Origin of the sequence: Actinokineospora sp. UTMC 2448, from assembly GCF_024760565.1 — a bacterium.
Lineage (GTDB): Bacteria > Actinomycetota > Actinomycetes > Mycobacteriales > Pseudonocardiaceae > Actinokineospora > Actinokineospora fastidiosa.
Window position 1 is genome coordinate 111780 of record NZ_CP031087.1, and the last position, 56249, is coordinate 168028.

56 protein-coding genes (2 of these 56 cut by a window edge) are annotated in these 56249 nt (G+C 72.8%); 30 read left to right on the top strand and 26 right to left on the bottom strand.

Annotated features, from left to right (window positions below; translation table 11 throughout):
* The 3 genes in view from Actkin_RS00580 to Actkin_RS00590 are tightly spaced (at most 1 nt apart) and all read left to right on the top strand, a layout consistent with a single transcriptional unit that may run on beyond the window.
* Window positions 1-752, top strand: the 3' portion of a protein-coding gene (locus tag Actkin_RS00580; RefSeq protein ID WP_373292314.1) for a hypothetical protein. Its footprint begins 115 nt before the window's first position; the window shows 752 of its 867 coding nt (coding positions 116-867); its start codon lies beyond the left edge, outside the window; its stop codon occupies window positions 750-752.
* Complete coding sequence (locus tag Actkin_RS00585; protein WP_258905445.1) at window positions 749-1921, top strand: fumarylacetoacetate hydrolase family protein; 1173 nt, start codon at window positions 749-751, stop codon at window positions 1919-1921. The genes Actkin_RS00580 and Actkin_RS00585 overlap by 4 nt, the downstream gene beginning before the upstream one ends.
* 1 nt (window position 1922) lies before the next feature.
* Complete coding sequence (locus tag Actkin_RS00590) at window positions 1923-2594, top strand: helix-turn-helix domain-containing protein (protein WP_189208922.1); 672 nt, start codon at window positions 1923-1925, stop codon at window positions 2592-2594.
* Here the strand turns inward: Actkin_RS00590 and Actkin_RS00595 are convergent.
* Window positions 2578-3168: a TMEM165/GDT1 family protein gene (locus Actkin_RS00595; RefSeq protein WP_258908085.1), complete on the bottom strand. Its 591-nt coding sequence runs from the start codon at window positions 3166-3168 to the stop codon at window positions 2578-2580. The two genes, Actkin_RS00590 and Actkin_RS00595, sit on opposite strands and share 17 nt — an antisense overlap.
* Window positions 3169-3491: 323 nt before the next feature.
* On the opposite strand from Actkin_RS00595, the gene Actkin_RS00600 reads away from it, so the two are divergent.
* From Actkin_RS00600 to Actkin_RS00615, 4 genes are all read left to right on the top strand, one after another.
* Window positions 3492-4967 carry a cytochrome ubiquinol oxidase subunit I gene (locus Actkin_RS00600; RefSeq protein ID WP_258905446.1) on the top strand — a complete coding sequence of 492 codons (1476 nt, stop codon included), beginning with the start codon at window positions 3492-3494 and terminating at the stop codon, window positions 4965-4967.
* A 10-nt stretch (window positions 4968-4977) separates the two neighbouring features.
* Window positions 4978-5985, top strand: coding sequence for a cytochrome d ubiquinol oxidase subunit II (gene cydB, locus Actkin_RS00605; protein ID WP_189208920.1), 1008 nt, complete (start codon window positions 4978-4980; stop codon window positions 5983-5985).
* 23 nt (window positions 5986-6008) lie between these two features.
* Window positions 6009-9167 (top strand): thiol reductant ABC exporter subunit CydD, encoded by a 3159-nt coding sequence (gene cydD / locus Actkin_RS00610; RefSeq protein ID WP_258905447.1) that lies wholly within the window; start codon window positions 6009-6011, stop codon window positions 9165-9167.
* 115 nt (window positions 9168-9282) lie between these two features.
* Window positions 9283-10407, top strand: coding sequence for a GAF domain-containing sensor histidine kinase (locus Actkin_RS00615; RefSeq protein ID WP_258905448.1), 1125 nt, complete (start codon window positions 9283-9285; stop codon window positions 10405-10407).
* Here Actkin_RS00615 and Actkin_RS00620 read toward each other — a convergent pair whose 3' ends face one another.
* The 3 genes from Actkin_RS00620 to Actkin_RS00630 form a co-directional block, all read right to left on the bottom strand.
* Window positions 10408-11028, bottom strand: coding sequence for a response regulator (locus tag Actkin_RS00620; RefSeq protein ID WP_308425867.1), 621 nt, complete (start codon window positions 11026-11028; stop codon window positions 10408-10410).
* A gap of 6 nt (window positions 11029-11034) precedes the next feature.
* Window positions 11035-11961, bottom strand: coding sequence for a type I pantothenate kinase (gene coaA / locus Actkin_RS00625; protein WP_189208917.1), 927 nt, complete (start codon window positions 11959-11961; stop codon window positions 11035-11037).
* Window positions 11962-12090: 129 nt separating this feature from the next.
* Window positions 12091-12675, bottom strand: a complete 585-nt coding sequence (locus Actkin_RS00630; protein ID WP_229786558.1) for a macro domain-containing protein — start codon at window positions 12673-12675, stop codon at window positions 12091-12093.
* Between the two features lie 101 nt (window positions 12676-12776).
* Here Actkin_RS00630 and pheA point away from each other — a divergent pair, with 101 nt between their 5' ends.
* From pheA to Actkin_RS00650, 4 genes are read left to right on the top strand one after another with little or no spacing between them, the layout of a single operon-like run.
* The gene (pheA, locus tag Actkin_RS00635; protein ID WP_189208916.1) at window positions 12777-13685 is read left to right on the top strand and encodes a prephenate dehydratase; all 909 of its coding nucleotides are present in this window, start codon (window positions 12777-12779) and stop codon (window positions 13683-13685) included.
* A complete protein-coding gene (locus tag Actkin_RS00640) occupies window positions 13682-14287 on the top strand; it encodes a histidine phosphatase family protein (RefSeq protein ID WP_189208915.1) in 606 nt (201 codons plus the stop codon). The genes pheA and Actkin_RS00640 overlap by 4 nt, the downstream gene beginning before the upstream one ends.
* 57 nt (window positions 14288-14344) lie before the next feature.
* Window positions 14345-15337, top strand: a complete 993-nt coding sequence (locus Actkin_RS00645; protein ID WP_309569098.1) for an efflux ABC transporter ATPase subunit, DrrA-related — start codon at window positions 14345-14347, stop codon at window positions 15335-15337.
* Window positions 15337-16143: an ABC transporter permease gene (locus Actkin_RS00650; protein ID WP_189208914.1), complete on the top strand. Its 807-nt coding sequence runs from the start codon at window positions 15337-15339 to the stop codon at window positions 16141-16143. Before Actkin_RS00645 ends, Actkin_RS00650 begins: the two co-directional genes overlap by 1 nt.
* 3 nt (window positions 16144-16146) lie before the next feature.
* Here Actkin_RS00650 and Actkin_RS00655 read toward each other — a convergent pair whose 3' ends face one another.
* Window positions 16147-17367, bottom strand: coding sequence for an MFS transporter (locus Actkin_RS00655; RefSeq protein WP_258905449.1), 1221 nt, complete (start codon window positions 17365-17367; stop codon window positions 16147-16149).
* 237 nt (window positions 17368-17604) lie between these two features.
* On the opposite strand from Actkin_RS00655, the gene Actkin_RS00660 reads away from it, so the two are divergent.
* The gene (locus Actkin_RS00660; RefSeq protein WP_258905450.1) at window positions 17605-18198 is read left to right on the top strand and encodes a DUF4232 domain-containing protein; all 594 of its coding nucleotides are present in this window, start codon (window positions 17605-17607) and stop codon (window positions 18196-18198) included.
* On the opposite strand, the gene Actkin_RS00665 is transcribed toward Actkin_RS00660, so the two are convergent.
* Both Actkin_RS00665 and Actkin_RS00670 read right to left on the bottom strand, forming a co-directional pair.
* Window positions 18185-18829, bottom strand: a complete 645-nt coding sequence (locus Actkin_RS00665) for a response regulator (protein WP_189208911.1) — start codon at window positions 18827-18829, stop codon at window positions 18185-18187. The two genes, Actkin_RS00660 and Actkin_RS00665, sit on opposite strands and share 14 nt — an antisense overlap.
* On the bottom strand, window positions 18826-20487 hold the full coding sequence (locus Actkin_RS00670) for a sensor histidine kinase (protein WP_258905451.1): 1662 nt from the start codon (window positions 20485-20487) through the stop codon (window positions 18826-18828). The genes Actkin_RS00665 and Actkin_RS00670 overlap by 4 nt, the downstream gene beginning before the upstream one ends.
* A 192-nt stretch (window positions 20488-20679) precedes the next feature.
* Between Actkin_RS00670 and Actkin_RS00675 the strand changes: the two genes are divergently transcribed.
* Genes Actkin_RS00675 through Actkin_RS00685 form a run of 3 tightly spaced genes read left to right on the top strand, consistent with a single transcriptional unit; the run spans window position 20680 to window position 21506 of the window.
* Complete coding sequence (locus Actkin_RS00675) at window positions 20680-20829, top strand: hypothetical protein (protein WP_189208909.1); 150 nt, start codon at window positions 20680-20682, stop codon at window positions 20827-20829.
* 18 nt (window positions 20830-20847) lie between these two features.
* Window positions 20848-21180, top strand: coding sequence for a PASTA domain-containing protein (locus tag Actkin_RS00680; protein ID WP_258905452.1), 333 nt, complete (start codon window positions 20848-20850; stop codon window positions 21178-21180).
* A complete protein-coding gene (locus Actkin_RS00685; RefSeq protein WP_258905453.1) occupies window positions 21177-21506 on the top strand; it encodes a nucleotide pyrophosphohydrolase in 330 nt (109 codons plus the stop codon). The genes Actkin_RS00680 and Actkin_RS00685 overlap by 4 nt, the downstream gene beginning before the upstream one ends.
* 1290 nt (window positions 21507-22796) lie before the next feature.
* Here the strand turns inward: Actkin_RS00685 and shbA are convergent.
* From shbA to Actkin_RS00705, 4 genes are all read right to left on the bottom strand, one after another.
* On the bottom strand, window positions 22797-23414 hold the full coding sequence (shbA, locus tag Actkin_RS00690) for an RNA polymerase sigma factor ShbA (protein WP_189208906.1): 618 nt from the start codon (window positions 23412-23414) through the stop codon (window positions 22797-22799).
* 134 nt (window positions 23415-23548) lie between these two features.
* A complete protein-coding gene (locus Actkin_RS00695; protein WP_258905454.1) occupies window positions 23549-24136 on the bottom strand; it encodes a glucosaminidase domain-containing protein in 588 nt (195 codons plus the stop codon).
* A gap of 73 nt (window positions 24137-24209) precedes the next feature.
* On the bottom strand, window positions 24210-25379 hold the full coding sequence (locus tag Actkin_RS00700; RefSeq protein WP_396122920.1) for an endonuclease/exonuclease/phosphatase family protein: 1170 nt from the start codon (window positions 25377-25379) through the stop codon (window positions 24210-24212).
* Between the two features lie 70 nt (window positions 25380-25449).
* Window positions 25450-26412 (bottom strand): SDR family NAD(P)-dependent oxidoreductase, encoded by a 963-nt coding sequence (locus Actkin_RS00705; RefSeq protein ID WP_258905455.1) that lies wholly within the window; start codon window positions 26410-26412, stop codon window positions 25450-25452.
* A gap of 108 nt (window positions 26413-26520) precedes the next feature.
* Here Actkin_RS00705 and Actkin_RS00710 point away from each other — a divergent pair, with 108 nt between their 5' ends.
* Window positions 26521-27417 carry an AurF N-oxygenase family protein gene (locus Actkin_RS00710; protein ID WP_258905456.1) on the top strand — a complete coding sequence of 299 codons (897 nt, stop codon included), beginning with the start codon at window positions 26521-26523 and terminating at the stop codon, window positions 27415-27417.
* Window positions 27418-27458: 41 nt separating this feature from the next.
* A complete protein-coding gene (locus Actkin_RS00715) occupies window positions 27459-28637 on the top strand; it encodes an RtcB family protein (protein ID WP_258905457.1) in 1179 nt (392 codons plus the stop codon).
* Window positions 28638-28642: 5 nt separating this feature from the next.
* Here the strand turns inward: Actkin_RS00715 and Actkin_RS00720 are convergent, their stop codons facing one another.
* Together Actkin_RS00720 and Actkin_RS00725 are read right to left on the bottom strand one after the other, a co-directional pair.
* Window positions 28643-28993 carry a metallopeptidase family protein gene (locus Actkin_RS00720; RefSeq protein WP_189208900.1) on the bottom strand — a complete coding sequence of 117 codons (351 nt, stop codon included), beginning with the start codon at window positions 28991-28993 and terminating at the stop codon, window positions 28643-28645.
* 1 nt (window position 28994) lies between these two features.
* The gene (locus tag Actkin_RS00725; protein ID WP_189208899.1) at window positions 28995-29939 is read right to left on the bottom strand and encodes a septum formation family protein; all 945 of its coding nucleotides are present in this window, start codon (window positions 29937-29939) and stop codon (window positions 28995-28997) included.
* A gap of 134 nt (window positions 29940-30073) precedes the next feature.
* Between Actkin_RS00725 and Actkin_RS00730 the strand changes: the two genes are divergently transcribed.
* Genes Actkin_RS00730 through serS form a run of 4 tightly spaced genes read left to right on the top strand, consistent with a single transcriptional unit; the run spans window position 30074 to window position 33644 of the window.
* The gene (locus tag Actkin_RS00730) at window positions 30074-30661 is read left to right on the top strand and encodes a hypothetical protein (RefSeq protein ID WP_258905459.1); all 588 of its coding nucleotides are present in this window, start codon (window positions 30074-30076) and stop codon (window positions 30659-30661) included.
* Window positions 30662-31828, top strand: coding sequence for a glutathionylspermidine synthase family protein (locus Actkin_RS00735; protein WP_258905460.1), 1167 nt, complete (start codon window positions 30662-30664; stop codon window positions 31826-31828).
* A 16-nt stretch (window positions 31829-31844) separates the two neighbouring features.
* Window positions 31845-32327, top strand: coding sequence for a DUF350 domain-containing protein (locus Actkin_RS00740; RefSeq protein WP_189208896.1), 483 nt, complete (start codon window positions 31845-31847; stop codon window positions 32325-32327).
* A gap of 60 nt (window positions 32328-32387) precedes the next feature.
* A complete protein-coding gene (gene serS / locus Actkin_RS00745) occupies window positions 32388-33644 on the top strand; it encodes a serine--tRNA ligase (RefSeq protein ID WP_189208895.1) in 1257 nt (418 codons plus the stop codon).
* A 59-nt stretch (window positions 33645-33703) separates the two neighbouring features.
* On the opposite strand, the gene lhgO is transcribed toward serS, so the two are convergent.
* Window positions 33704-34879 carry an L-2-hydroxyglutarate dehydrogenase gene (gene lhgO, locus Actkin_RS00750; protein WP_189208894.1) on the bottom strand — a complete coding sequence of 392 codons (1176 nt, stop codon included), beginning with the start codon at window positions 34877-34879 and terminating at the stop codon, window positions 33704-33706.
* Window positions 34880-35035: 156 nt separating this feature from the next.
* On the opposite strand from lhgO, the gene Actkin_RS00755 reads away from it, so the two are divergent.
* Together Actkin_RS00755 and Actkin_RS00760 are read left to right on the top strand one after the other, a co-directional pair.
* A complete protein-coding gene (locus Actkin_RS00755) occupies window positions 35036-36211 on the top strand; it encodes a hypothetical protein (protein WP_258905461.1) in 1176 nt (391 codons plus the stop codon).
* Window positions 36212-36233: 22 nt separating this feature from the next.
* Window positions 36234-37169, top strand: coding sequence for an NAD-dependent epimerase/dehydratase family protein (locus tag Actkin_RS00760; RefSeq protein WP_189208892.1), 936 nt, complete (start codon window positions 36234-36236; stop codon window positions 37167-37169).
* Here Actkin_RS00760 and Actkin_RS00765 read toward each other — a convergent pair.
* Both Actkin_RS00765 and Actkin_RS00770 read right to left on the bottom strand, forming a co-directional pair.
* Window positions 37156-37506, bottom strand: coding sequence for a DUF2304 domain-containing protein (locus Actkin_RS00765; RefSeq protein ID WP_189208891.1), 351 nt, complete (start codon window positions 37504-37506; stop codon window positions 37156-37158). The genes Actkin_RS00760 and Actkin_RS00765 overlap by 14 nt on opposite strands.
* Before the next feature lies 1 nt (window position 37507).
* On the bottom strand, window positions 37508-38203 hold the full coding sequence (locus Actkin_RS00770) for a polyprenyl-phospho-N-acetylgalactosaminyl synthase PpgS (RefSeq protein WP_229786551.1): 696 nt from the start codon (window positions 38201-38203) through the stop codon (window positions 37508-37510).
* Window positions 38204-38492: 289 nt separating this feature from the next.
* On the opposite strand from Actkin_RS00770, the gene Actkin_RS00775 reads away from it, so the two are divergent.
* Together Actkin_RS00775 and Actkin_RS00780 are read left to right on the top strand one after the other, a co-directional pair.
* Complete coding sequence (locus Actkin_RS00775) at window positions 38493-40358, top strand: glycosyltransferase (RefSeq protein ID WP_258905464.1); 1866 nt, start codon at window positions 38493-38495, stop codon at window positions 40356-40358.
* 28 nt (window positions 40359-40386) lie between these two features.
* Complete coding sequence (locus Actkin_RS00780; RefSeq protein ID WP_258905465.1) at window positions 40387-42255, top strand: glycosyltransferase; 1869 nt, start codon at window positions 40387-40389, stop codon at window positions 42253-42255.
* Window positions 42256-42315: 60 nt separating this feature from the next.
* On the opposite strand, the gene Actkin_RS00785 is transcribed toward Actkin_RS00780, so the two are convergent.
* Together Actkin_RS00785 and Actkin_RS00790 are read right to left on the bottom strand one after the other, a co-directional pair.
* A complete protein-coding gene (locus Actkin_RS00785; RefSeq protein ID WP_189208889.1) occupies window positions 42316-42519 on the bottom strand; it encodes a cold-shock protein in 204 nt (67 codons plus the stop codon).
* Between the two features lie 228 nt (window positions 42520-42747).
* Complete coding sequence (locus Actkin_RS00790; RefSeq protein WP_189208888.1) at window positions 42748-43557, bottom strand: HAD family hydrolase; 810 nt, start codon at window positions 43555-43557, stop codon at window positions 42748-42750.
* A gap of 44 nt (window positions 43558-43601) precedes the next feature.
* Between Actkin_RS00790 and Actkin_RS00795 the strand changes: the two genes are divergently transcribed.
* From Actkin_RS00795 to Actkin_RS00810, 4 genes are all read left to right on the top strand, one after another.
* Complete coding sequence (locus Actkin_RS00795; RefSeq protein WP_189208887.1) at window positions 43602-44513, top strand: LLM class flavin-dependent oxidoreductase; 912 nt, start codon at window positions 43602-43604, stop codon at window positions 44511-44513.
* Between the two features lie 160 nt (window positions 44514-44673).
* Window positions 44674-45888 carry a UDP-galactopyranose mutase gene (gene glf, locus Actkin_RS00800; RefSeq protein WP_189208886.1) on the top strand — a complete coding sequence of 405 codons (1215 nt, stop codon included), beginning with the start codon at window positions 44674-44676 and terminating at the stop codon, window positions 45886-45888.
* 7 nt (window positions 45889-45895) lie between these two features.
* Window positions 45896-46432 carry a phosphatase PAP2 family protein gene (locus Actkin_RS00805; RefSeq protein WP_189208885.1) on the top strand — a complete coding sequence of 179 codons (537 nt, stop codon included), beginning with the start codon at window positions 45896-45898 and terminating at the stop codon, window positions 46430-46432.
* Window positions 46429-47349: a decaprenyl-phosphate phosphoribosyltransferase gene (locus tag Actkin_RS00810; RefSeq protein ID WP_258905468.1), complete on the top strand. Its 921-nt coding sequence runs from the start codon at window positions 46429-46431 to the stop codon at window positions 47347-47349. Before Actkin_RS00805 ends, Actkin_RS00810 begins: the two co-directional genes overlap by 4 nt.
* On the opposite strand, the gene Actkin_RS00815 is transcribed toward Actkin_RS00810, so the two are convergent.
* From Actkin_RS00815 to Actkin_RS00830, 4 genes are all read right to left on the bottom strand, one after another.
* Entirely contained in the window at window positions 47332-47847 is a 516-nt protein-coding gene (locus Actkin_RS00815; RefSeq protein ID WP_258905469.1) for an NlpC/P60 family protein, read from the bottom strand. The genes Actkin_RS00810 and Actkin_RS00815 overlap by 18 nt on opposite strands.
* A 102-nt stretch (window positions 47848-47949) precedes the next feature.
* Window positions 47950-50967, bottom strand: coding sequence for an AfsR/SARP family transcriptional regulator (locus Actkin_RS00820; protein WP_258905472.1), 3018 nt, complete (start codon window positions 50965-50967; stop codon window positions 47950-47952).
* An 89-nt stretch (window positions 50968-51056) separates the two neighbouring features.
* A complete protein-coding gene (locus Actkin_RS00825) occupies window positions 51057-51812 on the bottom strand; it encodes a decaprenylphospho-beta-D-erythro-pentofuranosid-2-ulose 2-reductase (protein ID WP_189208881.1) in 756 nt (251 codons plus the stop codon).
* On the bottom strand, window positions 51809-53167 hold the full coding sequence (locus Actkin_RS00830; protein WP_309569099.1) for a decaprenylphosphoryl-beta-D-ribose oxidase: 1359 nt from the start codon (window positions 53165-53167) through the stop codon (window positions 51809-51811). Before Actkin_RS00830 ends, Actkin_RS00825 begins: the two co-directional genes overlap by 4 nt.
* Before the next feature lie 54 nt (window positions 53168-53221).
* Here Actkin_RS00830 and Actkin_RS00835 point away from each other — a divergent pair, with 54 nt between their 5' ends.
* A complete protein-coding gene (locus Actkin_RS00835) occupies window positions 53222-53638 on the top strand; it encodes a GtrA family protein (RefSeq protein WP_308425833.1) in 417 nt (138 codons plus the stop codon).
* 6 nt (window positions 53639-53644) lie between these two features.
* On the opposite strand, the gene Actkin_RS00840 is transcribed toward Actkin_RS00835, so the two are convergent.
* The 4 genes from Actkin_RS00840 to Actkin_RS00855 form a co-directional block, all read right to left on the bottom strand.
* Window positions 53645-53905 (bottom strand): hypothetical protein, encoded by a 261-nt coding sequence (locus Actkin_RS00840; RefSeq protein ID WP_189208879.1) that lies wholly within the window; start codon window positions 53903-53905, stop codon window positions 53645-53647.
* 77 nt (window positions 53906-53982) lie between these two features.
* Window positions 53983-54888: a galactofuranosyltransferase GlfT1 gene (locus tag Actkin_RS00845; protein WP_258905478.1), complete on the bottom strand. Its 906-nt coding sequence runs from the start codon at window positions 54886-54888 to the stop codon at window positions 53983-53985.
* Window positions 54885-55676, bottom strand: coding sequence for a galactan export ABC transporter ATP-binding subunit Wzt/RfbE (locus Actkin_RS00850; RefSeq protein WP_189210043.1), 792 nt, complete (start codon window positions 55674-55676; stop codon window positions 54885-54887). Before Actkin_RS00850 ends, Actkin_RS00845 begins: the two co-directional genes overlap by 4 nt.
* Window positions 55677-55691: 15 nt before the next feature.
* A protein-coding gene (locus Actkin_RS00855) for a galactan export ABC transporter permease subunit Wzm/RfbD (protein WP_396122921.1) crosses the window boundary here: on the bottom strand, window positions 55692-56249 show its 3' portion. It continues 357 nt past the right edge of the window; only the last 558 of its 915 coding nucleotides appear in the window; its start codon lies off the right edge, out of view; it ends in the stop codon at window positions 55692-55694.

Here is a 56249-nt window from a genome sequence, read left to right on the forward strand (position 1 = left end):
CGGTGCGCCTGCACCTGGGAGGACGGGAGGGCGAGCACGCCGCGCTGATGGGCGTGTTCCTCTGCCCGGCCTCGCGACTGCCCGAGCTGATCACCGAGCTGATCAAGGCGAAGCCGGTCAAGCCCGTGGCGCTGTCGCTGGTCATCGACACCGGTCTGGGCGGGGTGCCCAAGGCCCTGTCGATCGTGGAGTCGCGCGCCGAGCTGCTGGCGCTGCGCATGGTCGAGATGCCCGCCCCCGCCGACGTCGACGACGTGTGGCTGGAGCGGGTGAACGAGTTCGTGCCCGAGGACGTCATCCGGGTGGTCGAGCCGCGCCGCGGCGGCCCGGAGTGGCTCGACGGCATCCGCAGGGTGGTGGAGCACGGCAGCTGGCCGAAGATCCGCTGCGGCGGGCTGAGCCGCGAGGCGTTCCCCAGCGTGGACGAGGTCGCCGACTTCCTGGCGGTGATCGGCGCTGGCGAGGCCTCGTTCAAGGCGACGGCGGGCCTGCACAACGCCGTGCGGCACACCGAGGACGCCACGGGCTTCACCCATCACGGCTTCCTCAACCTGCTGATCGCCACCGCCCGGCTGCTCTCCGGCGGCGACGTGCGGGAGGCGCTGAGCGAGACCGACGGCGCGAAGCTGGCCGAGGAGGCCGCCGCGCTGTCCGACCAGGCGGCGCACGCGGTGCGGGCGGTGTTCGGCTCGTACGGCTCGTGTTCGCTGTCTGAGCCGATCGAGGACCTGGAAGGGCTGGGCCTGCTGTGACGAGCTGGATCGACGACCCCGCGTTCGCCGCCGACAAGCCGTTCGGCCCGCAGACGCTGCCCTACGGCGTGGTCGCCGAGGGCGTCGCCGTGCGGGTGGGCGACCGCGCCCTGCCGCTCGGCCCGCTGGCCGCGGCCTTCGACGACGACCTGCGCCCGCTGCTGACCGCGCCGAACCTCGACGCCATCCTGGCGGCGGGCCCGGCCGAGTGGAAGCGCGTGCGCGCCCGGGTCCGTGAGCTGGTGACGGCCGGGACCGCGCCGGAGGGCGCCGCCCTGGTGCCGGTCGACACCGCGCGGATGCCCTTCACCGTCGCCGACTACGTGGACTTCTACTCCTCGCGCGACCACGCCGAGAACGTCGGCCGGATGTTCCGGCCGAACGCCGAGCCGCTGCTGCCGAACTGGACGCACCTGCCGGTCGGCTACCACGGCCGCGCGGGCACGGTCTACGTCTCCGGCACCGACATCGTGCGCCCGCACGGCCAGCGCGCCGGGGAGGACGGGCCGGTGTTCGGCCCCAGCGTGCGGCTGGACATCGAGGCCGAGATCGGCTTCGTCTGCGGCGGCCCGGTCGCGGGCCGGGTGTCCACGGGCGCCGCGCCCGACCACGTCTTCGGCCTGGTCACGGTCAACGACTGGTCCGCGCGCGACATCCAGGCCTGGGAGTACGTGCCGCTCGGCCCGTTCCTCGGCAAGTCGTTCGCCACGTCCGTCGGCGCGTGGATCACCCCGCTCGAGGCCTTCGCCGCGGCGCGGGTGCCGGTGAACGCGTCCGGGAAGCTGCTGGACTACCTGGTCGAGGACCAGCCGTGGGGCCTGGACATCGCCATCGAGGTGGTCTGGAACGGCACGGTCGTGTCCCGGCCGCCGTTCCGCACGATGGCGTACTCCTTCGCCCAGCAGCTGGCCCACATGACCGTCAACGGCGCGACCGTGCGCCCGGGCGACCTGTTCGCCTCGGGCACCGTCTCCGGCCCGGAGAAGGACCAGCGGGGCTCGTTCCTGGAGCTGAGCTGGAACGGCACCGAGCCGGTCGCGGTCGGCGGGGACAAGCGCACGTTCCTCGAGGACGGCGACACGGTGACGATCAGGGCGACCGCCCCCGGGCCCGACGGCTCCGTCGTCGGCCTGTCCGAGGTCACCGGCACCGTCGTGGCGGCTGGTTAACGTGCCCGGCATCCGGTCGTCGGCGCCGCGCCCGTCGAACCCGGCGGGCAAGGAGAGCTCGCTGACGCTCGACCGCGGCCTTGCGCTGCTGCAGGCCGTGGCCGACGCCGACACCGAGGCGCCGACGATCAGCGACCTCGCCATGGCCATCGGCGCCAGCCGGGCCGCGGTCTACCGGCTGCTGGTGCCGCTGCAGACCCGCGGCCTGGTGCGCCGGGAGGGCTCCAGGGTCCGCCTCGGCCTCGGCCTGCTCCAGCTCGCCGCGAAGGTCGCCCCGCAGCTGCGGGTGGCAGCGCTGCCCGCGCTGCGGGAGCTGGCCGAGGGCGTCGGCGCGACCGCGCACCTGACCGTGGCCGACGGCGACGAGGCGCAGGCCGTGGCGGTGGTGGAGCCGTCGTGGACGGCCTACCACGTCGCCTACCGCGTCGGGACCCGCCACGCCCTGCACAAGGGCGCGGCGGGCAAGGCGATCGGCCTGCGCAACGAGGGCCCGCAGTGGGTGACCACCGTGGGCGAGCTGCAGCCCAGCGCGCACGGCGTGGCCGCGCCCGTGCGCGGGGTGCCCGGGCTGCGGGCCAGCGTCGGCGTGGTGACCTTCGAGCCGCTGGACCCCGACCTCGTCGGCCCGCGCGTGGTGGCCGCGGCGGCCGCGATCGCTATGGCGCTGCGGTGATCGCCTGGTAGAGCGCGAACAGCGCGAACCCGGCGAACACCACGCCCGCGACCCGCTGGATCAGCTTCGGTCGCAGCCGGTCGGCGATCTTGCTGCCGACCAGCACGGCGATGCCCGCGACGGTCACCAGCGCCAGGAACGAGCCGATGGCGACCCACACGGGCGCGGCGTACTTCGCGCTCAGGCCCGCGGTGGCGATCTGCGACGCGTCGCCCCACTCGGCGGCGAAGAGGACGCCGAACGAGGTCAGCGCGATCCGGGTGAAGGTCGCGGGCCCGTTCGTCGCGGCCGTGTCCTCGTCCTCGTCGTCCTTGCTGAACCCCTCCTTGAGCAGGAGGAACGCGCCGACGCCGAACAGCAGGGCGACGACGCCCGCGACCACGCGGTCGGGCAGCAGGGTCAGCACGCCGCCGAACGCGGCGGCGATCACCACCTGCACGGCGAACGCGGCGGTCACGCCGACGAAGACCGGCCACGCGCGATAGCGGGTGGTGAGGATGAGCGTGGCGACCATGGTCTTGTCCGGCAGTTCGACCACGAACACCAGGGCGAACGCGCTCAGCAGCGCGATCAGGGCGGTTCCCACCGTGTGCACCTCTCGTCCGACATGCGAACCCGGACGGAGGGATGGCGACTCCGACCGGGCGTTCCTACCCGGCCGGAGGTCTCGTTCGCCCGCGCTGGACGCGGGTGGGGCGCCGGACTCGAAGCCGAGTCAGTATGTCGACGGCCCCGCCGGACCGCTGGCCGCGGTCGCGGGAACTACTCCCCTCAGGCGTGGCCAGTCTAGTGCTCGGGGCCCGTCCGGCCACGTGAACCGCCTCACGGGACCTACGTCCCGCTGGCACAGGACCGCGGCACCTGCCGGTGGGCCCCCGCCGGGAGCAGGCTGAACGCGTGGACGTTCTCGACCTGGCGCGGTGGCAGTTCGGCATCACCACCGTCTACCACTTCCTGATGGTGCCGCTCACCATCGGACTGTCCATCCTGGTCGCCGGGATGCAGACGGCGTGGGTGCGCACGGGTGACGAGAAGTACCTGCGGATGACCAAGTTCTGGGGGAAGCTGCTGCTGGTCAACTTCGCCATGGGCGTGGTGACCGGCATCGTCCAGGAGTTCCAGTTCGGGATGGCCTGGAGCGAGTACTCGCGGTTCGTCGGCGACGTGTTCGGCGCGCCGCTGGCCATGGAGGGCCTGGTCGCGTTCTTCGTCGAGTCGACCTTCCTGGGTCTGTGGATCTTCGGCTGGGACCGGCTGCCCAAGCGGGTGCACCTGGCGTGCGTGTGGGCGTTCAGCCTGGCCACGGTCGCGTCGGCGTACTTCATCCTGGCGGCGAACTCGTGGATGCAGCACCCGGTGGGCGTGGCCATGGTCGACGGCAAGCCGGTGCTGACCTCGATCTGGGCCGTGCTGACCAACAACACCGCGCTGGCCGCGATCCCGCACACCATCGCCGGGACGTTCGCCGTGGCCGGGTCGTTCCTGGTGGGCATCGCGGCCTGGCACCTCTGGCGCAAGCGGCGTGAGGACGACGCCGACCGGCCCGTCTGGCGGGCGTCGGTGAAGTTCGGCGGCTGGGTGTCCGCGGCCGCCTTCGCCGCGCTGGCGGTGACCGGCGACCTGCAGGGCAAGCTGATGTTCGAGCAGCAGCCGATGAAGATGGCCGCCGCCGAGGCGCTGTGCCACACCGAGTCGCCCGCGGCGTTCTCGGTCTTCGCCGTCGGCGACGTGACCCGGCCGGACTGCGAGAACGTCAAGTCCATCACGGTGCCCGCGCTGCTGTCCTTCCTGGCGCACAACGACTTCACCACCGAGGTGCGCGGGATCGAGGACCTGGTCGTGGAGTACCGGGAGCGCTACGGCGAGTTCTACCCGGTCGACGAGCGGCTGGGCGAGCTGTCCGGGCAGCCGATCGACTACGTGCCCAACCTGCCGGTGACCTACTGGGGCTTCCGCCTGATGATCGGCTTCGGCGCGCTCGGCACCGGGGTCTCGGTGCTGGTGCTCTGGCTGACCCGGCGCGGCCGCATCCCGGAGAGCAGGTGGTTCCCCCGGCTGGCGCTGGCGGGCATCGCCACGCCGTTCCTGGGCAACAGCTTCGGGTGGATCTTCACCGAGATGGGCAGGCAGCCGTTCGTCGTGGTCCCCAATCCGTCCGGTGTGGACGGCGTGTGGATGTTCACCGCGCGGGCGGTGTCGGGGCTGACGACGGGGGAGGTGTGGACGTCGCTGATCGGGCTCACCCTGGTCTACGCCGTGCTGGCCGCGGTCGAGGTGTTCCTCATCGCCCGCTACGTGCGCGGCGGCGTCGCCGGGGTGATGCCGCAGAAGAAGTCCGACAAGCCCGACGACACGCTCGCCTTCGCGTACTAAGGGGACAGCCGTGGACCTCGCGCTGATCTGGTTCGTCGTCATCGCCCTGCTGTGGCTGGGCTACCTGTTCCTGGAGGGCTTCGACTTCGGCGTCGGCATGCTGCTGCCGGTGCTCGGCCGCGACGACACCGACCGCCGCGTCATGATCAACACGATCGGGCCGGTGTGGGACGGCAACGAGGTGTGGGTGATCGTGGCCGTCGGCGCGACGTTCGCGGCGTTCCCCGACTGGTACGCCTCGCTGCTCAGCGCCGCCTACCTGCCGCTGCTGCTGGTGCTGCTGGGCCTGATCGGGCGCGGCGTCGCGTTCGAGTACCGCGGCAAGGTGGACTCCGACCGCTGGCGGCGCACCTGGGACCGGGTGATCGTGGTCGGGTCGTGGGTGCCCGCGCTGGGGGTCGGGCTGCTGCTGACCACCACGTTCCTCGGGCTGCCGCTGGACGAGGGCGGGCAGCGGGTCGGGTCGGCGTTCGCGGCGTTCACCCCCGAGTCGGCGCTGGGCGCGCTGGCGATCGCCGGGTTCGCCCTGACGCACGGCGCGGTGTTCACCGCGCTGAAGACCGACGGCCCGATCCGGCACCGGGCCCGCGCCCTGGCGCTGCGGCTGGGCCCGCTCGCGCTGCTGCCGCTGGGCGGGCTGCTGGTGGTCGTGCAGTGGGAGTCCGGCGAGCTGTGGACGTGGGCGGCGGCTGGGCTGGTGTTCGCGGCGGCGTCGGTGGCCTTCTCCCGGCTGCGGGCGGGCCGGGAGGGGCAGGCGTTCGCGGCGCTGGGCGCGGTGATCGCGCTGTCGGTGGCCGCCCTGTTCGGGGCGCTGTACCCGGACGTGCTGCCGTCCACCCTGAACCCGGCGTGGTCGCTGACGGTCGAGGGCGCCGCGTCGAGCCCGTACACGCTGGAAGTGATGAGCTGGGTGGCCCTGTTCGGCACGCCCGCGGTGCTGGCCTACCAGGGCTGGACCTACTGGGTGTTCCGCCGCCGGGTCAGCGCCGCCCACATCCCGCCGGTGCACGTGCCGTGAGCGGGAGCCGAGACTTGCCCCGGGTGCCAACCAATCCCGCCGATCAGCCCCGGGGCAGGGGTCCGCTCGGCGCGCTGCCGGGGTTGTCCCCGTCGGCGCGCCGGGCGCTGATCCTCGGCGGCGTGCTGGCCGTGCTGACGGCGGGCGCGCTGGTGGTGCAGGCGTGGGCGCTGGCAACGGTGCTGGCCGAGGTCGTCGCGGGCGCGGGGGCGTCCGTGGGATGGCTGATCGCGGTGGGGAGCGCGGTCGCCGTCCGGTCGCTGCTCGGGTGGGCGACGCGGGTCGTCGCCGCCCGGGCGGCGGCGGGGGCCAAGGCCGAGCTGCGCGCGGTGCTGCTGGACCGGGCGCTGGCCGGTGGTCCGGAGTGGATCGGCAGGCGCGGGGCCGCCGAGCTGACCGCGCTGGCCACCCGCGGCCTGGACGCGCTGGACGCCTACTTCGGCACGTTCCTGCCCGCGCTGGTGACCGCGATGGCCACGCCGCTCGGCGTGGGCGCGGTGATCCTGTTCGTCGACTGGCCGTCCGCGGTCGTGGTCGCGCTGACGGTGCCGTTGATCCCGCTGTTCGCCATCCTGATCGGCAAGCACACCGCGGACCGGGTGGGTGAGTCCGCCGAGGTGTCGGAGCGGCTGTCGGGGCGACTGCTGGAGCTGGTCAGGGCGCTGCCGGTGCTGGCGGCGTTCGGCCGGGACCGGGCGCAGGAGCGCACGGTCCGGGAGGTGTCGGAGGGGCACCGCCGCACGACCGTCGGCGTGCTGCGGGTGGCGTTCTCGTCCGCGTTGGCGCTGGAACTGGTGGCGACGCTGTCGGTGGCGCTGGTCGCGGTGGTCATCGGGCTGCGGATGCTGTCGGGGGACCTGACGCTGCTGGTCGGGCTGTTCGTGCTGATCGTGGTGCCCGAGTGCTACCTGCCGCTGCGCGCGGCGGGGGCGGCGTACCACGCGTCGGAGGACGGGTTGGAGGCCGTGCGCCGGGTGGCCGCGCTGCCGCCCGTGCCGCCGTCGGGGACGGTGCCGGTCGAGGGGTTCGACACCGTCCGCGTCGAGGGCGTCGGCGTGCGCAGGCGGGACGGCTGTGCGCCGGACGGGATCTCCCTGGTGCTGCGGCCGGGCTCGGTCGTGCGGCTGGACTCGCCGAGCGGCAGCGGCAAGTCGACGCTGTTCGGGGTGCTGCTCGGCTTCGTCGCGCCCGACCGGGGGCGCGTGCTGGTCGACGGCGTGCCGCTGAGCGATATCGACATGTCGACCTGGCGGCGGCTGGTGGCCTGGGTGCCGCAGCGGCCGGTGTTCGCCGCGGAGGTGGTGGCCGACGAGGTGGGGCCGCTGCCGCGCGGCGAGCTGGCCGCGGTGGCGCGGACCGTGGCCGCCGAGCACCTGCTCGACCGGCGGGTGGACAGCCTTTCCGCGGGGGAAAGGCAGCGCGTGGCGGTGCTGCGGGCGCTGGTGCGCCGCGATGTCCGGCTGCTGTTGCTGGACGAGCCGACCGCGCACCTGGACTCCGCGACCGCCGCGCTGGTGATGCGCGCGGTGTCCCGGCTGGCCGCGCGCGGCGTCGCGGTCTGCATCGCCTCGCACGTGTCGGTGGTCGGCTCGGGCGACGTGCCCGCCGCGTCCACTGTGGAGGAAGCGGTCGCCGAGGCGGAGGCTTCGGGGCGGCTGCGCGAGCTGATCAGCCGCCGGACGCTCGGGGGCGCGCTGCTGGGGGCGGTGGCGCTGGCGTGCGGGGTGGCGCTGACGGCGTTGTCGGCGTGGCTGATCGCGCGGGCGTCGCAGCAACCGGCGCTGCTGGTGCTGTCGGTGGCGATCGTGGGCGTGCGGACGTTCGGTCTCGCGCGAGCGGGCCTGCGCTACCTGGAACGGCTGGTCAGCCACGACGCGGCCTTCCGCGACGCGACCCGGCTGCGCGGCGAGCTGTGGTCGGCGCTGGTCCGCCGCGGCCCCGCCCGCGCGCTGCGGGCCGGGGAGGGTCTGCGGCGGCTCGTGGACGACGTGGACACCGTGCGCGACCTGACGCCGCGCGTGCTGGCCCCGCCGGTCGTCGCCTTGGGCGTGGCGCTGGCCGCGGTCGCGGTGCAGACGGCGATGGCGCCCTCGGCGGGCCTGGTGCTGGCTGCGGCGCTCGTCGTGGCCTGCGTCCTCGCGCCGCTGGTCACCCTGGCCGCCGAGCGCCGGGCGAGCGCCGCGCTGGCCGAGGGGTCCCGCACGGTCGCCGACCGCGTGTTCGCCCTGCTGGCGGGCGCGGCCGACCTGGTCGCCTTCGGCCGCGACACCGGCCGCCGCGCCGAGCTGGCCCGGCTGGACGCGTCGCTGACGGCCCGCGCCCGCCGCCAGGCGTTCGGCGCGGGGCTCGGCGAGGCGCTGATCACGCTCGTGCTGGGACTGGCGGCCGTGCTGTCGGTGCCGCTGGCGGCGGGCGTGCTCGACCCGGTCCTGGTGCCGATCGTGGCGCTCGTCCCGCTGGCGGTCGCCGAGGCGGTCATCCCGCTGACCGGGGCGATGACGCACCTGGGCCCGCTGCGCGCCGCGTACGGCCGGATCAGCGCGCTGCGCGCGGACCGGGGCACGGTCGTGGCGCCGCCGCAGCTGTGCACGGGCGTCCGGCTGGTCGCCCCGGAGCTGCGCTGGCCGGGGGCGTCCGCGCCCGCGCTGCGCGATGTCGACCTGCGGATCACCCCGGGCTCGTTCGTGGCCGTGGTGGGGCCGTCGGGGTCGGGGAAGTCGACGCTGCTCGCCGCCGTCCTCGGCTTCCTGCCCGTCCCGGTGCTCGCCCGCCCGTCGGCGGTGGCCTGGGCGCCGCAGGACCCGATGCTGGTGTCCACCACGGTCCGGGAGAACCTGCGCCTGGCCGACCCGCACGCCGACGACGGCAGGCTCGCCGCGGCGCTGGCCAGGGCGGGCCTGCCCGGCTTCGACCTCGACGCGCAGGCCACCGCGGTGTCCGGCGGCGAGGCCCAGCGCATCGCCATCGCCCGCGCCCTGCTCGCCGACGCGGACGTGGTCCTGCTCGACGAACCGACCGCCCACCTCGACGAGCCCACCGCCGACGCCGTCCTGGCGGACCTGCGCGCGGCGCTGGCCGACCGCATCGTCGTCCACGTGACCCACCGCCCGGCCGAGGCGGCCGCGGCGGACGTCGTCATCGAGGTCGTCGACGGGCGCGCACGGATGCTGAGCAGGGTCTGATGAAGCCGAAGCCGTGCGAGTGCCGCCAGCCGCTGGTGTGGATGCTGTGGTCCCGCCCGGCCCCGCGTCCGGAGCGAGCCCGGCCGAGGGAGAAGGCATAGCCTTGGTCCTCACCATGGACCCCACGCTGGCTGCCCGAACCCTGACCGCGTCCACCGAGATCGCCACCGCGGCGCTCGCAGGCGACGACCCCGACGCCGTCCTCGGCCTGGTCGTGCGCAGCGCGGCCGCCCTCGCCGAGGCCGACCTCGGCCTGGTCATGGCCCTCAGCGACGACGGCGGCGTCACCGTCGAGGCCGCCCACGGTGCGCAGAGCCCGGTCGGCCTGGTGCTCTCGCCGAGGTCATCGGCCGCCCGCGTGGCCCGGGGCGGCGTCCCGATCGTCGCCGACGACGTCACCACCGACCCGCGCACCGCGCCCTACGTCCCGCGCGAGCTGCAGGTCTACGGCCCGTTCGCCGCCGCGCCCTTCGGCACCCGCGAACGCAGGCTGGGCGCGCTGACCGTGTACCGCAAGCGCGGCGCCCGCCCGTTCACGCCCGCGGGCGTCGAGGTCCTCACCGCGTTCGCCGCGCAGGCGGGCCTGGTCCTGGTCCTGTCCGAAGGCGCGATCGCCCGCCGCCGGATCGGGGTGTACGAGGAACGCGAACGCATCGCCCGCGACCTGCACGACGTCATCGTCCAGCGGCTCTACGCGGCGGGCATGCAGCTGGACCTGCTGACGCGCCGCCCGGCGCGCAAGCTCGCCAAGGCCGACGCCGCCCGCATCGCCGAGGTCATCGATCAGCTGGACACGGCCATCGCCGACGTCCGCGCGGTGGTGCGCACGCTCCGCAACCCCGACCCCGAGGAACCGGCGGCCGACCTCGCCGAATCCGCCACCGCCGAGGTCGCGACCGCCCGCGAGCTCCTGGGCTTCGCCCCGTCGCTGGAGATCGTCGGCGACGTCCGGGACCTCCCCACCGAGGTGGCGGACAACACCAGGGCCGCCCTCCGCGAAGCCCTGTCGAACGTGGTCCGCCACGCGGGCGCCCTGCGCGTGACGGTCCATCTGCGGCGTGACGACAAGCTCCTGCGCCTGACCGTCGCCGACGACGGCTGCGGCATCCCAGAGGGCGTGACGAGGCGCGGGCTGCGCAACCTCCACGACCGCGCCGAGCGGCTGGGCGGCACCTGCACGGTCCGCTCGTCACCGAGGAGCGGCACGGCCGTCACCTGGGAAGTGCCCCTGCCGGGCTGACTACCGCTCCCGGCGGGCGAACCAGGCCACCGCCTGCGTCCGCCGCTGCATGCCCAGCTTCGCCAGCACCGACGTCACGTAGTTCTTCACGGTCTTCTCCGCCAGGAACAGCCGCTCGGCGATCTGGCGGTTGGACAGCCCCTCGCCCATCAGCTCCAGGACCTCCCGCTCCCGCTCGGTCATCGCCGAGAGCTCGTCGGAGGCCGAGCGCCGCATCCGCTCCAGCACGCGGGCCGTCGTCACCGGGTCCAGCAGCGACCGCCCGGCCGCCACCTCGCGCACGGCGGTGATCAGGTCCTGCCCCCTGACCTGCTTCAGCAGATAGCCCGCAGCGCCCGCCATGATCGCCTCGACCAGGGCGTTCTCATCGTCGAACGCCGTCAGCACCAAGCAGTGCGGCGCGGGCGTCAGCGAGCGGAGGGACCGGCACAGCGAGACGCCGTCCCCGTCCGGCAGCCGCACGTCCACGACGGCCACGTCCGGCGCGGACGAGGTCGCCCGCACCAGCGCCTCGGCCACCGACCCGGCCTGGGCGACCACCTCGATGTCCGGCTCGCCGTCCAGCAGGTCGCGCAGGCCGCGCCGCACGACCTCGTGGTCATCGACCAGCAGCACCCGGATCACACGTCACAGCTTACGGAGCCGCACCCGGGAGATCCGGTGGTCCGAGCCCTTGCGCAGCACGAGCGTCGCCCTCGGGCGGGTCGGCAGGATGTTCGACAGCAGGTTCGGCTCGTTGATCCGCTTCCACAGCACCCCCGCCTCCGCCCGCGCCTCGTCGTCGGAGAGGGCCGCGTAGTGGTGGAAGTGCGACGACGGGTCGGCGAACGCCGTCGAGCGCAGCGCCAGGAACCGCTCGATGTACCAGCGCTCGATGTCCTCGGGGTGGGCGTCGACGTACACCGAGAAGTCGAAGAGGTCCGACACCGCCAGCCTCGGCCCCGGCTGCAGGACGTTCAACCCCTCGACGATCAGGATGTCCGGCTTGCGGACCACCTGCTCCTCGCCGGGCACGATGTCGTACGCCAGGTGCGAGTACACCGGCGCGCGCACCTCGTCCGAGCCCGACTTGACCTCCGAGACGAACCGCAGCAGGGCGCGGCGGTCGTAGCTCTCCGGGAAGCCCTTGCGGCTCATCAGCCCGCGCCGGATCAGCTCGGCCCGGGGGTACAGGAAGCCGTCGGTGGTGACCAGGTCGACGTGCGGGTGGTCGGGCCAGCGGGCGAGCAGGGTGCGCAGCAGCCGCGCCGTGGTCGACTTGCCGACCGCCACGCTGCCCGCGATGCCGATGATGAACGGCACCTTCGCGCCGTCCTCGCCCAGGAACGCGGTGGTGGTCTCGTAGAGGTGCTGGCGGGCCGCCACCTGCAGCGAGATCAGCCGCGACAGCGGCAGGTAGACGTCGACCACCTCGGCGAGGTCCACCGGGTCGCCCAGGCCGCGCAGCCGGACCAGTTCCTCCAGCGTGAGCGGCAGCGGGGTGTTCTTGCGCAGCTCACGCCATTGCTCGCGGCGGAGTTCGACGTACGGGCTCAGCTCGCGGACCCGTGCCATGTCCGACTCCTCGCGGCGGGATTGTGGGCCTACCGCGCCAACGTAAGCGCTCGGAGCGCATTTGTGGTGTGACGGACTGCACCGATCGGGTGTGGCGCAGGCAACGTGGACATGACGTCCGCGCGACCACTAGGCGCCGAAGACCTCGTCCCACGCCGCCGCGACCTGCCGCGCGCACGTCTGCGGCGACACCCCGCCCACCCCGGTGCCCAGGCCCGGCATCGCCACCGTGCGCACGCCCATGCGGATGGGCGCGCCGTCGTCGAACACCCCGTCGCGCCACAGGCGGAACACCGCACGCGCGGCGAGGTAGGGGTGCACGGTGTCCGGCGGGAGGACGGTGGCGGGCTCGCGCATCGTCGGCGCGCTGATCAGCCACGCGGGCGTGCGCGCCCCGGTCGGCACGATCAGCGCCTCGCCCACCGGCAGCTCGCCGCCGTGGTAGGCCAGCACCGCGCTGCGGACGGACTCCTCGACCCGGGGGAACGACCGCGCGTAGACCGCGTCGATGCCGCCGCGCATCCAGCCGTAGGAGTTGGCGGGGGAGACCACGGCCTGCGCGTCGACGTCCAGCACGGACCCGCGGTGGACCCGCACGTTCGGCCGGGTCGCGGACCGCCACGCCTCGGCGAGCGGTTCGTCCACCGCGCACAACACCAGTTCGAGCGTGTCTGCCTGCGCGTGCACCGTCCCGGTCTCCGAATCCGCGGTCACTCGACCAGCATGTCATCTCCGCGAGCGGCGCGGTAACCGCCATTTGGTAACCCGCAGCACAACCCCAGGTGTCCAACCGGCTGCCCAGTAGGGTGGGCGGCGTGCCGCGTATCGCCTACTTCGGACCCCAGGGCACGTTCACCGAACAAGCCGCCCGCGCGTTCGACGGACAGGCCGACCTGGTGCCCCTGCCGACGATCCCGAAGGCCGTCGCCGCGGTCCGCACGGGCGCGGCCGACCTGGCGTGCGTGCCGGTCGAGAACTCCGTCGAGGGCGCGGTCTCGGCGACCATGGACGCCCTCGCCGTCGACGAGCCGGTCGTCGCCGTCGCCGAGCACGTGCTGCCCATCCGCTTCTCGGTGCTCGTGCGGCCGGGCACGACCGAGATCCGCACGGTCGCCAGCCACCCGCACGCCCTGGCCCAGGTCCAGGGCTGGCTCTCGGCGAACCTGCCGGAGGCGACCCAGCTCGCGGCGACCTCCACCGCGGGCGCGGCCGTGGGCGTGGTCGAGGGCCAGTACGACGCCGCCGTCACCGCGCCGGTCGCCGCGACGCACTACCCGCTGGAGGAGCGCGCCACGGACGTGGCCGACGAGCGCGACGCGGTCACCCGGTTCCTGCTGCTGAGCAGGCCGACGACCGCGCCCGCGCCGACCGGGGCCGACCGGACGTCGGTGCTGGCCGTCGTCGCCCACCAGCCCGGCGAACTGCAGAACCTGCTCACCGAGCTGGCCCTGCGCGGCATCAACCTCTCCCGCATCGAGTCCCGCCCGCTGCGCGGCCGGTTCGGCGAGTACCGCTTCTACCTCGACTTCGACGGCCACATCGCCGAGCACCGCGTCGGCGAGGCGCTGGCCGCGCTGCACCGGCGCAGCCAGCAGGTCCGCTTCCTCGGCTCCTACCCCAAGGCCGACGGCGCGGCGTCCCTGGCCCCGCCCGGCCACCGCGACATCGACCACGCCGCCTCCGCCGCCTGGCTCGCGGCGCTGCGCACGGGAGGCGAGGCATGACCCGGCTGTTGCTGGTCCGCCACGGCGAGACCATCTCCAACGTCAACCACGTCCTGGACTCCGCCCCGCCCGGCCCGCCGCTGACCGCGCTCGGCCGCCGCCAGGCCGAGGCGTTCGCCGAGCGCACCAAGCACGAGCCGGTCACCGCCGTCTACGCCAGCACCGCCATCCGCGCCCAGGAGACCGCCGCCCCCATGGCGGTCCGCCGCGGTCTCGACGTAGCGGTCCTCGCGGGAGTGCACGAGGTGCAGGCGGGCGAACTGGAAGGCCGCAACGACCCGGAGGCCCTCGCCGCGTTCGTCGAGGTCTACCGCGGCTGGACCGAGGGCGACCTGCACCGCGCCATGCCCGGCGGCGACACCGGCCACGCCGTCCTGGAGCGCTTCGCCGCCGACATCGCCAAACTCCGCGCCGACCACCCCGACGAGACGGTCGCCCTGGTGACCCACGGCGGGATCCTCCGCCTCGGCGCCGAACTCCTGGCCGACAACGTCGGCCCCCAACTGGCCAACGCGGGCCTGATCCCCAACACCGGCCACGTCCTCCTGGAAACCCGGGGCGACGGTTGGCACTGTCTGGAGTGGACCGGAGTCCGCCTCTAGCGGCGAGTGCCGGAATTCGGGGGCGCGTTGTCGGGGGACGGGGCTACCCTGCGCGACATGTCATCGGTAGCGGTCCGCGCCGAGGGGCTGGTGAAGACCTTCGGGTCCACCCGCGCGCTCGACGGCGTCGACCTGGAGATTCCCACTGGGACCGTGCTGGGGTTGCTGGGCCCGAACGGGGCGGGCAAGACGACCACCGTGCGCATCCTCACCACACTGCTGCGGCCGGACGCGGGGAAGGCGTTCGTCGCGGGGCACGACGTGGCCGCCGATCCGCAGGCGGTCCGCCGGTCCATCGGGCTGTCCGGCCAGTACGCGGCCGTCGACGAGAACCTGACGGGCACGGAGAACCTATACATGGTCGGGCGGCTCTACGGGCTCAGCCGGGCGGACGCCCGGGCGCGCGCCGCCGAGCTGGTCGGGCGCTTCCGCCTGGTCGACGCGGCCGACCGGCCCGCGCGCACCTACTCCGGCGGCATGCGCCGCAGGCTGGACCTGGCCGGGGCGCTGGTCGCCGCGCCCGCCGTCGTCGTGCTCGACGAGCCGACCACCGGGCTGGACCCGCGCGGGCGCATGGACACCTGGGAGGTCATCGGCGAGCTCGTCGCCGACGGCACCACCGTCCTGCTGACCACCCAGTACCTGGAGGAGGCCGACCAGCTGGCCGACCGGATCCTGGTCATCGACCGGGGCAGGGTCATCGCCTCCGGCACCGCCGACCAGCTCAAGGCCGGTGTCGGCGGCGAGCGGCTGGACATCGTCGTCGCCGACGCGGGCGAGCTGGCCGCGGCGCGGGCAGCGCTGAGCGCGGTTGGGGTCGGCGAGCCGGACGTCGACGAGCACCAGCGCAAGCTGTCCATCAAGGTCGACACCGGGCCCAAGGCGCTGGTCGAGGCGCTGCGCCTGCTCGACCGCGACAGCGTCGGCGTGCTCGACGTCGGACTGCACCGGCCCACGCTCGACGACGTGTTCCTCGCGCTGACGGGGCACGCGGCCGAGGAGGACGCGCCTCAGCCGGAGAAGAAGCGCCGGAAGAAGGGGGACTCCTGATGGCCGTGATCACCGCGGGCGCCCGCGACAGCGGCGTGGTCGCCTGGCGCAACCTGATGAACGTGCGCCGCCAGCCCGACCTGCTGCTCGGCGCCACCCTGCAGCCGATCATGTTCGTGCTGCTGTTCGCCTACGTCTTCGGCGGCAGCATCGGCGGCGACGCCGACGCCTACCGCGAGTTCCTGATGGGCGGCATCTTCGCCCAGACGGTGGCGTTCAACTCCGCGTACACCACCCTCGGCATGGCGGCCGACCTCGACAAGGGCGTCATCGACCGGTTCCGGTCGCTGCCCATGTCGCGCGCGGCCGTGCTCCTCGGCCGCACCAGCGCCGACCTCGCGGTCTCCGCGCTCGGCCTGGTCGTGATGGCCGTCTGCGGGCTGATCGTCGGCTGGCGCATCCGGGGCAGCCTCCTCGACGCCGTGGCCGCGTTCGCGCTGCTGCTGCTGTTCTCGTTCGCGATGTCGTGGATCGGCGCGTGGGTCGGCATGGTGTCCGGCAACGTGCAGGTCGCGCAGAGCGCGGGCTTCATCTGGATGTTCCCGTTCGCCTTCATCTCCTCGGCGTTCGTCTCCGCGTCCAGCATGCCGGGCTTCCTGCGCACGATCGCGGAGTGGAACCCGGTCACCGCGGCGGCCGACGCGGCCAGGACGCTGTTCGAGAACCCGCGCCCGGGCATCCTGGGCACCTCGGACGCCTGGCCCGCGCAGCACCCGGTGCTGTGGTCGCTGATCTGCTCGCTGATCATCCTGGCGATCTTCGTGCCGCTCGCGGTCGGCAAGTACCGCAAGGTCGCCAGCAAGTAGCGCTCAGGCCGGTGCGCCGTTGAGGGAGTCCACCTCGGCGGCGTGCCGGTCGAGCGAGATCCAGACGAACCCGCCGAGCAGGATCTGCAGCGCGCCGGACACCCCGAACACCGCGCGCGTGCCCAGCCAGTCGGCCAGCAGGCCGCCGAGCAGCGCGCCCAGCGGGATCGCGCCCCACACCGCCGTGCGCCAGACCCCGAGCACCCGGCCGAACAGGTGCTCGGGCACGAGCGCGCCGCGCAGGGCGCCCAGGATGACGTTGATGACCACGACGGCGGCGGCGAACACGCCGAACAGCAGGCTGGCCGAGATCGGGTCGCCGACGAGGGACATCAGCCCGAAGCCGAGCCCGCAGAACCCGGTGGCCAGGGTGAGCACCGTGCGCCGGGGCAGCCGCTTGGTCAGCCGCGGCGCCAGCCACGCGCCGAGCAACCCGCCGACGCCGCCGACCAGGGCGAACACGCCGAACGTCGCCGCGTTGAGGCCCAGGTCCTCGATCGCGTAGAGCACCAGCAGCGCCTGCGCCAGCTCCGAGGTGAGCGCGACGGACGCGGCGAACAGCACCAGCTGGACCATCAGCGCATGGCCGCGCAGCCACCGCCACCCCTCGGCGAGCTGCACCCGCAGCGCGGTCTGCTCGGGGTCGACGGCCTTGGGCCGGTACTTGCCGTGCAGCAGCACCAGCAGCACGGCGGCGATGGCGAACCCGACGGAATTCAGCAGGAAGGGCAGCGCGGCGAACAGGGCGAAAGTGAGGCTGCCCAGCGGTCCGCCGAGGAACGTCTGCCCGACGATCTCTACGCTCTGCAACTTGCCGTTCGCAGATTCCAGTCCGGCCCGGTCCACGACAGCCGGGATGAGCGCCTGGGCGGCACTGTCCGCAACCGTCTCGACCGTGCCCAGCGCGAGGGCGAACGCGTAGAGCAACCAGATCGTCGTGGCGTCGGCGAGCACGAGCACGGCGAGGCCGCCGACGATCAGCGCGCGCGCCGCGTTGGCGAGCAGCATGGCCTTGCGCCGGTCGACCCGATCGATGAGCACGCCGGTGAGCAGCGAGAACAACAGCCAGGGCAGGAACGACGTCGCGGACAGCCCGGCGATGAGCACGGGGTCGCGGGTCACGCTGACCGCGAGCAGGGGGAAGGCGACCTTCCCGATACCGTCCCCCAGGTTGGACAAGGCGCTTGAGCCAAGCAGCCAGGCCAGCCGTCGATCCTTCGTCACCACACCGCCCTTGTGAGCACGATCCGTAATCGTGCTTCCCCAGCACCCGCCATGGTCGCGACGTTACTGTCTGCACATAGGACGTCACCACCCCCGAACGGGCGGCAATTCTTCACACCGGGGCGGCCCGACTGTGAATCGGGGGCGTGTTCGGGTGGCGCGCGGTTGATCATTCGCGCATCGTGGAAAGGAAAAGTGGGAGGGCAACATTCGCCGGAGGGTCTTATGCGCGCGCGGATGATCGGATTGATCGGACTGCTGGCCGTGGCGGCGTGCGGGAGCCCACCACCGGCGGGCGACGCGGGAGCGGGCCCGTCGCTGGCCGAGCCGCCGACCGGGACGTCCACGGAGGTGACGGGGGCGAACGGCGCCACATCGCCCGCCACCACGGCGTCGCGCCTGCCGGTGGCGACCGACTGCAAGACCGACGAGCTGTCCCTGTCCATCGAGGACGACTCCGCGGGCGCGGGCACGGTCTACCGGAAGCTCGTCTTCACGAACACCGGTTCGCGGGTCTGCGTCCTGCACGGCTTCCCCGGCGTGTCCTATGTGTCCGGTGAGGGCGGCGAGCAGGTCGGGCCTGCCGCCTACCGGGAGGGCACGAAGGGCGCCCCGGTCACGCTGAAGCCGGACGGCACCGCTGTCGCGCCGGTCGGGTTCGTCAACGTCCGCAACTACGACGCCGCCGTGTGCAAGCCGACCGAGGTGCGCGGGCTGCGGGTGTACCCGCCGCAGGAGACCGCCGCCATGTTCGTCGCGCTGGACGGGCTCGGCTGCGCGGGCAACCCGCCGGGCAACCAGCTGGTGGTGAAGACGATCACGAGGTCATGAGGCCGGTGCGCCACGCCCAGGCCGCGATCTCGACGCGGTTGCGCGCGCCGATCTTGGCCTGCACCGCCGCCAGGTGAGTCTTCACCGTCGACAGCGACAGGAACAGCTCCGCGCCGATCTCGGTGTTCGTCAGCCCGCGGGCCGCGGCCTTCACCACGTCGGTCTCCCGCTCGGTGAGGGAGGCGGCCTGCGGGTCGACCGACCGCGGCGAGGCGAAGTGGCGCAGCAGCCGCACGGTGATCTGCGGGGAGACCAGCGCGTCGCCGCGGTCGGCCGCGCGCACCGCCTCCATCAGCAGGGCCGGGCCCGCGTCCTTGAGCAGGAAGCCGGACGCGCCGTTGGCCAGCGCGGTGTGCACGTACTCGTCGAGGTCGAACGTGGTCACCACGACCACCTTGATGGGGTCGGCCACCTCCGGCCCGGCCAGCGCCCTGGTCACGGCCAGGCCGTCCATCCCGGGCATCCGGATGTCGAGCAGGCACACGTCCGGGCGCAGCTCGCGCGCCCTGGCCACGGCGCTGACGCCGTCCGGCACGTCGGCGACGACCTCGATGTCGGGCTGGGTCTCCAGGATCATCCGGAACCCGGCGCGGACCATCTCCTGGTCGTCGGCGATCAGCACCCGGATCACGAGCCGTCCTTTCGCAGCGGGAAGCGCGCGTCGACGGTCCACCCCGCCGTCTCGCCCGGGCCCGCGGCGAACGCGCCGCCGAGCAGCTCGACGCGTTCCCGCATGCCCACCAGACCGTAGCCGCCGGAGCCGCCCGCCGGTCGCACCCGGGCCGTCGTCGCGTCGTCGGACACCCGCACGCGCAGCTCGCCGTCGGCGGGCTCGACGGTGACCGACACCCGCGAGGCGTCCTGGGCGTGCTTGCTGACGTTGGTCAGCGACTCCTGGACGATCCGCAGCACGGTCCGCCCGGCCTCCGGCGGCAGCGTGTCCGGCAGCGACAGTTCCATGTGGACCTCAGGGCCGGGGAAGCCCGCGGCGACCGCGCGCAGGTCGGCGGCGAGGTCGGCGGTCGCGGCGTCGGCGGCCCCGGCCTCGCCCGCCTGCGTCCCGCGCATGCTGCCGACCAGCATCCGCATGGCGGCCAGCGCCTCGGTGCCGCTGCGCTCGATCTTGGCCAGCGCCTGCGCGGTCTTCGCCGGGTCGGCGACGAGCTGGGCGGCCTGCGCCTGCACGACGATCCCGGTCACGTGGTGGGCGACGACGTCGTGCAGCTCCCGGGCCAGGGCCATCCGCTCGGCCTGCTGCGCGCCGGACACCGCCACCCGGATCGACTGGTTGCGGGCCCGGTCGCGGGAGCCGAAGTACTGGCCGGTGGCGACCGACAGCAGCAGGAGGAAGGCGGCCACGAGGAAGAACTCGGTGTCGGGCCGGTCCCGGGTCGCCGCGGCCAGCGCGATCGTGGCGAGCGCGTCGGCGCCGACGAGCGCGACGACGGCCGAGGTCGCCTTCTGCCGGTCGCAGTAGCGCACCACGTAGGCGACCAGCGCCATCTGCGCGGCGACGATGGCCGCGGGCGGGCGCAGCCCGGACATGGGGTGGTCGAGCAGGTAGGCGAGGACGGCGATACCCACCCCGGACACCACCACGATGACGGCCGCGTTGATCGTCCAGTGCAGGGCGTCGCGCGGGCCGAGCACCGCGCACACCGCCGTCGCGACCGCGGCCAGCAGCGGGAAGGCGGCGTAGGGGCCGAGCCGGTCGATGTCCAGCGTGGCGCTGGAGTCGACCAGCAGCGCCAGCGTGAGGGCCAGCGCCAGCGGCCACTGCCCGCGCAGGAACGTGCGCATCGGCGAGTCGCCGCCGCCCAGGCGCAGCGCCACGCCCGCGCCCACGGCCAGGACCGCGCCCACGGAGGCGAGGTCGAGATCGGTGTAGTGCCAGTAGGGCCTGCGTATCAGGACCGCGCAGACGGCCGAGGCGAGCAGGCCGAGCGTCGCCGCCGCGGCGACCCCGCGCGGCGTCCGCCAGATGACGATCGCGATGACCATCATCCCGGCCAGCGCCTCGGTCGCCGAGAGCGACAGCAGCGACTGGACCCCGAAGAACGAGTACGGGTCCCGTTCGCGCAGCACGACCGACATCGCGAGCACGGCCCCCGCGCAGGCCAGTCCCCCGAGAACCGGCCTGCGCAGGGCGAGGAAGACCGTCGCGACCATCGGCAGCGGGACCAGCAGCGCGGCCCCGCCCCACAGGCTCCCCAGCACCGCGATGTCGGTCAGGTACGCGACGGCCAGCAGGCCCGCCATCCAGCGGCGCACGGTCGCAACGGTCTCCATGCCGCAGAACGCTAGAACGCCCAGGACGAACGCGCCTCGGCCGACCGGCGGGCAGGCATCGGCCGATCGGCCAGGGGACACCGCGCCGCGCATGCCCGGACGGCCGACGCACCCCACCCGCTCGGCCGATCCGCCGGGGCGCTCCCGGGAGAGACGCTGTGAGCAGCGAAAACAACGACGGAGGTGCTCACGATGGTGACCGCGGTTCTGGTGTGGATCGGCGTTGTCCTCGGCCTTGCCCTGCTGCTGACCATGGCGCTCGGCCCGGCGATCGTCCAGATCGACAGCAAGCTCTACGAGCGCAAGCGACGCCGGGATGCCGGAGTGCGCGTCGGGCGGTAGCCCGCGAGACTGGTGATCATGCGACGGACCCTCGCGGCGCTGGCCGCGATCGCCCTCACCGCGTGCGCACCGGCCGACCCGGCCAGCCCACCGGCGTCCGTGGCCCCGCCCAGCGGCTCCGCCGACGCCCTGCCGGTGCCGGACGTCGTGGGGATGGAGCACCAGCGGGCCCAGGACACCCTGCAGTCAGCCGGGTTCTTCCACCTCGCCGAGGAGGACGCGACCGGGCAGGGGAGACTGCTGGTGTCCGACCGCAACTGGGTCGTCGTCTCGCAGGACCCGCCCGCGGGCGCGGTGGTCCCGGCGTCGGACAGGATCCTGCTGCGCTCCAAGAAGAAGACGGACCCGTGACGATAGAAGACCTCAGCGCCCGCCAGCGCGCCTTCGCCGCCGCCCGCGCCTGGGAGCGGTGGCACACCCCGAAGAACCTGGTGATGGCCCTCTCCGGCGAGGTGGGCGAACTCACCGAGATCTTCCAGTGGCTCACCCCGGACCAGGCCGAGGCCGCCTACGCCGACCCCGACCTGCGCGCCCGCATCGACGACGAACTGGCTGACGTCCTGCTCTACCTAGTCCGCCTAGCCGACGTCCTCGGCGCCGACCTGCTGGCCGCCGCCAACGCCAAGATCGACCGCAACGAGCACCGCTTCCCCAAACCCGCCCCACTGACCGACTGACCGGGCCTGCTCCTGACCGGTTGACCGGGCCCCCCGCCCGCTCAACCCGGCTGCCAGCCCCCGCTCAACCGGTTGCCAGCCCCGCTCAACGCTGGCCCTGCCCGCCCCGCTCATCCGCGTGGCCCGCCTCCGCCCGGTCGCCTGGCCGCTATGCCTCCGGCCCTGCTCAACCGCTCGGCTGGCCCCCCGTCCGGTTCCGCCGGTCGTCTGGCCTCCGCCCGGCTGGCCCGGCCTCCATGCCTCCGGCTCCGCTCAACCGCTTGGCTCGCGCCCGTCCGGTTCCCCCGGTCGCCTGGCCCCCCGGCTGGCCCGGTTGCCAGGCCTTCGGCTCCGCTCGACCGCTTGGCTAGCGCGTGTCCGGTTCCGCCGGTCGCCTGGCCTCCGCCCGGCTGGCCCCGTTGCCGGGCCCTCGGCTCCGCTCGACCGCTTGGCTAGCGCGTGTCCGGTTCCGCCGGTCGTCTGGCCTCCGCCTGGCTGGCCCGGTTGCCAGGCCCTCGGCTCCGCTCGACCGCTTGGCTCGCGCCCGTCCGATTCCACCGGTCGCCCGGCCCCCGCTGGCTGCCAGCCCCTGCCCGGCTCGCTCAGCTCTACCGCCCCCCGCACCGCTCGACCGACTGACCAGCCCCCGCGCAACCGCCTGACCGTGATCCGCCCTAGCGGCTGTCCACCCCCTCAACCGCCAGCCCGGCCCGCCCCGCGCATCCGCTTGCTGGCCTGCCGGCCCCGCCACCCCCACCGGCCCCGCCCGGCTCGCCGGGTTGCCAGCCTCCTGCCCGGCACCACCGGCTGCCCGGCCCCGCCCGGCTCACCCGGTGCCAGCCCCCTGCCCAGCTCGCCCAGCCCCCAATCGCCCCCCGCCCCGCTCAACGGCTGACCAGTCCCGCTCAACCGCCGCCCCACCCGCTCATCCGCTTGGCTGGCCCGCCCGGCTCCACCGGACGCCCGATCCCCGCACGGCTCGTCCAGCCCCCGTTCAACCGCCCCCGCCCCCGCTTAATCGGCTGACCGCTCCCCGCGCAAGCGCTTGACCAGGCCGCTCTAGCGGTTGACCCCGCCCAGCTCAACGACTGGCCTGGCCCCGCCCGGCCAACCGGTGGAGCGGATCCCCCTCCTGCTCCACCGGCGGCCGGTTCCCCCTGTCCCGCTCGGCCGGTTCCCCTGTCCCCTCCACCGGCCGGCCGGGTTCCCCTGTCCCGCTCGCCCCGTCGAGCGGCCCCCGTCCCGGCCAACCGATCGACCGGGCCCCATCCCCCTCAACCCGACTCACCGGACCCCCGCCCAGCTCGCCGATCAGGGCAGGGTCGCGGTCTTGCGGAGGCGGTTGAGGGCGCGGTGCTGGGCCACGCGGATGGCCTCGGCTGTGGTGCCCAGGAGTTGGGCCGTCTCGTGGGCCGACAGGCCCATGACGATCCGCAGGTGCAGGATGTCGCGCTGCCTCGGGGTCAGCACCGCCAGCATGGTGGCCGTCTGGTCGGCCAGTTCGCGGCGGAGGGTGAGTTGTTCGGGGCCGTCGTCGTCGCTCACCATGTCCGGGGTGTCGGCGATCGGGTCGGACTTGTCGCGGGCGTTGGCGCGGTGGACGTCGGCGATCTTGTGGGCGGCGATGCCGTACACGAACGACAGGAACGGCCTGCCCATGTGCTGGTAGGTCGGCAGCGCCCGGTAGATGGCCACGCAGACCTCCTGCGCGACGTCGTCCGCGGTGCTGAACGATCTGGGCAGCCTGCCCAGCTTCGCCCGGCAGTACCGCAGCACGAGCGGGCGGAGGAACAGCAGCAGCGCCTCGATGGCGCGGACATCACCGGTGCTCGCGGCGGCCACGTGCTCGTCCAGGCTCTCCCGGGACACCCGGGGGAACGGGATCCGGCTCGGTGCGAGCCTGGCGGGTTCCAGAGCCGTGCACGTCATGTGTTCCTCCTACGCCAGAAGGGTGACCTCACCCCTAACAGAGCGCGGAGGACCGCACGAAATACCGACGGCCCGTTATTTGTGCCCGACCGAGCCCGACTTTTTCGGTACCGAAACGGCGGGCCACCGAGTGCTCACTCCGGGGAGTCCAAACGGTAGAGGTCGTGCTGGACCATCAGGGCGATCACCTTCTCCGCGTAGCGCGGATCGGTGGCGTACCGCTTGGCGACCTCGGTGACGAACCGGTCCGGGTCGTCGGCGTGGGGCAGGGCGTCGGCGTAGTACGGGCTGGTCGTGATCAACCTGCCGTAGTCGCGGAAGGAGTCGGTCATCGACTCGTACACGCGGAAGGCGGCGACGGTGGGCGCGCACTCGGGCTGGCACTCCGTGGTCGGGTACTCCGCGCAGCCCACCGCGATGGGCCCCGGCCCGGCGGAGGTGCACTTGAAGCCGAAGTAGTTGCGGTGGTTCACCGCCAGCGCGCTGCGGCCCCACCCGGACTCCAGGACCGACTGGCCCGCGGTCACCGAGGCCGGGATGCCGTACTCGGCGGCGACCGCCCGCGCGGCGGGCTCGGCGTCGGCCAGGTACTCCGGGTCGGGGGCCATGGCCATCGCCTCCGCCCGCACCTCCTCCTGGTCGACGACCACCTCGGCCGCGGCGGGCTGGGCCAGGGCGACCAGGAGCGCCCCGGTGACCCCGGCAGCAGTACACCATCGCATAGCGTGACCTCCGCTCGTCCGTTCGAGCGTCAGCGCGCCGCGGGAGGCCCGCAACCGGGGTCACCTGGTCGAGTTACACCGCCACGTCCACCCAGACCAGCTTGTGGTCCGTGGCGTCGTTGAGCCGGTCGTGCTCCGAGCCCGGCAGCGGCCAGAACACGCCCGCGCCCAGCGGCCGCAGGCCGCGGGAGGGCAGCACGTAGTCCGCGCGCAGGTTGCCGGGCGCGGTGTCGTTGAAGTCGCCGGTGTCGTAGCGCGGGTCGCCGAGGTGGGTCAGGTTCGCCCCGCCCTGCCGGGCCGCCGCCTCGACGCCGCCCGCCGACGAGGGCCGCACGTCGGTGACCCGCGGCGCGGTGAGCAGCTGCTGGATGGCCCCGGGCACGCTGTCGCCGTCCACCTCGTCGGAGTTCTGGTCGCCCGCGACGACGAACCGCGCGCCCGGCTTGAGGCCGCCGCGCCTGCCCGAGTCGTCGTAGATGTACCGGGACCTGCCGGGGTGCACGTAGTCCGCCCAGAACCGGATCTCGTCGTGGTTGCGGGCGCCGTTGCGGTCCTCCGGCCCGTCGAACACCGGCGGCGTCGGGTGCGACACCAGGAAGTGCACGGTGTCGCGGCCGATGCGGACCGGCAGGTCCCAGTGCGACTTCGAGGACAGCCGGAACTCCGCGAGGATCTCCGGGGAGTACCAGTCGCCGGGCGCGGCCGTGGCCGGGTCGTCGGGCAGCATCGCGCCGGGCATGTCCGCCCAGCGGAACTCCTGGAACGTCCGCGCCGGGCCGATCGGGTACTTCGAGAGCACGAGCATCCCGTACTGGCCCGGGAAGAAGCCGAACCCGAACGCGTCGTCGGCCGTGCCGGTGCGCCCGTCGCGGTTGAGGTCGAACCCGCTGGGCACGCCGGTGTTCGACGGCGCGATGAAGGCGTGCGGGTAGTGGATCGGGGCCGCGCCGTTCTGGCCGCGCTCCAGGTAGTTCCGCCGGAACAGGTCGACGGCCTCGGGCGCGTGGTCGAACTCGTTGATCAGCAGCACGTCCGGCCGGGTGCGCTGGACGACCTCGGCGATCTCGCGGGCCTGCGGGTTGTCCGGCGTCGACAGGTCGGCGACGAGCTGCCCGGCCGCGGCGCGGTTCAGCGAGGCGTTGTACGTGGCGAACCGCACCGGCTCGGGGCGGGCCTGGGCGGGCGGGACGGCCACCGCGCCCGCGACCAGCGCGAGCACCGGGGCCAGTAAGAGCGACTTCACGGCATCCTCCAAGGTCGGCGCGTCACCTTGGCATCCTCCGACGACCAGCGGGTGAGCGGCACGTGAAGCCTCAGGGGTCGACGCCCGTCCGCGCCACGCACAGGTCCCACAGCGCCGCGCGCTGCTCGGGCTTCTCCCTGGTCCACGGCGTGATGTGGGTCGGGCGGTCGCGGCGGTCGTGCCAGAACCGGCCGGTCATCCTGGCGGGCTCGTCGGCGGCGGCCAGCCAGACGACGGTGTCGGCGCCCTGGTCGGGCGAGCGCAGCAGCGGGGCCATGATCCGGTTGAAGCCGGGCAGCGACGCGGCCACGCCCGGGGTGTCGGCCCAGCCGGGGTGCATGCTGTGCACCACGACGCCGTCGGCGTCCAGGTGCGCGGCCCACTGCTCGGCCAGCACCACCTGCATGCGCTTGGTCCGCGCGTACGCCCGGGTGCCGGAGTAGCCGCCCTCGGCGTACTGCGGGTCGTCCACGCGCAGCCCGGCAGTATACATCCCGCCGGAGGTGACGAAGATCACGCGACCGTGCGCGGCGGCGAGCGCGGGCCGCAGCAGGGCGGTGAGCAGGAACGGGCCGAAGACGTGCGTGGCCAGGGTGATCTCGTTGCCGTCCGCGGTCTCCCTGCGCTCCGGCGGGAGCGTGCCCGCGTTGTGCACGAGCACGTCGAGGCTGCCGTGCCGCTCCAGGAAGTCCTCGGCGAACCGGCGCACCGACGTCAGGTCGGCGATGTCGCAGGTCTCGAGCTCCAGGTGCGCCTCGGGCGCGACGGCCTGGACCTCCGCCCGGGCGGCGGCGCCCTTCTCCGGGTCGCGCACCACCATGTGCACGGTGGCGCCGAGCTTGGCCAGCCCGGCGACGGCGGCCTTGCCGAGGCCGGAGTTCGCCCCGGTGATCACGACGGTGCTGCCCTCCAGCGCCCCGCACGGCGGGTCGGCGGGCCAGAAGCGGCTGCGGACGGAGTAGCCGATGCGGGTGTACCCGGGCACCACCGCCCGGTCGAGCGCGGTGTCGAGGACCCTCGTGCCCAGGCTCATGGGAGCACGCTAGCGGCACCACCACCCCCTCGCTTGTCGCTCTTGACAAGTGGTCGCCGTCACGCGAGTCTGTTTCGTGTTACCGCTAGTAACAGGAGGTGGGTCGCGATGGCGCGAGCCCTGCAGCCGAAGGACGCCGACACCGTCGCGTCCCGACTTCTCGACGCGTCCGCCCGCGGCAGTTACGACCCGCACATCGACATCGACTGGGACGCCCCGCTGGAGGACGGCAAGGCGTACATGCCGCTGGAGCGGGTGTCCCTCTACGGCACCGACCTGTGGCGCGGGCTGTCCGACGAGCAGCGCATCGAGCTGTCCAAGCACGAGATCGCCAGCATCGCCAGCGTCGGCCTGTGGTTCGAGATCGTCCTCATGCAACTGCTGGTCCGCTACGTCTACGACCTCGACCCGCGCTCGCCGCACGCCCAGTACGCGCTGACCGAGATCGGCGACGAGACCCGCCACTCGATCATGTTCGCCAAGGCCATCACCCGCTTCGGCGCGCCCGCGTACGGCCCGGTCAAGCTCATCCACACCGCGGGCAAGGTGTACGGCGCCCTCGCGGGCGGCCCGTCCATGTTCGGCGCCGTCCTGGTCGCCGAGGAGGCCACCGACCGCCTCCAGCGCGCCACCATGGACAACCCGGACATGCAGCCGCTGATCCGCATGGTGAACCGCATCCACGTCGTCGAGGAGGCCCGGCACGTCCGCTTCGCCCGCGAGGCGGTCCTGCGCGACGTGCCCAAGCTCAACCGCGCGCAGCTGGAGGCCCACCGCTGGGTCCTCGCCCTCACCGCGTACGGCGTCATGGACGCCATGATCAACCCGAGGGTCTACCGCAGCGTCGGCATCGAGCCCCGCCAAGGGCGCGCCGTGGCCATGGCCAACCCGCACCACCACGAGACCCGCCGCTGGATGACCGAGAAGGTGATGGCCTTCCTGACCGGCGCCGGCCTCGTCGGCGGCCCGTCGAAGAGCATCCTGCGGGCAGCGCACCTGGTGTAATTCGATCGACCGGGATGCCTTGGCGCGCCTAGCCTTCTTCCATGGCAGCAACCACGATCCCCGGGCAGCACGTCGACATCCGCCTGTGGGCTCGACCCGAATCGGTCGAGGACCAGGCGATGGCGCAGCTGCGCAACATCGCCGCGCTGCCGTGGACGTTCAAGCACGTCGCGGTCATGCCGGACGTGCACTACGGCAAGGGCGCCACGGTCGGCTCGGTGATCGCCATGCGCGACGCCGTGTCCCCGGCCGCGGTCGGCGTGGACATCGGCTGCGGCATGACCGCGGTGCGCACCTCGCTGACCGCGGACGACCTGCCCGCCAGCCTGGCCCCGCTGCGCTCGGCGATCGAGGCTGCCGTCCCGGTCGGCTTCGGCCTGCACCGCGACGCCGCCTTCGACGACCGCGACTTCGCCGACTGGGACGCCTTCTGGGCGCGGTTCGACGACCTCACCGACAAGACCCGGCTCGACCGCGGGCGCGCGGTGAACCAGATGGGCACGCTCGGCGGCGGCAACCACTTCACCGAGGTCTGCCTGGACACCACCGGCCAGGTCTGGGTCATGCTGCACTCGGGGTCCCGCGGCGTCGGGAACCTGCTGGCCCAGCACCACATCGAGGTCGCGCGCGGCCTGGCGCACAACGCCGAGCTGCCCGACCCCGACCTCGCGGTGTTCCTCGCGGGCACCCCGCAGATGGCCGCCTACCGCCACGACCTGTACTGGGCGCAGGACTACGCCCGCCGCAACCGCGCGGTCATGCTGCGGCTGGTGAGCGACGTCCTGCGCGCCCACTTCCCGACCGTGGTGTTCGACGAGCCCATCTCGGTGCACCACAACTACGTCGCCGAGGAGGTCCACTTCGGCGAGGAGGTCCTGGTCACCCGCAAGGGCGCGATCCGGGCGGGCCGCGGCGACCTGGGCATCATCCCCGGGTCGATGGGCACCGGCTCCTACATCGTCCGCGGCCTGGGCAACCCCGACTCCTTCGAGTCCGCGTCGCACGGCGCGGGCCGCAGGATGTCGCGGAACAAGGCGCGCAAGCGCTTCACCGCCGACGACCTCGCCGCGCAGACGGCGGGCGTCGAGTGCCGCAAGGACTCCGGGGTGGTCGACGAGATCCCGGCGGCCTACAAGGACATCGACGAGGTCATCCGCGACCAGTCCGACCTGGTCGAGGTGGTGGCCAAGCTGAAGCAGGTCGTCTGCGTGAAGGGCTGAGCGCGTCAGCCCCAGCCCAGCTCGTGCAGGCGCTCGTCGTCGACGCCGAAGTGGTGGGCGATCTCGTGGACCACGGTGATCGCCACCTCCTCGACCACGTCCTCTTCGGACTCGCAGATGTCCAGGATGGCCTCGCGGTAGATGAAGATGCGGTCGGGCAGCTCGCCGCCGTACATCGTCGTCCGCTCGGTCAGGGCGATGCCGTGGTAGAGGCCCAGCAGGGTGGGCTCCTCGGGGTCGCGGTCCTCGACCAGCACCACGACGTTGCTCATCGCGGCGGCGAACGGCTCGGGGATCAGGTCCAGCGCGTCGGCGACCAGTTCCTCGAAGCGGGCCCTGGTCATCTCCACCGGCACGTCAGCCGCCGGTGGTGGTGGTCGGGGCCGCCTTGGTCGTCGTGGTGGGCTGCTCGATGCCGCGCACGCTGCCGGTGACCGGGGCGAGGCCGCTGCCGTTGGGCAGCTTGGCCGCGACCTTGCAGTCCACCTTGCGCGAGCCCGCCACCCAGCTCTCCTCCTTGAGCGCGTCCGGGTACGGGATCAGGCCCTTCTTCGCCAGGTCGACGCCGTTGGTGTACTCCTTGGTGACCGCGTCGCACAGCTCGATCGCCTTCTCGATCTGCGCCTCCTCCGACGGGTACTCGTCGGGGAAGGCCTTCGAGAGGTCCACGTTGCCGACGATCTCGACCGCGTGCGCCTCCGTGCACGGCACCGGGTCGCCGATGACCTGGCCGTCGAGGGCCAGGCAGGTGCCCGGCTCGTGGATGCCGGACTGGTCGGCGCCCGCGGCCGAGCCCGTGGCGGGCAGCAGGGCCCCGGAGCGGCTGGCGGTCTGCACGCCGCAGCGCAGCTTGCGGTCGCCGTCCTCCCACTGGACCGTGCTGGGCTTGAGCGCGTTGACCTTGTAGCGGCCGTGCGGGTCGAGCGTCCCGCCCAGGTACTCGGTGACGCTGGGTGTGCACTTCTCCACCGCGAGCTCCTGCCAGCGCTCCAGCTCCGGCGGCGGGGCGTCCTCGGCGAACTGCGCGGAGATGTCTATGTTCCCCGTCACCTCGAACAGGTGCGGCTCGGCGCAGTCCACCCTGCGCATGTCCGCGCCGTCGGGGGCCGTCCAGAACAGGCAGGTGCCCGCGGGGGAGTCGAAGGCCAGCTCGCGCTCGTCCGCCGCGGTCGGCACGTCCCCGCGCACGGTCACCGGCCAGGAGAACGCCATGCTCGTGCCCAGCACGAGGATCGCCCCCACGCAGGCGGCGATCATCATCAGCCTGTCGGCCGAACGAAACCAGTCACCGGGTCCAGACATCTACTCCATGATGCCGTGTCCTCGGGAGTGGAGCGGCCCGCGGGAGTGAATCGGGAGCGCCCAAGGTTGCGATCGGGCCAATCCCGCGACGTCCGTGCTGGTCTTTGACTAGTCTGCGCGCTTGGGAGTGGTTCATGACTGACAACGACAGGCCCCCGCCCTACGAGGCCCCCGAGCCCGAGGACGACACACCCGACCGCCGATCCGGGTCCATCAGCTACCAGGACCCGCGCTCGACCGTCCCGCGGCCGCCGACCCTGGCCGAGCAGCGGGCCCGCCAGGAGGCGCAGCGCCGCGCCCGCGACGCGGAGTACGCCGCCGCGGCCGAGGCCGAGGACCAGCGGAAGAAGCGCAAGCGCATCATGATCGGCGCGGGCGTCACCGTGGGTGTCGTCGGCCTGGTCGCGATCCTCTACGCCGCGTCCCAGCCCGACGAGGTCACCGCGCACTGCGTGAACCCCGAGGGCGTCATCGTCGACGACGATTACTGTGACGACGACTACGCGCGCAGTCACGGCGGCTATGTCAGCGGCGGCTTCATCTACATCGGCGGGACGTCCTACCGCTACAACTACGGCGGCACCGGGACGGTCGGCCAGCGGGTCAGCGGCGGCAGCTTCGTGGCCCCGTCGTCGGGCACGACCGTCAAGACCGGCCAGGGCAAGACCGTCCAGCGCGGCGGTCTCGGCGTGGGCGGCGGCGGGAAGAGCGGGGGCAGCTGAGTGCGCCGCGAGCGCTCGCGGCCCCGCCCGGACTGGTGCGCCAAGGTCGAGTCGCAGGGCCTGGTCTTCGGCCTGCCCGCGCGCTACGGCGACGGCGGCTCGCGCCCCTACTGGGACGAGTCGGTCCACTATGTGTTCGACATGGACGAGATCCTGTCCATCGAGGCCGATGTGGAGCTGCTGCACTCGATGTGCCTCGAGGCCGTCGAGACCGTGGTGCTGATGGAGCGCTACCGCGACTTCGGCATCCCGGAGTGGGCGTGGCCGCACGTCGCCGAGTCGTGGAAGCGGCACGACCCGCACGTCTACGGCCGCTTCGACCTGCGCTACGACGCCAGCGGCCCGGCCAAGCTGCTGGAGTACAACGCCGACACGCCGACCTCCCTGCTGGAGGCCGCGGTCGTGCAGTGGTTCTGGAAGACCGAGGTCTTCCCCGACGACGACCAGTGGAACTCGCTGCACGAGAAGCTGGTCGAGCGGTGGACCGAGGTCGGGGCGAAGCTGCCCTCCCGCGAGGTCCACTTCACCTGGTCCGGGGCCGACCCGACCGGCGAGGACCACATCACCACCGCCTACCTGCAGGAGACCGCGGCCGAGGCGGGCCTGGACACCATCGGCCTGGCCATCGAGGAGATCGGCTGGGACTCCGAGCTGGCCCGCTTCGTCGACCTGGCCGAGGCGCCGATGGCCACCGTCATGAAGCTCTACCCCTGGGAGTGGGCGGTCAACGACGAGTTCGGCCGCAAGGTCGTCGAGTCGCTGCCCACCACGCTGTGGGTGGAGCCGCTGTGGAAGATGCTGCTGTCGAACAAGGCGATCCTGGCGGTGCTGTGGGAGATGTACCCCGGCCACCCCAACCTGCTGCCCGCCTTCCTCGACCAGCCCGGCATCCTCACCGAGTACGTGCGCAAGCCCAAGCTCGGCCGCGAGGGCGCCAACGTGCAGATCGTCGCGCCCGGCTACGAGACGGCCACCGGCGGCGTCTACGGCGCCGAGGGCTTCGTCTACCAGGCGTTCGACCCGCTGCCGGAGTTCGACGGCTACCGGCCCGCGCTCGGCGCCTGGATCGTCGGCGACCAGGCGGCAGGCCTGGGCATCCGGGAGACAGCGGGCCTGGTGACCGACGACGGGGCGGCCTTCGTCCCGCACCGAATCCCCGTCGAGTGAGCCCCGAGGAACCACCATGGAGGACCAGTTGACCACCAACCTCGCCACCGCGACCGTGATGGCGCTGCCGGAGAACTTCGGCGCCGACCTGGCCCGCGGCATGGGCGCCATCGCGCTGTACGCCATCGTCGGCCTGGTCCTCATGCTGCTCGGCTTCTACGCCATCGACTTCACCACCCCGGGCAAGCTGTCCGACCTGGTCAGGGCGGGGCGGCCGAACGCGGTCATCGTCACCGCGTCCGGCATGCTGAGCATGGCGCTGATCATCGTCGTGGCGATCTTCTTCTCGGCCAGCGACCTCACCGCCGGTCTGATCACCTCGGTGGTCTACGGCCTGCTCGGCATCATCGCCCAGGTGCTCGCCGTGCGGACCCTGGAGTGGGTGACCAAGCTCGACGTCGGCAGCACCATCGAGGACGAGCGCTTCGCCCCGGCCAGCGTCGTCGTCGCCGCCGTGCACATCGCGCTCGGCCTGATCGTGGCGGTGGCCATCTCCTAGTCCGGGCGGTCGCATATCTCGTATGCACGCTGTCAGCACGGGCGACTACCCTCACACCCTGTGATTGACCTCAAGGTTCTGCGCGAAGACCCGGAGACCGTGCGCGCTTCCCAGCGCGCCCGCGGCGACGACCCGGCGGCCGTCGACGCCCTGCTGTCCGCCGACGAGCGGCGCCGCTCCGCGATCTCCCGCGCGGACACCCTGCGGGCCGAGCAGCGCCAGTTCGGCAAGCAGGTCGGCAAGGCCCGCGGCGAGGAGCGCGACGCGCTGATCGCCAAGGGCAAGGAGCTCGCCGCCGAGGTCAAGGCCGCCGAGGCCGAGCAGGCCGCCGCCGAGTCGGCCTTCGAGGAGTGCCACCGCGCGCTGTCCAACATCGTCGACCCGGCCGCGCCGGTCGGCGGCGAGGACGACTACACCGTCCTGGAGACCGTCGGCACGCCGCGCGAGTTCGACTTCACCCCGCTCGACCACCTCGACCTCGGGGTGCGGCTGGGCGCGCTGGACATGGAGCGCGGCGCGAAGGTGTCCGGCTCGCGGTTCTACTTCCTCACCGGGATCGGCGCGCAGCTGCAGCTGGCCCTGCTGAACATGGCCGCCGCCCAGGCGACCGCGGCCGGGTTCACCCTGGTCGTGCCGCCGGTGCTGGTGCGCCCGGAGATCATGGCGGGCACCGGGTTCCTCGGCGCGCACGCCAGCGAGGTCTACCGGCTCGCCGAGGACGACCTGTACCTGGTCGGCACCTCGGAGGTCGCGCTGGCCGGGTACCACTCCGACGAGATCATCGACCTGTCGACGCCCAAGCGGTACGCGGGCTGGTCGTCGTGCTTCCGCAGGGAGGCCGGGTCCTACGGCAAGGACACCCGCGGCATCATCCGCGTCCACCAGTTCGACAAGGTCGAGATGTTCTCCTACTGCAGGCCGGAGGAGGCCGCCGCCGAGCACCAGCGGCTGCTGGCCTGGGAGAAGGAGATGCTGGCCAAGATCGAGGTGCCGTACCGGGTCATCGACACCGCGACCGGCGACCTCGGCTCCAGCGCGGCCCGCAAGTTCGACTGCGAGGCGTGGGTCCCGACCCAGCAGGCCTACCGCGAGCTGACCTCGACGTCCAACTGCACCACGTTCCAGGCCCGCAGGCTGTCGGTGCGCTACCGCGACGAGAACAACAAGCCGCAGGTCGCCGCGACGCTGAACGGGACGCTGGCCACCACCCGCTGGATCGTGGCGATCCTGGAGAACCACCAGCAGGCCGACGGCTCCGTGGTGGTCCCCGAGGCGATGCGCCCGTTCCTCGGCCTGGACGTCCTGCGCCCGGTCTAGCCCGGCCCGCACACCGGCGCGGCGGTCACACCAGGGAGGCCGTCACACCAGGGAGGCCGTCACACCAGAGAGGCGATGTGCCGCCCGATCTCCAGGGCGCACGTCGCCGCCGGTGACGGCGCGTTGAGCACGTGGACCTGGCCGGGCGCGGACTCGATCAGGAAGTCCTGCACCAGGGTGCCGTCCGGCAGCAGCGCCTGGGCCCGCACGCCGGAGCCCGACGCCACGATGTCGGCCTCGGTGACCGCGGGCACCAGCTTGGCCAGGCTCGCGGCGAACCGCCTGCGGCTCAGCGAGCGGCGCACCTCGTCGAGGCCCACCGGGTAGGCGTAGCGGCGGGCGAGCCGCCACGTGCCGGGGAAGCGGACGGTGTCCAGCAGGTCGGCGGCCGAGACGTCGGCCCAGCGGTAGCCCTCCCGCCGCAGCGCCAGCACCGCGTTCGGCCCGGCGTGCACGCTGCCGTCCAGCATCCGGGTGAGGTGCACGCCGAGGAACGGCAGCGTGGCGTCCGGCACCGGGTAGATCAGGCCCCTGACCAGGTGCGCGGCCCGCGGGCGCAGCTCGTAGTACTCGCCGCGGAACGGCACGATCCTGGCCTTCGGCGCCAGCCCGGCCATCCGCGCGACGCGGTCGCTGTGCAGGCCCGCGCAGTTCACCAGCGCGTCGGCCCGCAGCACCTCGCTCCCGGTGGCCACCTCCACCCGTCCGCCGCGGGTCCGGATGCCCAGGGCCGGGGTGTTCAGCCGCAGGTCGGCGCCCTGGTCGGTCAGCAGCCGGACCAGCGCGGCGCAGACGGCGGGGAAGTCGATGATCCCGGTGGTCTCCACCCGCAGCGCGGCGACGCAGGCGACCTCGGGCTCCCACTCGCGGGCCTCCTCCGGCGTGACAAGGCGCGCCGGGACCCCGTTCGCCGCGGCCCGCTCGGCCAGCACCCGCAGCGCGGGCACCTCGGCGTCGGAGGTGGCCACGACGAGCTTCCCGCAGACCGCGACCGGCACCCCGTTCGCCAGCGCGAAGTCCACAATGGACTTGTTGCCCGCGACCGACATCCGGGCCTTGAACGACCCGGGCGCGTAGTACAGCCCGGCGTGCACGACGTTGGAGTTGTGCCCGGTCTGGTGGCGCGCCCAGCCGTCCTCCTTCTCCAGCACGGTGACCCGGTCGCCCCGCGCGGCCAGCTCGTGGGCCGTCGCCAGCCCGAGGATCCCGCCGCCGATCACCAGCACATGTCGCACGGGGGAACCTTAGGCCACCGGCCGCGCGAACCTGGTTACGCGCTAGTTGGCAATAGGAGGCGTTGCCAGATGCGTTCCGGATGCGGGCCGCGCGGGTTATCCTGCGGGGTCCCCTTGGCCAGGGCCTCGCCCGCTCTAGTCCCAGGAGCATGGCACATGCGCGCACTGACCTGCGGAATCGCCGTCGCGGCACTCGTCACGGCGGTCGCGCTCCCCGGCACGGCAGCCGCCGAGAGCGCGGGAACGGAGTACCGGAGCGGCCGGTTCGTGGCCGCGCAGCCGGTCCGGGTGCACGACTCCCGGTCCAGCGGGCCGGTCGGGTCGGGCCAGACCGCGCGCATCGGGCTCGGCGCCGCGCTGCCGTCCGAGGCGACGGCGGTCGTGCTCAACCTGACCGTCTTGGGCGCGACGGCGACGACCCGGCTCACCGCGCACACCGCGGGCGGCGAGCGCTCCGGCGCGACGGTGCACCTGCGTCCCAACGAGATCCGCTCCGCGCAGGTGACCGTCGGCATCGGCGCGCTGTCCGCTGTGGACGTCCACAACAGCTCGGGGGAGACGCACGTCATCGCGGACCTGGTCGGTTATTACCAGGCCGGGAACGGCGCCGGTTTCCACGGCGCCACGCCCGTGCGCGTGCTCGACACGCGCTCCAGCAGGTCCATCCCCGCGGGCGCCACGCGCACGGTCGACTTCAGCGCGCGCGTGCCCGCGGGCGCCACCGCGGTGACCTTCCTGCTCACCGCGACCGGCACCAGCGCGTCCCACCTGACGGCCTGGCCCGCCGGGCGGACCAGGACGGCGGCGGCCACCCTCCACCTGCCCGCGTCCGAGGCCCGGACGAACCTCGTCACCGTCGCCTTGGGCGAGCGCCAGTCGGTGAGCCTCTACAACCAGGCCGGGTACGCCCACGTCCAGGTGGACCTCGTCGGCTACTACACCGAGACCGCCGGCGCGGCGTTCCGCGCCAGGGCGCCCGTGCGCGAGTACGACAGCCGCGCCGACTACGCCAACGGCATGCCCGGCCTGCCGATCCCGCCGCGCTCCCGGGTCAGCCTCTCGGTGGCGGGCTCGGTCCCGGACGACACGACCGGCGTCCTGCTCGGCGTCACCGGCATCGAGGCCACCGAGACCACCTACCTCACCGTCTGGGCCGACGCGCGCGCCCCGCGCCCGGAGGTCACCGCGGTCAGCGTCCCGGAGAACCGGACGGTCGCCAACGCCGTGGTGCTCGGCCTGACCCCCGGCGACCTCGTGACCGTCTACAACAACGCGGGCCGCGTGCACGCCACCGTCGACCTGCTCGGCTACTTCCACACCGGGGCGGCCTGAGCCCCCTGGCATCATGGGCGCCATGCGCGCTCTCGTGACCGGCGGTGCCGGCTTCATCGGTTCCACCCTGGTCGACCGCCTCGTCCGGGACGGCCACGAGGTCGCTGTCGTCGACACCTTCGCCCGCGGCCGCCGGGAGAACCTGGCCGGGGCGCTGGCCAGCGGCCGGTGCTCGGTGCACGAGGTCGACGTGACCTCCCCCGACCTCGCCGCCGCCGTCGCCGAGGTCGCCCCCGAGGTGGTGTTCCACCTCGCCGCCCAGATCGACGTCCGGGTGAGCGTCGCCGACCCGCTGCTCGACGTCAGCCAGAACGTGCTGGGCACGGTCAACCTCGCCGAGGCCGCCCGGGCCGCGGGCGTCCGCAAGATCGTCTTCGCCTCGTCGGGCGGGTCGATCTACGGCACCCCGGAGGACCTGCCGGTCGGCGAGGACACCCCGATCAACCCCAAGTCCCCCTACGCGGCGAGCAAGGCCAGCTGCGAGCTCTACCTCAACGGCTACCAGCAGCTCTACGGCCTGGACTGCACCCACCTCGCGCTGGCCAACGTCTACGGCCCCCGCCAGGACCCGCACGGCGAGGCGGGCGTGGTGGCGATCTTCGCCAACGCCCTGCTGGAGGGCCGCCCCACCCGGGTCTACGGCGACGGCGGCAACACCCGCGACTACGTCTTCGTCGACGACGTCGTCTCCGCGTTCATCGCCGCGTCCGGGGACAAGGGCAGCGCCACCCGCTACAACATCGGCACCGGCATGCAGGTCTCCGACCGCGAGCTGCACACCCTGGTCGCGCGCGCGGCGGGCGCGCCCGACGAGCCGGAGTTCGCCCCGGCCCGGCTCGGCGACGTGCGCGCCTCCGCGCTCGACTCCGGCCGCGCCCAGCGCGAGCTGGGCTGGAAGCCCGAGGTCGACATCGCCGAGGGCGTGCGCAGGACGGTCGACTACTTCAGGACCCGGTAGCCCGGTCCTCGGGCTTCTCCGCGCCCTGGATCGCCATCGCCCGCACCAGCTTGGCGTAGCGGTGCTCCAGCTCCTTGAACCGCAGGTAGGTGTTGATCGTGGCGAAGCCGAAGGCCACGACCGTGCCGTAGAGCAGCAGGTCGGTGCCTCGGCCGACGCCGACCAGCTGGGCCAGCGCGCTCGTCGCCGACGGCACCAGCACCGCGATCACGCCGAACACCATGAACAGCGCGAAGCCGATCTTCACCCCGGCCGCCGTCCGGCTCTTGCCGTGGTGGCGCAGGAAGGACACCAGCAGGCCGACGACGGCCAGGATGAGCAGGATCTGGATCAGCATGTCAGCGCCTCGAACCGGTGCGGAGTGCGGAGTCGAACAGGATGTTGACGCCGTTGATCAGCGACTGGCCCTTCGACATGGAGTACTCGGTGTAGAGGATCGTCACCGGCTCCTCGGCGACCCGCCACTTCCTGCGGTCGATCATCTCCACGATCTCCGACGCGTGCCCCATGCCGTTGAGCTTGATGCTCAGCTGCTGGGCGACGGTCTGGTTGAACACGCGCAGCCCGTTGTGCGCGTCGGTCAGGCCGAGTCGGCGGGTGCGCGGGCTGAGCATGACCACGGTCCGCAGCACCAGGCGCTTGATCCACGGGATGTGGCTGGTGTCGGCGCCGCTCTTGAACCGGGTGCCGACGATGATGTCGACGTCCTCGGCGCGCATCCGCTCCAGCATCCGCACCACGTCATCGACCTGGTGCTGGCCGTCGGCGTCGAAGGTGACGAACAGCTCCGCGCCGGGCTGGGCCCTGGCGTACTCCACCCCGGTCTGGATCGCCGCGCCCTGGCCCAGGTTGACCGGGTGGCGCACCAGGTGCGCGCCGGTCGTGCGGATCCGCGCTGCGGAGTCGTCGGCGCTGCCGTCGTCGACGCACACGATGTTGGGGAAGGTCGCCATGGCGTTCCGCACGACGTCGGCGATGACCTGTCCCTCGTTGTAGACGGGGATGACCAGCCAGACGTCGGACCAGTCGGTCACGATTCCTCCGCGTGGTGGTGGCCGCGCCTGATCGACCCGGCCGGACTTCACCGCTGAGGGTAGCCTTCCGCGCGCGCCGCGTGCCTCCCCGCCCCACCCCGCTCTGACCTGGGCGGGACCGCCCCCCGACCCGGGCTGACGGCGGCTCGCGCCCGGTACGGGTAGCCTGTGCTGGCCGCACGTGATCGGCGCCGTCGTGGTGGGTGACCGCCCCGGCGCCTCGGGCGGACCCGCGAGAGAAGACATCTCGACATCGAGCATCGCCTGCCTGCGGAGGACTGGAAGACCCATGCCCGGTAGCACTGCGGACACCACGGCCAGGGCGGGTCGGCTGACCGCCCAGCGCGGCCTGTTCACCGGACCGGCCGCCGTGGTTCCCGACGAGCTCTACGCGCAGGTCCTGACCGGTTCGGCCGCGCGCACCCGCTCCCGGCTGACGGTCAACCCGCACTCGCTGGTCAGCACCGACACCTACTTCGGCCGCTTCCCCGCCAGCTACTGGCAGCGCTGGACCACCGCGGGCGACGTCGTGGCCGAGCTGACCGTCACCGGATCGGGCAAGGTCTCGCTGGTCGCCTCCGACACCAACAGCGAGACCCGCACCGTGGCCGCCGAGGTCGTCGAGGACGCCCAGGGCGCGACCATCCGGCTGACCACCAAGCTCACGATGTTCCTCGACGGCGGCTTCCTCTGGGTCGACCTGGCCACCGAGGACGGCTCGCTGGCCGTGGACGCGCTGAACTGGACCGTCCCCGCGCCCGCTCACGAGCGCATGACCTCCATCGTCATCTGCACGTTCAACCGCGCCGACGACTGCGTGAACACCCTGGGCGCGCTGGCGTCGGACCCGGGCGCGCTCGACCTGATCGAGCACGTCTACGTCGTCGACCAGGGCACCGACACCGTCGAGTCGCGCGCGCAGTTCCCCGACGTGGAGAAGGCGCTCGACGGGCGGCTGCGCTACCTGCGCCAGCCCAACCTCGGCGGCGCTGGCGGCTTCGGCCGGGGCATGTACGAGATCACCGAGGCGGGCAGGCCCGCCAACGTGTTCCTGATGGACGACGACATCCTGTGCGAGCCGGAGATCGTCGTGCGGCTCACCGCCTTCGCCAACAGCGCGGCCAAGCCGACCATCGTCGGCGGGCAGATGCTGCGGCTGCTGCACCCGACCAAGCTGCTCGCGGGCGCTGAGTACGCCGACTTCGCCCAGCTCGTGCCCGGCAAGGTGGTCAAGGGCGGCCTCGACGACGTCGACCTGCTCGGCGAGGCCGAGGACGAGGACGGCGTGCCGCTGGGCAAGCCCAACCGCGGCGACGTGCGGGTGGACGCGGACTACAACGCGTGGTGGTCCTGCATGATCCCGTCCGATGTGGTCGACCGGCTCGGCCTGCCGCTGCCGCTGTTCTTCCAGTGGGACGACGTCGAGTACGGCTACCGCGCCCGCGCCCACGGCATCCCCACGGTCACGCTGCCCGGCGCGGGCGTGTGGCACGCGGACTTCGACTGGAAGGACGCGGACAAGTGGAACGAGTACTTCGCGGTCCGCAACGCCATGGTCGTCTCCGCCATGCACTCCGAGACCGACCCCAAGGTGGTCGCCCGGACCCTGGTGTCCCGGGTGGTCCGCTACCTGCTGGGCATGCAGTACGGCCTGGCCGCCACCATCATCCGGGCCGCTGAGGACTTCCTGACCGGCCCGCGCATCTTCGACGACGGCGGGGCCGCCGCGGCCGCGGCGATCCGCAAGGAGCGCGCCGAGTACCCCGACACCGTGCTGCACAAGCCCGCGGACATCGAGGGCGTGCTGCCGATGGTCAAGCCTGCAGGCGAGCCGAGCCTCACCCGGCTCGTCCTGCTCAAGCGGCTGATCTACGTGGCGATGGGGCGCACCTCCTACGCCAAGGGCATCGTGTCCGCCGAGGACGCCGCCTGGTGGCACACCTCGCGGTTCGACTCCGTGGTGGTCACCGACGCCTCGCAGGAGGGCGTGCGCGTGCGCAGGCGCGACCGCGCCATGGACGTCAAACTGGCCAAGCGCGTCGCCCGCGTCGCCCGCGCGCTGGTCAGCGAGACCCCCCGGCTGCGCGCGGAGTACCGCGCCGCCGTGCCCGAGGTGACCAGCCGGGAGAACTGGCGCAGGCTCTACGGCCTGTGACCCACCGCCCCCAGACCGAAGGAGCGACGTGACCGACCAGCACAGCGTGCTGCAGCGGGTGATCATGCCCAGGGACACCGATCCGCTGGACGTGCGCCCGCTGTACCTCGACGAGCCGGACAACGTGCACAGCCACGTGTCCTCGCGGGTCGCCGTGACGGTCCCCGCGTCGGCCAGGGTGTCGTTCGCCAGCTACTTCAACGCCTTCCCGGCCAGCTACTGGAAGCGCTGGACCCGGGTCACCGAGGTCACGCTGCGGATGCGGGTGCGCGGCGGCGGCCGGGTGGACGTCTACCGCTCCAAGCCCAACGGCGACCAGGTGCACGTGCGCGGCGAGGCCGTGCGCGGCGGGTCGGGGTGGACCGAGCTGGCGCTGCCGGTGGACCTGGCCCCGTTCGAGGACGGCGGCTGGATCTGGTTCGACGCCTTCACCGACGACCAGACGCTGGAGATCGCCGACGCGGCCTGGACGACCGCGCTGGTGCTGCCGCAGCGCAAGCTGTCGATCGCCACCACGACGTTCAACCGCAACGACGACCTGATCGGCACGCTGCTCGCGCTGAGCGAGGACCCGAAGGTGCTCGACCTGGTCGGGCACGTCTTCGTCGCCGACCAGGGGAGCAAGCGGGTCAAGGACCACCCGCGCTTCGCCGAGGCCAGCGAACGCCTGGGCGGGCGGCTGCAGCTCATCGAGCAGGGCAACCTGGGCGGCTCCGGCGGGTTCAGCCGGGGGCTGTTCGAGTCCCTCGAGCACACCGACGCCGACCAGATCATGCTCATGGACGACGACATCGCCCTGGAGCCGGACTCGATCCTGCGGGCCAGCGCGTTCGCCTCGGCCGCGGCCAACCCGCTCATCGTGGGCAGCCAGATGCTGAACCTGCAGGCCAAGGCCCGCCTGCACAGCATGGGCGAGGTCATCGACCGCGGCTCGGTGACCTGGCGGCCCGCGCCCGGCGCGGTCGTCGACCACGACTTCGGCGCCGAGTCGCTGCGCGACACCCGCGAGCTGCACCGGCGGATCGACGCGTCGTACAACGGCTGGTGGATGTGCCTGTTCCCGCGCGAGGTCGTCGAGGCCAACGGGCTGCCGCTGCCGCTGTTCATCAAGTGGGACGACGCCGAGTACTCGATGCGCGCGCTGGACCGCGGCGTGCCGACGGTCACCCTGCCCGGCTCGGCCGTGTGGCACATGCCGTGGACGGACAAGAACGACCTGTCCGACTGGACCGTCTACTACCACCTGCGCAACCGCCTGGTCGTCGCCGCGCTCTACACCGACCACGACCTGCGCAAGACGCTGCTCAAGCAGGGCCTGCGGGCCACCATCCGGCGGCTGCTGTCCATGGAGTACTCCACGATCGCCGTCGAGCTCAAGGCCATCGAGGACTTCATGGCCGGGCCCGACCGCATGTTCGACACCCTCGGCACGACGCTGCCCGAGGTGAACGCGCTGCGCAAGAAGTACGCCGACGCGCAGACCGAGCCCTCGGCAGGCGCGTTCCCGCCGCCCACGCTGGACGCACTGCACGCCGAGCACCTGCTGCGCCCGCCGGTGCACCCGGTCAAGATCGCCGCGCGCGCGTCCAAGGCCGTGCTGCACAACCTGCGCGCGCCCGAGCCGAACGCGGCCGACCGCCCGCAGGTGAACGTGCCCGCGGGCAAGGCGCTGTGGTTCCTGCTGGGCAACCTGGACAGCGCGACGGTGTCCAACCCCGACGGCAGCGGGGTCGCCTTCCGCCGCCGGGACCCGGCGCAATTCCGCGAGCTGTCCAAGCGGGCCGCGGCCACCTACCGCAGGCTCATCGCCGACTGGCCCCGGCTCAAGACCGAGTACCGGTCCGCCTTCGGCGACCTGACCTCGGTGGAGTCCTGGCGCAAGGTCTTCAAGGCCTGATCGACGCGGACGGGCCCGCCCCCGGCAGGGGGCGGGCCCGTCCGCTGTCCTGTCCGGTGATCAGATCACGCGAACCGCGGTGGCCTGCGGACCCTTCTGGCCCTGGCCCACCTCGAACTCCACGCGCTGGTTCTCCTCGAGCGTCCGGAAGCCGTTGGACTGGATCTCCGAGTAGTGCACGAAAAGGTCGGACGAGCTGCCGTCCGGGGTGATGAACCCGTAGCCCTTCTCGGAGTTGAACCACTTCACTGTGCCCTGTGCCACGTCGTCTCCTCGACACGTACTACTAGGGCACGCGCGGCGCGCGTGCCCTGGCCGGTTCCAGACGGCGGGGAAAACCGCGCGCCCGCAACACTCTCTTGCGAGCGTGATCAAACACGTACTCAAGAAACTGCGACCGCCATCTAGTCAACCACATGGAGACGGGCGTGAGGAGACCTCGCGCCCCGGCCGTCGCATTCGCGCATCGTCGCGGTGGGCGACCGGCCGCTCTCAGAACCAGCGGTCCAGCACGGCCGCGACCCCGTCCTCGGAGTTGGGCGCGGTGACCTCGTCGGCGGCGGCGAGCACGTCGGCGTGCGCGTTCGCCATGGCCACGCCGTGCCCAGCCCAGCGCAGCATTTCGATGTCGTTCGGCATGTCGCCGAAGGCCACCACGGCCTCGCGGTCCACGCCGGTCAGCTCGGCCACGTCGGCGAGGCCGAGCGCCTTGGTCACCCCCGGCGCGGAGATCTCGATGAGGCCCCGGCTGGTGGAGAACGTGACGTCCACCGCGCCGTCGAGCAGCTCGTGCGCGGCCATCGCCATCTCCTCGCTGGTCATGCCCTGGTGGCGGACCAGCAGCTTGGACGCTGGGTGGCCGAGCACCTCCGCACGCGGGCGCACGTTGTTCTCCGCGTCGCCCCACGGGTTGGAGTAGCCGGGCTCGGTGGCGAACGCCTCGCCGCCGAGGTCAGGGCCGACCTCGGCGCGCTCGGTGGCGACCTTGATGCCGGGCAGCGCCTTCTCCAGCGTGTGTGTCACATCCCACAGTGTGATGGAGTCCAGCCCGTGGACCGTCAGCACGCGCTCGGTGGTGATGTCGTAGACGATCGCGCCGTTGGCGCACACGGCGTACCCGCTCAGGCCCGCCTGCCGGGCCACCGGCGGGATCCACCGCGGCGGGCGGCCGCTGACCAGCACGAACGGCACTTCCCGGGCGAGCACGCGGCCGATCGCGGCGGCGGTGCGGTCGGTCACCCGCTCGTAGGGGTCGAGCAGCGTGCCGTCGACGTCGGAGGCGATGAGCTGGGGCTTGTCCACACGCCCATCCTCCCCGAGCCCGCGCGGTCGGTAGGGTCGGGTGAGTGCGCGTTGGCATTGTGATCCTGCCCGAGTACCGCTGGTGGGCGGCCGAGCCGAAGTGGCGGGCCGCCGAGGAGTACGGCTTCGACCACGCCTGGACGTATGACCACCTGGGGTGGCGCACCCTCGTCGACGGCCCGTGGTTCGACGCCGTGCCCACCCTGACCGCGGCCGCCTGCGTGACCAGCACCCTGCGGCTGGGCACCTTCGTGGCCTCGCCGTACGTGCGCGAGCCCGTCCGGTTCTCGCGCAGCGTCCTGGCGCTCGACGACATCTCCGACGGCCGCTTCTGCCTCGGCGTCGGCGCGGGCACGGTCACCCCGGACGCCTACGACTTCGCCGTCTTCGGCGGGACCCGGCTCACCCCCCGCCAGGCGGCCGATCGGCTCGCCGAGTTCGTGGAGCTGACCGACGCCCTGCTCGTGCGGCCCACCACCGACTACGCGGGGGAGTACTACACCGCCGTCGCCGCCCGCGGGTACCCCGGCTGCGTGCAGCGCCCGAGGGTGCCGTTCCTGGTCGCCGCGAACGGCCGCAGGACGATGGGCGTGGCCGCCCGGCACGGGCAGGGCTGGGTCACCGTCGGGCCCCGCGCGGACGACCTCGACGAGTGGTGGCGCGGGGTGGCCGAGCTGGCCGAGCGGTTCGACGGCGTGCTCGCCGAGCAGGGCCGCGACCGCGCGAGCGTCGACCGCTACCTGAGCCTGGACGCCGCGCCCCGGTTCTCCCTGGACAGCGCCGAGTTCTTCGCCGAGCAGGTGGGCCGCGCAGCCGAGCTGGGCTTCACCGACGTGGTGACGCATTGGCCCAGGTCGGAGGGCTACTACGCGGGCCGGGAGACGGTGCTGGAGCAGGTGGCCGCCGACGTGCTGCCGACCCTCGGCGGACGGGCCGGGAAGAAGGCCGGGGAATAAAGCAACCCCCTCCGGCGTTGTGCGTCCATGTAGGTGACGGCAGCGATGCCGGAGGGGAACGCAAGAGGGGGCTCGGGCCCGGACCGTTGGGGAGCGGTTCCGGGCCCGCATCACAGGGCAGGCACCGGCCCGACATGTGACGAAGGTAGCCTGACGAACCGTGAACGCGGTGGCAGACACGAACGGCACTAACTACGACGGCTACGACCTGGTCATCGTCGGCTCCGGTTTCTTCGGCCTGACGATCGCCGAGCGCACCGCGACCCAACTGGGCAAGCGCGTGCTTGTCCTGGAGCGGCGCGCGCACATCGGGGGCAACGCCTACTCCGAGCCCGAGCCGGAGACCGGCATCGAGGTCCACAAGTACGGCGCCCACCTCTTCCACACCTCGAACAAGCGGGTGTGGGACTACGTGAACCAGTTCACCGAGTTCACCAACTACCAGCACCGGGTCTTCGCCAAGTACCAGGGCCAGGTCTACGCCTTCCCGATGAACCTGGCGCTGATCAACCAGTTCTTCGGCAAGTCCCACACCCCCGACGAGGCCCGCGCGCTCATCGCGGAGCAGGCCTCGGAGATCAAGACCGAGGACGCGCAGAACCTGGAGGAGAAGGCGATCTCGCTGATCGGCCGCCCCCTCTACGAGGCGTTCATCAAGGGCTACACCGCCAAGCAGTGGCAGACCGACCCGAAGGAGCTCGGCGCGGCCATCATCACCCGGCTGCCCGTGCGCTACACCTTCGACAACCGGTACTTCACCGACACCTACGAGGGCCTGCCGGTCGACGGGTACACCGCCTGGCTGGAGAAGATGGCCGACCACCCGAACATCGAGGTGCGGCTGAACGTCGACTACTTCGACGTGCGCGAGCACATCCCGGCGGGCACGCCGACGATCTACACCGGACCGGTCGACCGCTACTTCGACTACGCCGAGGGCGAGCTGGGCTGGCGCACCCTCGACTTCGAGATGGAGGTCGTGCCCACCGGCGACTTCCAGGGGACCTCGGTCATGAACTACAACGACCGCGACGTGCCCTACACCCGCATCCACGAGTTCCGGCACTTCCACCCGGAGCGGACGAACTACCCGACGGACAAGACGGTCATCGTGCGGGAGTACTCCCGCTTCGCCGAGTCCGGCGACGAGCCGTACTACCCGATCAACACCCCGGAGGACCGGGACAAGCTGGCCCGCTACCGCGAGCTGGCCAAGCGCGAGGCCGCTGAGCGCAACGTGCTGTTCGGCGGCCGCCTGGGCACCTACCAGTACCTCGACATGCACATGGCCATCGGGTCGGCGCTGTCGGTGTTCGACAACAAGGTCGCCCCGCACCTGACCTCGGGCGCCCCGCTCGACGGCTCCCTGGACTGAGGACGACATGGCCGCGATGGAACTGCTGGACGGCGCGACCCCGGTGTCCCGCGAGACCGCCGCGCTGAGCCGCGTGCAGGGCGCCATCGCGCGCCCGGCCGTGGTGAAGGCGGCGCGGGCGCTGTCGCACTTCGGCGAGCACAGCGCGGGCTGGTTCGCGATGGGCCTGGTCGGGGCGGCGCTGGACCGCGACCGCCGCCGCGACTGGCTCGCCGCCTCCGCGGGGGTGGTCGCCGCCCACGCGGCGTCCATCGCGGTCAAGCGGGTCGTGCGCAGGCAGCGGCCGATGGACCCGTCGGTGCGGGTCCTGGTGGGCACGCCCAGCAGGCTCAGCTTCCCGTCGTCGCACGCGACGTCCACCACCGCGGCCGCCGTGCTGTTCTCCGGGCTGACCGGCAAGCCGCTGGTGCCGGTCCTGGTCCCGCCCATGCTGGTGTCCCGGCTGGTGCTCGGCGTGCACTACCCGAGCGACGTCATCGCCGGTTCCGCCCTCGGCGCGGTCGTCGGGGGCCTGCTCCGGCGGCGGCTGCGGGGCCGGGGATGAGCCAGGACACCACGAGCAAGCCCCCCGCCTCGGCGTCGGCGCGGGGCGGGCTGGCCGGTGGGCTGGTCCGCACCGCCCGCCCGCGCCAGTGGGTGAAGAACGTCCTGGTCCTGGCCGCGCCGTTCGCCGCTGGCCGCATCCTGGAGAGCGCGGTCCTGGTCGACGCCGCGATCGCCTTCGCCGCGTTCTGCCTGGTGTCCTCGGCGGTGTACCTGGTCAACGACGCCATCGACGTCGAGGCCGACCGGGCGCACCCGACCAAGCGCAACCGGCCGATCGCCGCGGGCGTGGTGCCCGTCCCGGTGGCCTACGTCGGCGCGGCGGTGCTGTTCGTCGCGTCGATGGTCGTCGGCCTGCTCGCGGGCTGGCAGCTGCTGGTCGTCCTGGGCGTCTACGCGGCCGTGCAGCTGGGCTACTGCCTCGGGCTGAAGCACCAGACGGTCGTCGACCTGTGCATCGTCGCCTCCGGCTTCCTGCTGCGGGCCATGGCGGGCGGCGTCGCGGCCGACATCCGCCTGTCGCAGTGGTTCCTGCTGGTGGCCGCGTTCGGCTCGCTGTTCATGGTCTCCGGCAAGCGCTACGCCGAGGTCGTGCTGTTCGAGAAGACCGGCGCGGAGATCCGCGCGTCGCTGCGCAAGTACAGCGCCAGCTACCTGCGGTTCGTGTGGGCCACGTCGGCGGCCATCATGATCGCCACGTACTCGCTGTGGGCCTTCGAGCTGCGCGCGGGCAGCCAGTCCAACTCGGTCTGGGCGGTCATCTCGATCGTCCCGTTCGTCATCGCCGTGCTGCGCTACGCCGTCGACGTCGACCAGGGCAACGCGGGCGAGCCCGAGGAGATCGCGCTGAAGGACCGCGTCCTGCAGGTCCTCGGCGTCGCCTGGGTCGGCTGCCTCGGGCTATCTGTCTTCCTGTGACCGGGTGAGGGGAGCCCCCTCCCCGAGGTCTCCCCCCACCCGCTCTCCCCCCGGTGTGACCACCCGGAGGTAGCGGCTGGGCCGCAGCCCCGCCCCGTCCCCCGGGAAGGCCAACCGCCGGTGCACGGTCCCCTCCGGCGACTGCTCGAACCCCCAGTAGTGCTCCCGCTCGATGTCGGCCCACTCGTGGAAGATGACCGAGCCCGTGCCCGCGGTCGCGAGCAGCGCGTCCCCCGCGCGCAGCTCCCCCTTGGCGACCGCGACACTCACCCTGGCCAGCCCCGCGTTGTCGAGCCCGCCGTGCCGGGACGGTGGCACGCCCGGCAGTCCCCACGCCATCGAGACATAGCCCGAACAGTCGGTGCGGTAGATCCCGTACTCGTTCTGGTGGAACCTGTGCAGGCCGTACGGCACCGATGGCCGCAGCCAGCTCTCCGCCCGCTCGACGATCTCCCCCCGGCTGATCTCCGGTCCGAGGTCGCCGACCTGAGCGGACATCCCCTGCTCCCTTCCTTTCCCTGGACTGCTTTCCGACACGACGACTCTGCCGCCGCGGCCTACAGGCGCGCTTCAGCCCGGGGGAGTTGACCTATAAAACGCCTATAGGCGGTAGGGAGCCTGAACGCGCGCGAGCCATTCGGCAGGGCTCGACGCCGACAGTTCCGCCAGCTCCCTGGTCGGCACGGCGGTGAACAGCTCCGTCGCCCGCAGCCAGTGCTTGTCCGCGTTGTCCGGGTCGGCGGCAGCGAGGTCGCGCAGCGTCCGGGCCTGCCAGAGGGCCAGGTCCAGCTCGGACCAGCGGCCCAGGGCCTCGGCCAGCAGCTCGCGGGCGAACCCCTGGTCGCCGGTCGCCAGGTGGTACTCGCCCAGCGTCCGGGTCATCAGCGCGGCGCCGAAGCGGTCGCGCCTGCGGGTGCAGACCTCCAGGCAGCCCGCCAGCGCCTCGGCCACGCCGTCGACGACGCCGAGCCGCAGGCTCGCCTTGGCCCAGGACTGGTGGGCGTAGGTGGCGCCGAGGTCGTCGCCGGAGGCCAGCAGGATCGACGCGGCGTCCGCGCTCAGCCGCGCCGCGGGCTCGTACTCGTCGAGCGCCCGGTGGCACAGGCTGAGCCCGCGCAGCGCCAGCGCCTCGCCGCGCCGGTCCGCGAGGGAGCGGTACAGCTCGATCGAGGTGGCGAAGTGCGCGAAGGCAGCGGCCATGTCCCCGTGGTCGCGCTCGATCGCGCCCAGGCCGTAGCGGGCGGCGGCCACGACGCACTCGTCCCCGATCGCGGCCGCCGCGGTCAGGTCGGTGGCCGCGCGGGCGAACTCGCCGACGTCGCGGGCCACCGTCCCGAGCCCGATGAGGGCGATCGCCCGGATCGGGTCGTCGGCGACGGCCACCGCCTGCTCGTGCGCCATCCGGAAGTGCGCCTCGGCAGCGGCGAAGTCGTCCTTCTCGTAGTGCAGCTGGCCCAGGCCCGCCAGCACCATCGCCTCGGCCCGCCGGTCGCCGCCCGCCCTGGCGGCGGCGAGCGCGACCTCGTGGGTGCGCTGCCAGCCGTCGAACTCGTTGCGCACGGCGAACGGCGAGGACAGCAGCGAGGTGATCAGCAGCGTCGTCACGCCGTCGATGCCCAGCTCGTGGGCGCGCTCCACGGCCCGCACGACCGCGCCGGTCTCCGACTTGAGCCACTCGACCGGGTTCTCCTCGGCCTCGGCGAGCAGCCGGGGGTCGACGTCGACCTCGGCGGTGACCAGCGGCCGCAGGCCGAGCGTCATCCGGGGCAGCCGCCGCGACCCGGCCTCCACCAGCGCCATCCAGGTGCCCAGGGTCCTGGTCAGGGCCGCGGCCACCACCTCGGGCGGCTCCTGGGCCGCCTGCTCGGCGCCGTAGAGCTGGACCAGGTCGTGGAAGCGGTAGCGGACCCGGCCGACGCTGTCCACGCCCGCCACGTCCAGCAGCCGCAGGTCGACCAGGCGCTCCACCACGTCCTCGGCCTCGGCAGGCGCGACGTCGAGCAGCGGCGCGGCCACCCACCAGCCGAAGTCGGGCAGGTCGAGCAGGCACAGCAGGTGGAACGCCCGCCGCTGCACGGCGTCGAGGTCGGCGTAGTTCAGCGCCAGGCTCGACCGGATCGCCAGGTCGCCGACGGCCAGCTCGTCGAGCCTGCGCCGCTCGTCGGAGAGCCGCTCGGCCAGGGACCGCAGCGGCCAGTGCGGCCGCGCGCGCAGCTTGGCCCCGGCCGCCCGGATGGCCAGCGGCACGCCGCCGCACAGCTCGGCGATGCGGGCGGCGGCGTCCGGCTGGGCGGCCACCCGGTCGGCGCCGATCATCTTGCCCAGCATCTCCACGGCGCTGTCCTGGTCGAGGAAGTCCAGCTCGATCGACTCGGTGCCCGCCAGCCCGGCCAGCCGCGAGCGGCTGGTGATCAGCACCAGGCACTCCGGCGCGCCCGGCAGCAGCGCGCGGACCTGGTGCTCGCCGCGGGCGTTGTCCAGCAGCACGATCAGCCGCCGACCGGCGACCCGCTGGCGGTAGCGCTCGACCCGCTCGTCCAGCGACTCGGGCAGCTCGTCGACGCCCAGCGCGGTCAGGAACCGGCCCAGCACCTCGAAGGCGTCGAGGTCGCGGTCGGCCCCGCGCAGGTCGGCGAACAGCTGCCCGTCGGGGTAGGCGGGGCGCAGCAGGTGCGCGGCGTGCACGGCCAGCGCCGACTTGCCCGCCCCGCCGAACCCGGACACCACCACGGTCGGGGTGGCCGTGCGGTCGCCGTCGCGGGACCCGCCGATGGCGAGCAGCCGCGCCAGCGCGTCGGCGCGGCCGGTGAAGTCCCCGATGTCCGGCGGCAGCGCGCGCGGCACGGCGGAACGCGCGGGAGCCGTGGGGGCGGGCGCGGCGAGCGTGCCGTCCAGGATGGCCGCGTGCAGGGCGCGCAGCCGCTCACCGGGCTCGATCCCCAGCTCGTCGAGCAGCAGCCGTCGCCCGGCCCGGTACACCTCCAGCGCGTCGGCCTGCCTGCCCGCCTCGTGCAGGGCGCGCATCAGCAGCGCCCGGGTGTCCTCGCGGAGCGGGTGCGCGGCCACCATTCGCTGCAGGCGCGCGGCGGCCTCCTCGGTCCGGCCCAGGTCCAGCAGGCACCGCGCCAGCCCGTCCTCGGCGCTGAGCCGGTCTTCCCCGAGCGCGTCCCGCCAGTCCGCGGCGAACCCGGCGTCGACCCCGCCGAACGCGGGCCCCCGCCACAGGTCGATGGCCTGCCCGTAGCGCAGCGCCGCGCCCGCGGCGTCCCCGGACCGCTCCGCCTCCCGGGCCGAGGCCAGCAGCCGCTCGAACCCGCTGAGGTCCACCTCGTCGGGCTCGACCCGCAGCAGGTAGCCCGGCGAGCGGGTGGCCAGGGCGTCCTTGCGCCCGGCCGCCGCCAGGCCGCGGCGGAGCAGCGAGATGTAGGTGTGCACGAGCGCGGTGGCCGACTGCGGCGGCGACTCGTCCCAGATCAGGTCGACGAGCCGCTCGACGGCCACCACCCGGCCCGCCTGCTGCAGCAGCGCGACCAGCAGCGCCTTGGGCTTGGGACCCCCGAGGTTCACCTCGGCGCCGTCGCCGAGGACGGCCACCGGTCCCAGCACCAGGATCCGCACGACCCCGATTCTGTCACACCAAAGGGTCACCGACGGCTCACTCGCGGCGATCGCCGCAGGTCACCAGGACCCGACTCGGGCCTTCGGGGTCAGATCGGGAGCTTGCGGAAGATCGGCCGGGGCACGTGGCGCAGCGCGGACATGACGAACCGCCACGGGGCCGGGGCCCACACCAGCTCCTTGCGCCCGCGCACGGCGGCGGCGACGACCTCGGCGACCTTGGCGGGCGTCGTGGCCATCGGGGCGGGCTTGAGGCCGGTGGTCATCTTCGAGTGCACGAACCCCGGGCGGACCACGGTCACGGTGACGCCGTGCGGGCGCAGCGCCTCGCCGAGGCCGAGGAAGAAGCCGTCGAAGCCCGCCTTGGTGGAGCCGTAGACGAAGTTGGACCGGCGGACCCGCTCGCCCGCGACCGAGGACAGCGCCACGATCGCCCCGTGGCCCTGCTTGCGCAGCCGCTCGGCCAGCGCGATGCCCACCGACACCGGGGCGGTGTAGTTCACCTTGGCCAGCTCGACCCCGGTCGCGTGGTCCTGCCAGGCCTTCTCCGCGTCGCCGAGCAGGCCGAAGGCGACCACGGTGAGGTCGATGTCGCCGTCGGCGAACGCCTCGTCGACGACCTTCGGGTGCGAGTCGGTGTCCAGCGCGTCGAAGGCGACCGTGCGCACCGTCGCGCCGAGGCCGCGCAGCCGCTCGGCTGCCTCGTCCAGCCGAGGCGACGGGCGGGCGGCCAGCACCACGGTGATGGGGGCCTGGGCGAGGTAGTGCTCGGCGATGGCCAAACCGATCTCGGAGGTGCCGCCGAGCAGCAGCATCGACTGCGGGGTGCCCACTGCGTTGATCAAAGTCCCAGCCTTCGCGATTGGTCGGAGGTGAACAGCCCGTCCGGGTCGACCGAGGCGCGGACCTTGCGCCACTCGTCGAGCCGCGGGTACATGCGGTGGAAGGTCTCCGGCGCGGTGCGCGACTCCTTGGCCAGGTACAGCCGCCCGCCGACGGCCAGCACCAGCTCGTCGAGCTCGTCGCAGAACTCGCGCAGCCCCGCCCGGATCGGGAAGTCGACGGTGATCGTCCACCCGGGACGCGGGAACGACAGCGGCGCGGGGTTGGCCTCGCCCATCCGCTTGAGCACGTTGAGGAACGACACGTGCCCGGACTCGGCGATGCGCCGGACGATGTGGCGCAGCGCGACGTCCTCGTCGAACGGGATGATGAACTGGTACTGCAGGAACCCGTTGGTCCCGTAGGCCCGGTTCCACTCCCCGAACAGGTCGAGCGGGTGGTAGAACGCCGTCAGGTTCTGGATCTGCCCGCGCCCCCGCCTCGGCGCCTTGCGGTACCAGGCCTCGCCGAGCGCGCGGAAGGTCAGCCTGTTGGCCAGGCCGTTGGGGAACACGTCCGGCAGGGTGAGCAGCTGCGGCGCGTCGAAGCGCAGCGGGTCGCGCCGCTTCTTCACCGGCAGCTGGTCCACAGTGGCCAGTGAGCCCCTGGAGAACACCGCGCGGCCGAGGCGGCCGTCGGTGGAGATGGAGTCGAACCAGGCCATCGAGTAGTCGTAGTCGGCGTCGGACCCGTCGGAGAACAGCGCCAGCGTCTCGTCCAAATCGGACGTCCGGTCGGTGTCGACGACGAAGTACGCGCTCTCCACGTGCTTGAGCCGCAGCGTGGCCCGCAGGATGACGCCGGTCAGGCCCATCCCGCCGACGGTGGCCCAGAACAGCTCCGGGTCGTTCTCCGGGGTGATCGTGCGCACCTGCCCGTCGGCGGTCAGCAGGTCCATCGACAGCACGTGGTTGCCGAAGCTGCCCGCCGAGTGGTGGTTCTTGCCGTGGATGTCGCAGCCGATCGCCCCGCCGACGGTGACCTGCCGGGTGCCGGGCAGCACGGGCACCCACAGCCCGAACGGCAGCGCGGCGCGCATCAGCCGGTCGAGGTCGACGCCCGCGTCCAGCACCGCGAGGCCGCTGTCGGCGTCGATGGAGTGGATGCGGCGCAGCCCGGTCATGTCCAGGACCAGCCCGCCCGCGTTCTGCGCCGGGTCGCCGTAGGAGCGGCCGAGGCCGCGGGCGATCACGCCGCGCCCGTCAGCGCGCGCCACGGCGGCGATCACGTCCTCCGCGGTGCGCGGCGCGGCGACCAGCGCCGAGGAGGGCGCCGTGCGCCCCCAGCCGGTCAGCGTGCGGGTCTCGAAGCTGTCCACCGCTCCAAGGGTAGCCAAGCGGCCCGCCTAGACTTGGAGCGCGTCGAGGAGGGGATGGCGACAGTGGCGGAGGTCAGCACCCGGCCGGGGCTCGTCCAGCAGCTCGTGCGCTTCGTCCTGGTCGGCGGCTTCTGCGCGCTGGTGGACTTCGGCGCGTACTGGCTGCTGCTGCAGACCGGCCTGTGGGTGCACGCGGCGAAGGCGCTCAGCTTCATCGCGGGCACCACCACGGCGTACTTCCTCAACCGCCGCTTCACCTTCACCGACGCCCGCACCGGCGCGGCGACCCAGGTCGGCGGCTTCGCCCTGCTCTACACGACGACGTTCTTCGTCAACGTCGGCGCGAACGCGCTGATGCTCACCCTGCTGCCCGACTTCGGCCTGGAGTACGCCGTGGCCTGGGCGATCGCCCAGGGCCTGGCCACGGCCATCAACTTCGTGCTCCTGCGGACCGTCGTCTTCAGGGCCTGACCGGCGCTAGCCGCCGAAGCCCGTGCCGCGCTTCGGGCTGCCGTAGGCCTGCTGGTTGAGGGGCAGCTCCTCGATGTGGGCCGTGGCCACCAGGCCGAAGTTGATCGCGACCGTGCTGCCGTCGGCCAGCTCGGGACTGTCCACCCCGGCGGAGCCCATCAGCACGGGCAGACGGGTCATCAGGCTCTTGGCGGACTTGTCGGACAGGGCGAACACCAGCGGCTCGGGGCGGCCGGTCAGGTGCAGGATCAGCGCGTGGTTGCTCATGATCCCGACTCGACCACGTGCGCGCGTCCGGGGCAAGCGGGGTTCGCCGGAAGCGGATTCGCCGCGGGCTGAAAACCTCAGATCCGGAAGAACTGCTCCCGCCGCCCCCTGCGCACCAGCTTCAGCCAGTCGAGGAACGCCTTCGGGTCGCGCTTGGTGCCGATGAAGTACAGGCCGAAGCGGACGACCTCCAGCAGCCCGATCCGCCGCATGCCCGGCTGCGCCATCAGGTACCCGCGGTTGCGGTAGGTGTAGTACCGCTTGACCTCGTTCTCCGGGTCCTGGGCGTGCAGCTTGCCGAACAGCATCGGCTTGAACTCGTCCGACCCGTCCGGGTGCAGGTAGGCCACCCGCAGGCAGGTGCCGAACGGCAGCCCCGAGCGCACCAGCCGCCGGTGGATCTCCACCTCGTCGCCGCGGAAGAACAGCCGGTAGTCCGGCACGCCCACCACGTCCAGCGTCGATGCCCGGAACAGCGCGCCGTTGAACAGCGAGGCGATGCCCGGCAGGAAGTCCGCGCCCAGCTCGCTGGTCGTGCGCTTCCAGGTCAGCCCCCGGCGCAGCGGGAAGGCCAGCCGGTCGGGGGTGTCGATGTTGGTGACCACCGGCGACACCGCGGCAAGGCCGCGGCGCTCGGCCACCTCCAGCAGCACCGACAGGACGTTCTCGTCGGCCGGGCGGCCGTCGTCGTCGGCCAGCCACACCCACTCCGCGCCCATGGCGAGCGCGTGCAGCATGCCCAGGGCGAAGCCGCCCGCGCCGCCGAGGTTGCGGTGCGAGGGGAGGTAGGTGACCGGGACCCCGCAGCTCTCCACGATGTCGCGCGCCGGGTCGTCCGGGCCGTTGTCGACCACGATCAGGTGGTCCGGCGGACGGGTCTGGGCGGCCACCATCTTCAGGGAGTCGGCGAGCAGCGCCCGGCGGTGCCTGGTGACCACGACGGCCACGACCGAACCTGCGGGGAGCTGCGCGTCGCTGTTCATCCGGTCTGGCCGAGCCTTTCCAGGGTCTCCGTGCTCATGTGCTCGAACGGGTCGCGGCCCTTGTAGGCCGTGAGGACCTCGCGCAGGGAGCCGTGCATCTTCACCCGGCCCTCGTCCATCCAGATCGCGGTGTCGCAGAGCTCGAACAGCAGATCGTCGGAGTGCGAGGCGAACACCAGCATGCCGGATCGGCGGACCAGGTCGACCAGCCGGTCCCGCGCCTTGGCCATGAACGCCGCGTCGACGGCGCCGATGCCCTCGTCGAGCAGCAGGATCTCCGGGTCGATGGAGGTCACCACGCCCAGCGCCAGGCGCACCCGCATGCCGGTGGAGTAGGTGCGCAGCGGCAGGTGGAGGTAGTCGCCCAGCTCGGTGAACTGGGAGATGTCCTCGACCCGGTCCTCCATCTCCTTGCGCGTCATGCCCAGGAACAGGCCCCGGATCATGATGTTCTCCAGGCCGGAGATCTCCGGGTCCATGCCGACGGCGAGGTCGAACACCGGCGCGATCTTGCCGTTGATGCGGGCGGTGCCCTTGGTGGGCTCGTAGATGCCCGACAGCAGCCGCAGCAGGGTCGACTTGCCCGCGCCGTTGTGCCCGACCAGGGCGACCCGGTCGCCCTCCTTCAGACTCAGGCTGATGTCGTGCAGCGCCTCGATGATGGGCACCCGCGCCTCGGTGCCGATCTTCCCGCCGACCTTGCCGAGCACGGCCTTCTTCAGCGACCGAGTCTTGGCGTCGAAGATGGGGAAGTCGACGGAGGCGTTGGCGACCTCGATGTTGACCATGTCGTCAAGCCTCACTCAAACCCAGTAGGAAACACGCGCACGGTAGTTGCGCATCGCCAGCAGCGCCAGTGCCCAGCCCAACACGGTGATGCCCAGGACCACAACCCAGTGGTGCCAGCTCTGCTCGCTGCCGATGAGCGGCGCCCGCAGGATCTGGATGAAGTGGTAGAGCGGGTTCAGCTCGGCCACCAGCATCTGCCAGCTGCCGGTCTCCTTGAACTTCTGCGCCAGGATGTCGACCGGCCACACGATCGGGGTGACGAAGAACAGCAGCTGCGTCAGCGCGTTCACGACCTGCGGGATGTCGCGGTAGCGGGTGCTGATGATGCCGAACAGCAGCGCCACCCAGGTGCCGTTGACCGCGATCAGGACGAACGCGGGGACGGCGGTGATGATGGTCCAGTCCAGTCCCGGCTGCGGCGCGCCCCCCGAGGACAGGATGTAGCCGTCCCGGACGAGGTCGCTGAAGAAGATCGCCAGGACGGCGAAGTACACGAGCATGTTGTGGGCGAACATCAGCGTCAGCCGCCACACCGTGCGCAGCGCGTAGACCGTCAGCGGCGCGGGCAGGTG

Excerpts from the sequence above, each read along its gene's own strand:
- Actkin_RS00615 (WP_258905448.1), top strand. The coding sequence starts at position 9,283 with ATGGACCCCACGCTGGCTGCCCGAACCCTGACCGCGTCCACCGAGATC.
- coaA (WP_189208917.1), bottom strand. The coding sequence starts at position 11,961 with ATGGCACGGGTCCGCGAGCTGAGCCCGTACGTCGAACTCCGCCGCGAG.
- Actkin_RS00640 (WP_189208915.1), top strand. The coding sequence starts at position 13,682 with ATGACCCGGCTGTTGCTGGTCCGCCACGGCGAGACCATCTCCAACGTC.
- Actkin_RS00645 (WP_309569098.1), top strand. The coding sequence starts at position 14,345 with ATGTCATCGGTAGCGGTCCGCGCCGAGGGGCTGGTGAAGACCTTCGGG.
- Actkin_RS00650 (WP_189208914.1), top strand. The coding sequence starts at position 15,337 with ATGGCCGTGATCACCGCGGGCGCCCGCGACAGCGGCGTGGTCGCCTGG.
- Actkin_RS00660 (WP_258905450.1), top strand. The coding sequence starts at position 17,605 with ATGATCGGATTGATCGGACTGCTGGCCGTGGCGGCGTGCGGGAGCCCA.
- Actkin_RS00670 (WP_258905451.1), bottom strand. The coding sequence starts at position 20,487 with ATGGAGACCGTTGCGACCGTGCGCCGCTGGATGGCGGGCCTGCTGGCC.
- Actkin_RS00675 (WP_189208909.1), top strand. The coding sequence starts at position 20,680 with ATGGTGACCGCGGTTCTGGTGTGGATCGGCGTTGTCCTCGGCCTTGCC.
- Actkin_RS00680 (WP_258905452.1), top strand. The coding sequence starts at position 20,848 with ATGCGACGGACCCTCGCGGCGCTGGCCGCGATCGCCCTCACCGCGTGC.
- shbA (WP_189208906.1), bottom strand. The coding sequence starts at position 23,414 with ATGACGTGCACGGCTCTGGAACCCGCCAGGCTCGCACCGAGCCGGATC.
- Actkin_RS00695 (WP_258905454.1), bottom strand. The coding sequence starts at position 24,136 with ATGCGATGGTGTACTGCTGCCGGGGTCACCGGGGCGCTCCTGGTCGCC.
- Actkin_RS00705 (WP_258905455.1), bottom strand. The coding sequence starts at position 26,412 with ATGAGCCTGGGCACGAGGGTCCTCGACACCGCGCTCGACCGGGCGGTG.
- Actkin_RS00710 (WP_258905456.1), top strand. The coding sequence starts at position 26,521 with ATGGCGCGAGCCCTGCAGCCGAAGGACGCCGACACCGTCGCGTCCCGA.
- Actkin_RS00715 (WP_258905457.1), top strand. The coding sequence starts at position 27,459 with ATGGCAGCAACCACGATCCCCGGGCAGCACGTCGACATCCGCCTGTGG.
- Actkin_RS00725 (WP_189208899.1), bottom strand. The coding sequence starts at position 29,939 with ATGTCTGGACCCGGTGACTGGTTTCGTTCGGCCGACAGGCTGATGATG.
- Actkin_RS00730 (WP_258905459.1), top strand. The coding sequence starts at position 30,074 with ATGACTGACAACGACAGGCCCCCGCCCTACGAGGCCCCCGAGCCCGAG.
- Actkin_RS00740 (WP_189208896.1), top strand. The coding sequence starts at position 31,845 with ATGGAGGACCAGTTGACCACCAACCTCGCCACCGCGACCGTGATGGCG.
- Actkin_RS00755 (WP_258905461.1), top strand. The coding sequence starts at position 35,036 with ATGCGCGCACTGACCTGCGGAATCGCCGTCGCGGCACTCGTCACGGCG.
- Actkin_RS00760 (WP_189208892.1), top strand. The coding sequence starts at position 36,234 with ATGCGCGCTCTCGTGACCGGCGGTGCCGGCTTCATCGGTTCCACCCTG.
- Actkin_RS00765 (WP_189208891.1), bottom strand. The coding sequence starts at position 37,506 with ATGCTGATCCAGATCCTGCTCATCCTGGCCGTCGTCGGCCTGCTGGTG.
- Actkin_RS00775 (WP_258905464.1), top strand. The coding sequence starts at position 38,493 with ATGCCCGGTAGCACTGCGGACACCACGGCCAGGGCGGGTCGGCTGACC.
- Actkin_RS00805 (WP_189208885.1), top strand. The coding sequence starts at position 45,896 with ATGGCCGCGATGGAACTGCTGGACGGCGCGACCCCGGTGTCCCGCGAG.
- Actkin_RS00810 (WP_258905468.1), top strand. The coding sequence starts at position 46,429 with ATGAGCCAGGACACCACGAGCAAGCCCCCCGCCTCGGCGTCGGCGCGG.
- Actkin_RS00815 (WP_258905469.1), bottom strand. The coding sequence starts at position 47,847 with ATGTCCGCTCAGGTCGGCGACCTCGGACCGGAGATCAGCCGGGGGGAG.
- Actkin_RS00835 (WP_308425833.1), top strand. The coding sequence starts at position 53,222 with ATGGCGACAGTGGCGGAGGTCAGCACCCGGCCGGGGCTCGTCCAGCAG.
- Actkin_RS00840 (WP_189208879.1), bottom strand. The coding sequence starts at position 53,905 with ATGAGCAACCACGCGCTGATCCTGCACCTGACCGGCCGCCCCGAGCCG.
- Actkin_RS00845 (WP_258905478.1), bottom strand. The coding sequence starts at position 54,888 with ATGAACAGCGACGCGCAGCTCCCCGCAGGTTCGGTCGTGGCCGTCGTG.
- Actkin_RS00850 (WP_189210043.1), bottom strand. The coding sequence starts at position 55,676 with ATGGTCAACATCGAGGTCGCCAACGCCTCCGTCGACTTCCCCATCTTC.